This window comes from Frigoribacterium sp. CFBP 13729 (assembly GCF_014841875.1).
In the GTDB taxonomy this organism is placed as follows: Bacteria; Actinomycetota; Actinomycetes; order Actinomycetales; family Microbacteriaceae; genus Frigoribacterium.
Map to the genome: position 1 here is coordinate 710618 of NZ_JACYUR010000002.1, position 56364 is coordinate 766981.

Annotated in this window: 53 protein-coding genes, 1 tRNA gene and 2 pseudogenes (2 of these 56 only partly in view); 30 read left to right on the top strand and 26 right to left on the bottom strand. The window is 73.2% G+C overall.

Annotation, left to right across the window (positions count from 1 at the left end):
* From IFT77_RS09705 to IFT77_RS09725, 5 genes are all read left to right on the top strand, one after another.
* Positions 1–723, top strand: partial view of an Rne/Rng family ribonuclease gene (locus IFT77_RS09705; protein ID WP_192169845.1) — the 3' end only. 2193 nt of this gene lie to the left of the window's left edge; only the last 723 of its 2916 coding nucleotides appear in the window; the start codon falls outside the window, past its left edge; it ends in the stop codon at positions 721–723.
* 18 nt (positions 724–741) lie between these two features.
* The gene (locus IFT77_RS09710; protein WP_192169846.1) at positions 742–1560 is read left to right on the top strand and encodes a hypothetical protein; all 819 of its coding nucleotides are present in this window, start codon (positions 742–744) and stop codon (positions 1558–1560) included.
* A gap of 120 nt (positions 1561–1680) precedes the next feature.
* Entirely contained in the window at positions 1681–2736 is a 1056-nt protein-coding gene (locus IFT77_RS09715; RefSeq protein WP_370544865.1) for a permease, read from the top strand.
* The gene (locus IFT77_RS09720) at positions 2729–3643 is read left to right on the top strand and encodes a TIGR03943 family protein (RefSeq protein ID WP_244638619.1); all 915 of its coding nucleotides are present in this window, start codon (positions 2729–2731) and stop codon (positions 3641–3643) included. The genes IFT77_RS09715 and IFT77_RS09720 overlap by 8 nt, the downstream gene beginning before the upstream one ends.
* Complete coding sequence (locus IFT77_RS09725) at positions 3624–5030, top strand: hypothetical protein (RefSeq protein ID WP_192169847.1); 1407 nt, start codon at positions 3624–3626, stop codon at positions 5028–5030. Before IFT77_RS09720 ends, IFT77_RS09725 begins: the two co-directional genes overlap by 20 nt.
* 19 nt (positions 5031–5049) lie before the next feature.
* Here IFT77_RS09725 and IFT77_RS09730 read toward each other — a convergent pair whose 3' ends face one another.
* Entirely contained in the window at positions 5050–5322 is a 273-nt protein-coding gene (locus IFT77_RS09730; protein WP_146904546.1) for a DUF4031 domain-containing protein, read from the bottom strand.
* A gap of 252 nt (positions 5323–5574) precedes the next feature.
* Here IFT77_RS09730 and obgE point away from each other — a divergent pair, with 252 nt between their 5' ends.
* The 9 genes from obgE to IFT77_RS16885 all read left to right on the top strand — a co-directional run bounded on the left by obgE (position 5575) and on the right by IFT77_RS16885 (position 13754).
* Positions 5575–7110 carry a GTPase ObgE gene (gene obgE, locus IFT77_RS09735; RefSeq protein ID WP_192041263.1) on the top strand — a complete coding sequence of 512 codons (1536 nt, stop codon included), beginning with the start codon at positions 5575–5577 and terminating at the stop codon, positions 7108–7110.
* Entirely contained in the window at positions 7107–7943 is an 837-nt protein-coding gene (gene proB, locus IFT77_RS09740) for a glutamate 5-kinase (RefSeq protein ID WP_192041264.1), read from the top strand. The genes obgE and proB overlap by 4 nt, the downstream gene beginning before the upstream one ends.
* A 47-nt stretch (positions 7944–7990) precedes the next feature.
* Positions 7991–9271, top strand: a complete 1281-nt coding sequence (locus tag IFT77_RS09745) for a glutamate-5-semialdehyde dehydrogenase (protein WP_192169848.1) — start codon at positions 7991–7993, stop codon at positions 9269–9271.
* Positions 9272–9305: 34 nt separating this feature from the next.
* The gene (locus IFT77_RS09750; protein WP_123548623.1) at positions 9306–9524 is read left to right on the top strand and encodes a hypothetical protein; all 219 of its coding nucleotides are present in this window, start codon (positions 9306–9308) and stop codon (positions 9522–9524) included.
* Between the two features lie 17 nt (positions 9525–9541).
* Positions 9542–10177: a nicotinate-nucleotide adenylyltransferase gene (gene nadD, locus IFT77_RS09755; protein ID WP_123548624.1), complete on the top strand. Its 636-nt coding sequence runs from the start codon at positions 9542–9544 to the stop codon at positions 10175–10177.
* Between the two features lie 1274 nt (positions 10178–11451).
* Positions 11452–11859 (top strand): ribosome silencing factor, encoded by a 408-nt coding sequence (gene rsfS / locus IFT77_RS09765; RefSeq protein WP_192169850.1) that lies wholly within the window; start codon positions 11452–11454, stop codon positions 11857–11859.
* Between the two features lie 76 nt (positions 11860–11935).
* Positions 11936–12643, top strand: a complete 708-nt coding sequence (locus IFT77_RS09770) for an AAA family ATPase (protein WP_192169851.1) — start codon at positions 11936–11938, stop codon at positions 12641–12643.
* A 117-nt stretch (positions 12644–12760) separates the two neighbouring features.
* Positions 12761–12836: transfer RNA gene (locus tag IFT77_RS09775), tRNA-Ala, on the top strand.
* A 183-nt stretch (positions 12837–13019) separates the two neighbouring features.
* On the top strand, positions 13020–13754 hold the full coding sequence (locus IFT77_RS16885) for a general stress protein (protein ID WP_244638620.1): 735 nt from the start codon (positions 13020–13022) through the stop codon (positions 13752–13754).
* Between the two features lie 88 nt (positions 13755–13842).
* Here the strand turns inward: IFT77_RS16885 and IFT77_RS09785 are convergent, their stop codons facing one another.
* Positions 13843–14742: an SDR family oxidoreductase gene (locus IFT77_RS09785; RefSeq protein ID WP_192041268.1), complete on the bottom strand. Its 900-nt coding sequence runs from the start codon at positions 14740–14742 to the stop codon at positions 13843–13845.
* A gap of 116 nt (positions 14743–14858) precedes the next feature.
* Between IFT77_RS09785 and IFT77_RS09790 the strand changes: the two genes are divergently transcribed.
* Positions 14859–15122, top strand: coding sequence for a hypothetical protein (locus IFT77_RS09790; protein ID WP_192041269.1), 264 nt, complete (start codon positions 14859–14861; stop codon positions 15120–15122).
* 20 nt (positions 15123–15142) lie between these two features.
* Complete coding sequence (locus IFT77_RS09795; protein WP_371741013.1) at positions 15143–15619, top strand: MarR family winged helix-turn-helix transcriptional regulator; 477 nt, start codon at positions 15143–15145, stop codon at positions 15617–15619.
* Between the two features lie 14 nt (positions 15620–15633).
* Here the strand turns inward: IFT77_RS09795 and IFT77_RS09800 are convergent, their stop codons facing one another.
* On the bottom strand, positions 15634–15945 hold the full coding sequence (locus IFT77_RS09800; RefSeq protein ID WP_192041270.1) for a hypothetical protein: 312 nt from the start codon (positions 15943–15945) through the stop codon (positions 15634–15636).
* Positions 15946–16227: 282 nt separating this feature from the next.
* Between IFT77_RS09800 and IFT77_RS09805 the strand changes: the two genes are divergently transcribed.
* Positions 16228–16812 (top strand): gluconokinase, encoded by a 585-nt coding sequence (locus IFT77_RS09805; protein ID WP_192041271.1) that lies wholly within the window; start codon positions 16228–16230, stop codon positions 16810–16812.
* 8 nt (positions 16813–16820) lie between these two features.
* Here the strand turns inward: IFT77_RS09805 and IFT77_RS16890 are convergent.
* The 4 genes and pseudogenes from IFT77_RS16890 to IFT77_RS09820 form a co-directional block, all read right to left on the bottom strand.
* A pseudogene (locus IFT77_RS16890) lies at positions 16821–16973 on the bottom strand (DivIVA domain-containing protein); the annotation flags it as partial.
* 12 nt (positions 16974–16985) lie between these two features.
* Positions 16986–17078 (bottom strand): annotated as a pseudogene (locus tag IFT77_RS17200) (DivIVA domain-containing protein); the annotation flags it as partial.
* A 68-nt stretch (positions 17079–17146) separates the two neighbouring features.
* Complete coding sequence (locus IFT77_RS09815) at positions 17147–17737, bottom strand: GNAT family N-acetyltransferase (RefSeq protein ID WP_197980651.1); 591 nt, start codon at positions 17735–17737, stop codon at positions 17147–17149.
* 27 nt (positions 17738–17764) lie between these two features.
* On the bottom strand, positions 17765–18268 hold the full coding sequence (locus IFT77_RS09820) for a DUF4188 domain-containing protein (RefSeq protein WP_192041272.1): 504 nt from the start codon (positions 18266–18268) through the stop codon (positions 17765–17767).
* Between the two features lie 114 nt (positions 18269–18382).
* Between IFT77_RS09820 and IFT77_RS09825 the strand changes: the two genes are divergently transcribed.
* On the top strand, positions 18383–19030 hold the full coding sequence (locus tag IFT77_RS09825; protein WP_192169853.1) for a MerR family transcriptional regulator: 648 nt from the start codon (positions 18383–18385) through the stop codon (positions 19028–19030).
* Positions 19031–19117: 87 nt separating this feature from the next.
* On the opposite strand, the gene IFT77_RS09830 is transcribed toward IFT77_RS09825, so the two are convergent.
* The 3 genes from IFT77_RS09830 to IFT77_RS09840 form a co-directional block, all read right to left on the bottom strand.
* Positions 19118–20512, bottom strand: a complete 1395-nt coding sequence (locus tag IFT77_RS09830; protein ID WP_192041274.1) for an MFS transporter — start codon at positions 20510–20512, stop codon at positions 19118–19120.
* A 22-nt stretch (positions 20513–20534) separates the two neighbouring features.
* The gene (locus tag IFT77_RS09835; protein ID WP_192169854.1) at positions 20535–23132 is read right to left on the bottom strand and encodes an ATP-dependent DNA ligase; all 2598 of its coding nucleotides are present in this window, start codon (positions 23130–23132) and stop codon (positions 20535–20537) included.
* A gap of 148 nt (positions 23133–23280) precedes the next feature.
* Positions 23281–24168 (bottom strand): SDR family oxidoreductase, encoded by an 888-nt coding sequence (locus tag IFT77_RS09840; RefSeq protein ID WP_192169855.1) that lies wholly within the window; start codon positions 24166–24168, stop codon positions 23281–23283.
* 92 nt (positions 24169–24260) lie between these two features.
* Here IFT77_RS09840 and IFT77_RS09845 point away from each other — a divergent pair, with 92 nt between their 5' ends.
* Positions 24261–25289, top strand: a complete 1029-nt coding sequence (locus IFT77_RS09845; protein ID WP_192169956.1) for a Ku protein — start codon at positions 24261–24263, stop codon at positions 25287–25289.
* Positions 25290–25319: 30 nt separating this feature from the next.
* Here IFT77_RS09845 and IFT77_RS09850 read toward each other — a convergent pair whose 3' ends face one another.
* From IFT77_RS09850 to IFT77_RS09860, 3 genes are all read right to left on the bottom strand, one after another.
* Complete coding sequence (locus IFT77_RS09850) at positions 25320–25595, bottom strand: Rho termination factor N-terminal domain-containing protein (RefSeq protein WP_192169856.1); 276 nt, start codon at positions 25593–25595, stop codon at positions 25320–25322.
* 77 nt (positions 25596–25672) lie between these two features.
* Complete coding sequence (locus IFT77_RS09855) at positions 25673–28084, bottom strand: phosphoketolase (RefSeq protein ID WP_192169857.1); 2412 nt, start codon at positions 28082–28084, stop codon at positions 25673–25675.
* Positions 28084–30027 carry a glycoside hydrolase family 15 protein gene (locus IFT77_RS09860; protein WP_192169858.1) on the bottom strand — a complete coding sequence of 648 codons (1944 nt, stop codon included), beginning with the start codon at positions 30025–30027 and terminating at the stop codon, positions 28084–28086. The genes IFT77_RS09855 and IFT77_RS09860 overlap by 1 nt, the downstream gene beginning before the upstream one ends.
* Before the next feature lie 123 nt (positions 30028–30150).
* Between IFT77_RS09860 and IFT77_RS09865 the strand changes: the two genes are divergently transcribed.
* Positions 30151–31026, top strand: a complete 876-nt coding sequence (locus IFT77_RS09865; protein WP_192041280.1) for an SMP-30/gluconolactonase/LRE family protein — start codon at positions 30151–30153, stop codon at positions 31024–31026.
* A gap of 121 nt (positions 31027–31147) precedes the next feature.
* Here IFT77_RS09865 and IFT77_RS09870 read toward each other — a convergent pair whose 3' ends face one another.
* Together IFT77_RS09870 and IFT77_RS09875 are read right to left on the bottom strand one after the other, a co-directional pair.
* Positions 31148–32356: an NAD(P)/FAD-dependent oxidoreductase gene (locus IFT77_RS09870; protein WP_192169859.1), complete on the bottom strand. Its 1209-nt coding sequence runs from the start codon at positions 32354–32356 to the stop codon at positions 31148–31150.
* A 104-nt stretch (positions 32357–32460) separates the two neighbouring features.
* Entirely contained in the window at positions 32461–32967 is a 507-nt protein-coding gene (locus IFT77_RS09875) for a Dps family protein (RefSeq protein ID WP_192041463.1), read from the bottom strand.
* 295 nt (positions 32968–33262) lie between these two features.
* Between IFT77_RS09875 and IFT77_RS09880 the strand changes: the two genes are divergently transcribed.
* Together IFT77_RS09880 and IFT77_RS09885 are read left to right on the top strand one after the other, a co-directional pair.
* Positions 33263–33625, top strand: a complete 363-nt coding sequence (locus IFT77_RS09880; RefSeq protein WP_192169860.1) for a hypothetical protein — start codon at positions 33263–33265, stop codon at positions 33623–33625.
* Positions 33626–33649: 24 nt separating this feature from the next.
* Positions 33650–34417: a triacylglycerol lipase gene (locus IFT77_RS09885; protein WP_192041283.1), complete on the top strand. Its 768-nt coding sequence runs from the start codon at positions 33650–33652 to the stop codon at positions 34415–34417.
* Here IFT77_RS09885 and IFT77_RS09890 read toward each other — a convergent pair.
* On the bottom strand, positions 34392–35360 hold the full coding sequence (locus tag IFT77_RS09890; RefSeq protein ID WP_192041284.1) for an alpha/beta fold hydrolase: 969 nt from the start codon (positions 35358–35360) through the stop codon (positions 34392–34394). The two genes, IFT77_RS09885 and IFT77_RS09890, sit on opposite strands and share 26 nt — an antisense overlap.
* Complete coding sequence (locus tag IFT77_RS09895; RefSeq protein ID WP_192041285.1) at positions 35357–36490, bottom strand: FUSC family protein; 1134 nt, start codon at positions 36488–36490, stop codon at positions 35357–35359. Before IFT77_RS09895 ends, IFT77_RS09890 begins: the two co-directional genes overlap by 4 nt.
* 94 nt (positions 36491–36584) lie before the next feature.
* On the opposite strand from IFT77_RS09895, the gene IFT77_RS09900 reads away from it, so the two are divergent.
* Together IFT77_RS09900 and IFT77_RS09905 are read left to right on the top strand one after the other, a co-directional pair.
* The gene (locus IFT77_RS09900; protein WP_192169861.1) at positions 36585–37829 is read left to right on the top strand and encodes an aminoglycoside phosphotransferase family protein; all 1245 of its coding nucleotides are present in this window, start codon (positions 36585–36587) and stop codon (positions 37827–37829) included.
* 393 nt (positions 37830–38222) lie between these two features.
* On the top strand, positions 38223–40355 hold the full coding sequence (locus tag IFT77_RS09905) for a DEAD/DEAH box helicase (RefSeq protein ID WP_192041287.1): 2133 nt from the start codon (positions 38223–38225) through the stop codon (positions 40353–40355).
* A 65-nt stretch (positions 40356–40420) separates the two neighbouring features.
* On the opposite strand, the gene IFT77_RS09910 is transcribed toward IFT77_RS09905, so the two are convergent.
* Positions 40421–41368 (bottom strand): hypothetical protein, encoded by a 948-nt coding sequence (locus tag IFT77_RS09910; RefSeq protein ID WP_192041288.1) that lies wholly within the window; start codon positions 41366–41368, stop codon positions 40421–40423.
* Between the two features lie 155 nt (positions 41369–41523).
* Here IFT77_RS09910 and IFT77_RS09915 point away from each other — a divergent pair, with 155 nt between their 5' ends.
* On the top strand, positions 41524–41919 hold the full coding sequence (locus IFT77_RS09915; RefSeq protein ID WP_192041289.1) for a VOC family protein: 396 nt from the start codon (positions 41524–41526) through the stop codon (positions 41917–41919).
* A gap of 100 nt (positions 41920–42019) precedes the next feature.
* Here IFT77_RS09915 and IFT77_RS09920 read toward each other — a convergent pair whose 3' ends face one another.
* Entirely contained in the window at positions 42020–42292 is a 273-nt protein-coding gene (locus IFT77_RS09920) for a mycoredoxin (RefSeq protein WP_123548654.1), read from the bottom strand.
* A gap of 173 nt (positions 42293–42465) precedes the next feature.
* On the opposite strand from IFT77_RS09920, the gene IFT77_RS09925 reads away from it, so the two are divergent.
* A complete protein-coding gene (locus IFT77_RS09925; RefSeq protein WP_192169862.1) occupies positions 42466–44223 on the top strand; it encodes a pyruvate dehydrogenase in 1758 nt (585 codons plus the stop codon).
* Between the two features lie 115 nt (positions 44224–44338).
* On the opposite strand, the gene IFT77_RS09930 is transcribed toward IFT77_RS09925, so the two are convergent.
* The gene (locus tag IFT77_RS09930; protein ID WP_192169863.1) at positions 44339–45694 is read right to left on the bottom strand and encodes a phosphotransferase; all 1356 of its coding nucleotides are present in this window, start codon (positions 45692–45694) and stop codon (positions 44339–44341) included.
* Between the two features lie 89 nt (positions 45695–45783).
* Here IFT77_RS09930 and IFT77_RS09935 point away from each other — a divergent pair, with 89 nt between their 5' ends.
* Positions 45784–46563, top strand: coding sequence for a CYTH domain-containing protein (locus IFT77_RS09935; RefSeq protein WP_192169864.1), 780 nt, complete (start codon positions 45784–45786; stop codon positions 46561–46563).
* Positions 46564–46600: 37 nt separating this feature from the next.
* Here the strand turns inward: IFT77_RS09935 and IFT77_RS09940 are convergent, their stop codons facing one another.
* From IFT77_RS09940 to IFT77_RS09955, 4 genes are read right to left on the bottom strand one after another with little or no spacing between them, the layout of a single operon-like run.
* Positions 46601–47194: a DUF1697 domain-containing protein gene (locus IFT77_RS09940; RefSeq protein ID WP_192169865.1), complete on the bottom strand. Its 594-nt coding sequence runs from the start codon at positions 47192–47194 to the stop codon at positions 46601–46603.
* Between the two features lie 6 nt (positions 47195–47200).
* The gene (locus tag IFT77_RS09945; RefSeq protein WP_192169866.1) at positions 47201–49309 is read right to left on the bottom strand and encodes a S9 family peptidase; all 2109 of its coding nucleotides are present in this window, start codon (positions 49307–49309) and stop codon (positions 47201–47203) included.
* 45 nt (positions 49310–49354) lie between these two features.
* Positions 49355–50182: a hypothetical protein gene (locus tag IFT77_RS09950; protein ID WP_192041295.1), complete on the bottom strand. Its 828-nt coding sequence runs from the start codon at positions 50180–50182 to the stop codon at positions 49355–49357.
* A 57-nt stretch (positions 50183–50239) separates the two neighbouring features.
* Positions 50240–50590, bottom strand: coding sequence for a hypothetical protein (locus tag IFT77_RS09955; RefSeq protein WP_192169867.1), 351 nt, complete (start codon positions 50588–50590; stop codon positions 50240–50242).
* Between IFT77_RS09955 and IFT77_RS09960 the strand changes: the two genes are divergently transcribed.
* Together IFT77_RS09960 and IFT77_RS09965 are read left to right on the top strand one after the other, a co-directional pair.
* Entirely contained in the window at positions 50589–51191 is a 603-nt protein-coding gene (locus tag IFT77_RS09960) for an 8-oxo-dGTP diphosphatase (RefSeq protein ID WP_192169868.1), read from the top strand. The genes IFT77_RS09955 and IFT77_RS09960 overlap by 2 nt on opposite strands.
* A gap of 157 nt (positions 51192–51348) precedes the next feature.
* On the top strand, positions 51349–51654 hold the full coding sequence (locus IFT77_RS09965) for a hypothetical protein (RefSeq protein ID WP_192041298.1): 306 nt from the start codon (positions 51349–51351) through the stop codon (positions 51652–51654).
* A 135-nt stretch (positions 51655–51789) separates the two neighbouring features.
* On the opposite strand, the gene IFT77_RS09970 is transcribed toward IFT77_RS09965, so the two are convergent.
* The gene (locus IFT77_RS09970; protein WP_192169869.1) at positions 51790–53097 is read right to left on the bottom strand and encodes an ABC transporter permease; all 1308 of its coding nucleotides are present in this window, start codon (positions 53095–53097) and stop codon (positions 51790–51792) included.
* A gap of 40 nt (positions 53098–53137) precedes the next feature.
* A complete protein-coding gene (locus tag IFT77_RS09975; protein ID WP_192169870.1) occupies positions 53138–54850 on the bottom strand; it encodes a sodium:proton antiporter in 1713 nt (570 codons plus the stop codon).
* Positions 54851–55028: 178 nt separating this feature from the next.
* Between IFT77_RS09975 and IFT77_RS09980 the strand changes: the two genes are divergently transcribed.
* On the top strand, positions 55029–56364 hold the 5' portion of the coding sequence (locus tag IFT77_RS09980; RefSeq protein ID WP_192169871.1) for a carboxylesterase family protein. It continues 209 nt past the right edge of the window; 1336 of the gene's 1545 nt are visible here — the first part of the coding sequence; it begins with the start codon at positions 55029–55031; the stop codon falls past the right edge of the window.

Sequence of the window (56364 nt, forward strand, 5' to 3'; positions counted from 1 at the left end):
AAGAACGCGCTCTCGCGCATCGCGGCGTCGACCATCGCGCACGCCGAGGACGGCGACCGGCCGGCCGAAAGCGACAGCGCCGCCACGGCGGCCGCCGCGGTCGAGGCCGCCATCGACGCCGCCGCGGCCTCGGTGTCGTCCACGCGACCCGACGAGGCCCAGGACGACTCGTCCGACGGGCCGCGTCGCAGCCGTGGCGGCCGCAAGGGCCGTCGTGGCTCGCGGTCGCGCGACGCCGAGCAGGGCGAGCAGCAGGGCGGCGGACAGCGCGACGCGCAGGCCGACGACCAGCCGGTCCGCGAGACGGCCCCGGTCGCCGAGGAGCCGACGTCAGCACCCGTCGTCGAAGCCCCGGCTGCCGACGTCGCCCCCGCGGCGGCACAGCAGCCGGCCGCCGATCCCGCGGCCCCGGCGAAGCGCGGCAGCCGCCGTGCCGCGTCGACGGCCACGGTCACCCCCGAGGCGTCCGTCGCGATCCTCGACATCCCGGTGGCCGCGACCCGTCGCGAGCCCCGCAAGATGAGCACGCACGACGCCGAGCAGATCCTCGACAGCGTGCTCGGCGCGCTGCCCGAGCCCAAGCAGCCCGGACAGGGCCGCGGCCGTTCGCGCCGGGCCTCGAGCTCGGGCACGACGACGGCAGCCGCGTCGTCGGACGCGTCCGAGCAGGCCGAGGGCGGACCGTTCATCCTCGGCGTGGGGGTCAGCTCCGACGAACTGTGACTCGTCTAGGGTGACGGAGTGACTTCGACACCGCAGCCCGACGCGGCGACCGACAGGTCGTCCCGTCGGGCTGCGGTGTTCGTGCGCCGGGCGGCCTCCGAGTTCCGCGGCCTGCGGTCCGACCAAGGCCGGAGCCGCCTCCTCTCCGCCGCGACCGCCCTCGGAGTCGTGCTCGTCGCACGGTTCGCCCTGGGCCTCGCGGCGCTCGTCGGCTCGGCGCTCGGCTACTCGGTGACGCCCTGGCCGAGCGACTTCACGGCGACGCCGGTCGGCCAGTTCCTCGGCAGCTTCGTGCTCTACCCGTTCCCGTTCTACCTCGTCGCGTTCGTCGTCCTGCTGCTCGTGCGCCCCGTCGACCCCGGTCTGTCGCTGCCGCGGGCGCTGCGCCACGGTCTCGTCGCCGGTGCCGCGGGCACCGTCGCCCTGGCGCTCGTCGGCATCGTGCCCGGCGTCGCGGCGTCGCTGAGCGGGGGCACCTGGGTCAACCTCGCGCTCTACCTCACGACCATCCCCTTCGCCGCCGGCGTCGTCGACACGGCGCTGCTGCTCGTCGGCGTGGTGCTCGCGTGGCACGCGTCCCGTACGGCGACGCTCCCGGGCGACCCGGGCGACGCGGTCGACGTCGAGTCCGGCGGCGACGAGGTGGCCGCCGCCGACCAGGTCGAGCCCGACCCTGCCCCCGTCGAGGAGGCGCCGGCCGGCCCCCGGGGACGCGTCCACGACACGGCACGCGAGCCTGCCCCCGCGACCCGGCCCACGCCTCCCCGGAGCGCCTCCGCCGCCGACGACTGGTCGCGCTTCGCGCCCCCCGCCGCCGCCGACGGGGACGACCGGTGAGCGCCTCCCTCCGCGAACGCGACGTCCTCCGCCGGGCCGCCGCCGACGGGGACGACCGGTGAGCGCCTCCCTCCGCGAACGCGACGTCCTCCGCCGGGCCGCCGACGACGGGGACGACCGGTGAGCGCGCCCCTCCGCGAACGCGACGCCCTGCGCCGAGCTGCCCACGAGCACGCCCCCGCCCGACGGTCGAGACGTGGGCCCCTGCTCGCGGTCGGGATCGGCATCGCCGTGGTGCTGCTCGTGCTGCGCCTCGCGAGCCCGGCCCTCGGCCCGCAGCTGCTGCCCGACACCCTCCAGGACTTCGTCACCCTCACGATCAGCGTCATCGTCGAGTCGGTGCCGTTCGTGCTGCTCGGCATCGTCCTGTCGATCATCGTGCAGGTCTGGCTGCCGCAAGCCTTCTTCACCTCGTGGCTGCCCCGCCAGCCGCTGCTGCGCCGCGCCGTCATCTCGTTCCTCGGCATGTTCCTGCCGGTCTGCGAGTGCGGCAACGTGCCCCTGGCGCGAGGGCTGGTCCTCAAGGGCTTCACCGTCTCCGAGTCGATGACGTTCCTGCTGGCCGCCCCGATCCTCAACCCGATCACGATCATCACGACTCACCAGGCGTTCGGCTGGAGCGACGGCATCCTCGTCGCCCGGCTGGCGGGCGGGTTCCTCATCGCGAACCTGATCGGCTGGCTGTACAGCCGTCACCCCGACCCCGAGAGCCTGCTCACCCGGTCGTTCGCGGCCGAGTGCGCCCTGCCGCAGGAGCACGGCCACAGCGGCGCCTCGAAGCTGCGCGAGAGCGTCGAGCTGTTCCGTCGCGAGATGTCGACCATGATGCCGGCGCTGTTCATCGGCGCCGCCGTGGCCGGCGGCATCCAGACCGCGGTGCCGCGCTCGGTGCTCGTCACCCTGGGCAGCAACCCCGTCTGGTCGGTGCTCGCGATGATGGTGCTGGCGTTCGTGATCTCGCTCTGCTCCAACGTCGACGCGTTCTTCGTGCTGCCGTTCGCGTCGACCTTCATGCCCGGCGGCATCGCGGCGTTCCTCGTCTTCGGGCCGATCATCGACGTCAAGATGCTGGCCCTGCTCCGCACGACGTACCGACCGCGCACCCTCGCGCAGCTGACCCTCGTGGTGGCGCTGACCAGCGCCGCCATCGGACTGGTGGTGAACTACTTTGCCTGACTCCTCCCCGCGCGACTCCTCGCGCGCTCCCGGCGCTGCCCGCACGCCGCTCCGCCTCGACGCCGTCTCGCGCCTCGCCGATCGCTGGCAGGGCGTGCTCCTGACCCTCGTGGTCGGCATCTCGACACTGTGGCTGTCGGCGACGGGGCAGCTCGTGCTCTACATCCACCCGCGCTACGTGGTGTTCACCGTGATCATGATCGCGATCGGCATGGTGCTGTCGCTCGGCGTGCTCGTCCTCGCGCCGTCGTCCCGCGACGGCTCGGGCGACGAGGCCGACGGGCACGGCCACGACGGCCACCACCACGACGCGCACGCGGACGAGCTCCGTGCCCCGGCCGAGCGTCCCCGCCGCCGCCGTCGTGGCCGTGCCGCCGCCCGCACGGCGGCCGTCGCCGCGGGCGCGCTCGTCACCACCGCCGTCGCCGTGTCGCTCGTCGTCCTCCCGCCCGCGACGCTGACGAGCGCGACGGCCGGCCAGCGCGACGTGAACTCGTCCACCGCCTCCCTCGCCGGCACGAGCGTCGAGGACGCCGCGTCCGCCGACGCCGACGCCTACGCCGCGTTCTCGGTGCTCGACTGGGCGGGGCTGCTTCGGCAGACCAGCGACCTGTCGTTCTTCGAGGGCAAGACCGCCGACGTGGTCGGCTTCGTCGTCCCGGCCGGCGACGACCCCGACGTGTTCTACGTGTCGCGCTTCGTCGTCACCTGCTGCGCCGTCGACGCGCAGCCCGTGGGCGTGCCGGTGCACCTCGTCGACTGGCGCAGCCAGGTGTCGGCCGACGACTGGCTCGACGTCTCCGGCGGCTTCCAGACGAACCCGAGCCGCACGTCGAGCGACCCGATCGCCCTGGTGCCCGACGAGCTCGAGAAGGTCGGCCAGCCGAGTGACCCCTACCTCTACTGATCTCTGGGCGGCCGACGGCGATCTCGACGAGGCGGACCGGCACGCCCGGCAGCGGCGGCGCTTCGTCGCGCTCGTCGTCGTGCTCGCGCTCGTCTGCACCGTCTTCGGCGTCCTCACGCACCTGCAGGGGCCCAAGCTGACCGACGTCCAGGTCGACACGACGGCCGTCGTCGACCGGTCGGGCCAGCAGCTCCGCCTGTTCGCCAACCAGCCCGTGGCGCACGTCGACCCCGAGCAGGTGACCATCTCGCCCGCCGCCGACTTCCGGGTGCAGACGTCGGGCGACGTCGTCGCGGTCGAGTTCGCGGACCGGCTCCGCTACGGCACCGACTACACCGTCACGGTGCAGGGCGTCTCGAGCGTCTACCAGGCTCGCGACGCGACGCTCCGCGCGACCTTCAGCACCGACCCGGCCGTGACCTGGCGCGTCGTCCACGGCGCCGAGGGAACCGACGACGTCCTCGAACGAGCTTCCCTCCTGGGAGGCGGCGACCGGACCGCGGTGTGGTCGGCCCCCCGGATCCAGGCCTTCGAGGCCTTCGACACGGCCGTCGCGGTCGTGACCGACGACGGCGAGCAGTCGACCCTGAGCCTCGTCTCCGACGACGGCGTCGCCGCGGAGACCCTGCCGCTGCCCGACGGGACGGGGCTGATCACGCAGCTGGGCGCGGACGCCGCCACGACCACGCTGGCGTTCTCCTGGCGGTCCCAGGGCTCCCAGCAGGAGCTGCTCTACACGCTGCCCCTCCAGGGCCAGCGCACTGTCGCCCCCGTCCTGTCCCTCTCCGGCCAGCCCGTGTCGGTGCTCGACTGGGCGGTCGTCCCGGGCCAGGCGAGCCTCGTCGCCCAGGCGGGCGACGAGCAGGTGGCCGTCTACGACCTGACCGGCACCGCGCCTCCTCGTCCCCTCGGCACGTTCGTCGCCCTGCAGGGCGTCTCGCTGGACGGCCGGGGCATCGTGGCGGCCACGGCGCTCCAGGCGTTCCGCGTCGACCTGGCGACGGGGGAGCAGACGCCGATCCGGTTCTCGGCGGTCGAGGGCGGCACACCCTACCGGGGCGACCTCGTCGCCGTCGCCGCTACCGAGTACGTGCAGCAGGTGGCCGTGCCGGCCGACGGCGGGGCGAGCTTCACGAACCTGATCGTGTTCGACGACGAGCAGGAGGCGCGGGTGCTGTTCCGCCCCGCGGGCGAGTCGTCGCAGATCGAGGGGTTCTCGGTCTCGCCGAACGGACAGTACCTCGCCGTCGAGACCGCCTCGGCGGACGACACCACCGACTACAGCTACACGATCGACCCGGTGCCGCAGGGGACCACCACGACGGTCGTCGACGTCGAGACCGGGGCCGTCGTCGCGAGCTTCACGGGCCACGCCGCGGCCTGGTGAGCAGGAGGGGCGGCTGAGGTCAGAGCCCCCGCTTGACCCGCTGCGAGACGCGCAGGCCGCTGCGCTCGAGCCGTCGTGCGAGGTCGAGCCCGGTGACCGGCTGCGCCCCGGCCGCGACGAGGTCGTGCCAGCGCGACTCCGGCACGTCGTAGTGGTCGTGGTCGAAGCCCCGGCGGGGGATGTCCTGGGCGGCGGCGAAGGCGTGCAGCTCGTCGTACGACGCGTCGCTGACCAGGTGGGCCCAGACGGTGTCGTGGGCGGGCCAGATCGGCTCGTCGATCAGGATGGTCACGCGCCGATGCTAGTCGGGCGGCCGTCGCGTTGACCGCCTCCGACCGGCCCTGTACCATCACAGGTTGGTGCTCACCCGGCCCAGGTGCGCCCGGCTCCGCGGGAGCCCGCGAGGCCACAGGGCCTGTCGGGACACCATCGTCGCCTCCGTCCGCCGACGGCGAGGCACCACCGCACGGCCCGACACCGGTCGCCCGTGCGCGACAGACCCGGGGCAGCGCGCGCCGGCACCAGAGCTAGAAGAGACCGATACATGGCCACATTCGTCGACCACGTGACCCTCCACCTGCGAGCAGGCAACGGGGGCAACGGCTGCGTCTCCGTCAAGCGCGAGAAGTTCAAGCCCCTCGCCGGCCCCGACGGGGGCAACGGCGGCAACGGCGGCGACATCGTGCTCGTCGCCGACGCGGGCGTGACCACGCTGCTCGGGTTCCACCGCGCGCCGCACCGCTCGAGCGACAACGGCGGCCCCGGCATGGGCGACCACCGCAGCGGCACCCAGGGCCAGGAGCTCGAGCTCGCGGTCCCGCTCGGCACGGTCGTCAAGACCGTCGACGGCGACGAGCTGGTCGACATGACCGAGCACGGCATGCGCTACGTCATCGCCGAGGCCGGCATCGGCGGGCTCGGCAACGCCGCGCTCTCGTCGACCAAGCGCAAGGCCCCCGGCTTCGCGCTGCTGGGCACGCCCGGCTGGCAGGGCGACGTGCTGCTCGAGCTCAAGGTCGTCGCCGACATCGCGCTCGTCGGCTACCCGTCGGCCGGCAAGTCGAGCCTCGTCGCCGCGCTCTCGGCCGCCAAGCCGAAGATCGCCGACTACCCCTTCACGACCCTGCACCCGAACCTGGGCGTCGTCGAGTCGGGCGAGACCCGCTACACGGTCGCCGACGTGCCCGGCCTGATCGAGGGCGCGAGCGAGGGCAAGGGCCTGGGCCTCGAGTTCCTCCGCCACGTCGAGCGCTGCTCGGCACTGCTGCACGTGCTCGACTGCGCCACGCTCGAGCCCGGCCGCGACCCGCTGACCGACCTCGAGATCATCCGCCGCGAGCTCGAGGCGTACCCGGTGCCCGAGGGGCAGACGCCCCTGCTCGAGCGTCCCCAGCTGATCGCGCTGAACAAGGTCGACGTCCCCGACGGGCGCGAGCTCGCCGACTTCGTCACGCCCGAGCTCGAGGCCCGCGGCTACCGCGTCTTCGAGATCTCGGCCGTCAGCCACGAGGGCCTCCGCAACCTCTCCTTCGCCCTCGCCGAGGTCGTCGAGCAGAGCCGCGCCGAGATCGCGGCCCGGCCCGCGCCTCCTCGTCTCGTCATGCGCCCCCGCGCGGTCAACGAGAAGCCGTTCGTCATCAAGGTCGAGGGCGGCACGTACGGCAACGTCTACCGCATCCTCGGCCAGAAGCCGGAGCGCTGGGTCGTGCAGACCCAGTTCAACAACGAGGAGGCGGTGGGCTACCTCGCCGACCGGCTCAACGCCATCGGCATCGAGGACGCCCTGTTCAAGGCGGGTGCGCAGGCCGGCTCGACCGTCGTCATCGGTCCCGAGGGCGGCATCGTCTTCGACTGGGAGCCGACGCTGACCTCGACCGCCGAGCTGATGACCTCGGCCCGCGGCACGGACCCGCGCCTGATCAAGAACGACCGCCCGACCCGCAACCAGCGCCGCGAGGACTACTTCGAGCGCATGGACGCCAAGGCCGAGGCCCGGGCCGAGCTGCAGCGCGAGCGCGCTGCCGGTCTCTGGACCGACGACGAGGGCTTCCTCGTCAAGGAGGGCGACGAGCAGGAATGAGCACCGACGGTCCCGTCGAGGCCCTGCCGCACGCCGGCGGCGACCCGGTCGTCGCCGCCCGGGGCGACATCGCCCGTGCCCGGCGCATCGTCGTCAAGGTGGGGTCGTCGTCGATCAGCGGCGCCGCGGCGCACCAGATCGAGCCGCTCGTCGACGCCCTGGCCGGCGCCCACGCCCGCGGCGCCGAGGTGGTGCTCGTCTCGTCGGGCGCGATCGCGACCGGGATGCCGCACCTGCGGCTCGACTCACGACCGACCGACCTCGCGACGCAGCAGGCCGCCGCGGCGGTGGGCCAGAACGTGCTCATCTTCCGGTACCAGCAGAGCCTCCGCCGCCACGACATCGTCGCGGGACAGGTGCTGCTCACGGCCGGCGACATGGCCGACCCGACGCCGCGCAGCAACGCGCAGCGGGCGATGGGGCGCCTCCTCGAGCTCGGCATCCTGCCGATCGTCAACGAGAACGACACGGTCGCCACGCAGGAGATCCGCTTCGGCGACAACGACCGCCTCGCCGCCCTCGTCTCCGAGCTGATCGGCGCGGACGTGCTCGTGCTGCTCAGCGACGTCGACGCGCTCTACACGCGCCCGCCGCACGAGCCGGGCGCCGTGCGCATCGACGACGTGCCCCAGGGCGACGACCTCGCCGGGGTGACCTTCGGCGACGCGGGCGCGGCAGGCGTCGGCACCGGGGGAGCAGGCACCAAGGTGGCCGCCGCGCGCTACGCGGCCGCGGCCGGCACGCCCGTGCTCGTCACGTCGGCGGCGAACGTCGCCGCGGCCCTGTCCGGCGCTGCCGTCGGCACGTTCTTCGCCGCGGCTCCCCGCGGCTGACGGCGCCGCGGATGCGACGGCGGAGCCCGTCGCCGTAGGCTCCGGGGATGTCGTCCGTCGTCGCCCCGTCGTTCACCGAGACCCTGCGCGCCGCGAAGGCGGCGTCCGTCCGTCTCGCGACCCTCACCGCCGCCGAGAAGGACGCCGCGCTGCACGCCGTCGCCGCCGCCCTCGTCGCCGAGGGCCCGCGCATCGTGGCCGCGAACGAGCTCGACCTGGCACGGGCGCTCGACGAGGGGGTCGGTGAGGCCCTGCGCGACCGCCTCCGCCTCGACGCCGCCCGGCTGGAGGCGCTGGCCGACGCCGTGCGGCTCGTCGCCGGCCTCGTCGATCCGGTCGGCGAGAGCCTCCGGGGCCGGGTCCTGCCCAACGGCCTGCGGCTCGACCAGGTGCGGGTGCCGTTCGGCGTCGTCGGCGTCATCTACGAGGCCCGCCCGAACGTGACGGTCGACATCGCCGCCCTCGCGCTCAAGAGCGGCAACGCGGCGGTGCTGCGGGGCGGCAGCGCGGCGCGCGAGACGAACCAGGTGCTCGTCGACGTCGTGCAGGAGGCGCTGGTCGTCTCGGGGCTGCCCGCCGACGCGGTCGTCACGGTCGACGAGCACGGCCGGGCCGGGGCCGCCGAGCTGATGCGGGCGCGCGGGCTCGTCGACGTCCTCGTGCCGCGCGGCAGCGCCGAGCTGATCGAGACCGTCGTGCGCGAGTCGACCGTCCCGGTGATCGAGACCGGGGCGGGCGTGGTGCACGTGTTCCTCGACGCGTCCGCCGACGAGGAGATGGCCGTCGACGTCGTCGTCGACGCGAAGGTCAGCCGGCCGAGCGTCTGCAACGCGCTCGAGACCCTGCTCGTGCACGCGGACGCGGCCGACCGCCTGCTGCCGCCGGTGCTGGGCGCCCTCCGCGCCTCCGGCGTGACGGTGCACGGCGACGAGCGCGTCCTGCGCTCGTTCCCCGACGCGGTCCCGGCGACGGACGCCGACTGGGCCGCCGAGTACATGAGCCTCGACCTGGCCGTGCGCGTCGTGGCCGACGTCGACGAGGCCATGGCGCACATCGCGCGCTGGTCGACGCACCACACCGAGTCGATCCTGACGAACGACCACGCGGTCGCCGAGCGGTTCCTGCACGAGGTGGACAGCGCGGTCGTCATGGTCAACGCCTCGACCCGGTTCACCGACGGGGGCGAGTTCGGCTTCGGCGCCGAGGTCGGCATCTCGACGCAGAAGCTGCACGCCCGGGGGCCGATGGGGCTGCCGGAGCTCACCAGCACGAAGTGGGTCGTCCGAGGGCAGGGCCAGGTGCGCGGCCAGGCCCGGCCGCGCGGCTAGACTGTCGGGGATCGCCCCTCGGAACGGAGAACCCATGCTCGACGTCGCCCTCCTGGCCGCAGCCCACGAAGACCTCGCGCCGCTGATCGCGCCCCCCGTCGTCATCGCCGCCACCTTCGGCCTGTTCTTCCTGTTCCTCGGCTTCGTCGTGTGGAGCTACCGCGACGTCGCGAACCGCTCGCCCCGCAAGGCGTCGACGCAGGCGCACCACGCCGGGCCGATCGACGAGTTCGGGCACCCCGAGCAGCACTGACCCGGCGGCACCGCAGAATGGTCGGCACGACGCCTGCGACGAGCACCCCCGGGGCGTTCGTCACCGGTCGTCGACCCCGCGTGGGCATCATGGGCGGCACGTTCGACCCGATCCACCACGGTCACCTCGTCGCCGCGAGCGAGGTCGCGCAGTCGTTCCACCTCGACGAGGTCCTGTTCGTCCCCACGGGCCAGCCCTACATGAAGTCGGGCGTCAGCGACAGCGAGCACCGCTACCTGATGACGGTCGTGGCCACCGCCTCCAACCCGATGTTCACCGTGAGCCGGGTCGACATCGACCGTGACGGCCCCACCTACACGATCGACACCCTCCGGGACATCCGGGCCCAGCGTCCCGACTCCGAGCTCTTCTTCATCACCGGGGCCGACGCCGTCGCGCAGATCCTCGACTGGAAAGACGTCAGGGAGCTGTGGGACCTCGCCCACTTCGTCGCCGTGACCCGTCCGGGCCACGACCTCAGCGTCGGCGGCCTCCCGGAGAGCGACGTAAGCTTGCTCGAAGTCCCCGCCCTCGCCATCTCGTCGACCGACTGCCGCGCTCGGGTGGGCCGCGGCTTCCCGGTGTGGTACCTGGTCCCCGACGGGGTCGTCCAGTACATCTCCAAGCACCACCTGTATCGGAGCAACGCATGAGCACGTCCGACGAGCAGCCGCTGACCCGGCGCCAGATCCGCGAGCGCGAACGTGCCCGCGAGGCAGGCCGCGCCGTCGCCGAGGGCACCGCAGGAGGCGCGCCCGCCTCGGGCTCGGCGCCCGCGTCCGCAGCCGCCCCGGCGTCGACATCCGCCCTCGCGTCGACGCCCGTGCCCGCCACGCTCGTCCCGGCCTCGGCTCCGCAGGCTGCGGGCACGCCGGTCTCGGCCGCACCGGTCCCCGCCTCGGCGCCCACTCCTCCTCCCGCCTCCGTCGCCGGTCCCGACGGGCTGACCCGACGCCAGATGCGCGCCCAGCGCGCCGAGCAGACGGGCCCCTCGGCGCCCGTCCCGCTCCAGGCCCCCGGCCCCGAGCCGCGTCGCCGCCTGGTCGACGCGCTCAGCACGGTCGACGAGATCGTGGCGCCGCTCGACGAGAGCGCCCCCGCCAGCGCGCGGCAGTCGGTCGGCGACGACTCGTCCGTCGTGCCGAGCGTCGCGGCTGACGGCGACGACGACGGGCGCGCGCCCGGCCCGCGCCGCACGGGGCAGCCGACCGCCTCGCCCACCGGGCCTGCGGTCGCGCCCACCTCCGCGCCCTCCGTCTTCCCCCTCGACCTCAGCAGCTCGCGTCCTGGCTCGGCCTCGACCCCCGACGGCGGCGAGTCGGCCGCCGCCCCCGACGGCACCGGGTCGTCCGCGGCGGCCGCGGCCGTCGCCGAGCCCGCACCCGCGTCCGTCCCCGAGCCGAGCGGCTTCGTGCCGCCCGTCGGCCACTGGACGACCCAGTCGGACGAGCCCGACGACGACACGGCCCCCGGTCGTGCCCTCGGCACCCACACCGGCCAGACGAACGCGCTCATCCTCACCGACCAGCAGGTCGCGGACGTCACCGGAGCGCTCAACGCGACCGGCGAGATCATCATCACGGGCTCGATCGACCTGCCCCGCAGCCTGGGCGCCACGGGGTCGCAGGCGCGCATCGACAACTCCGACATCGACCGCCTGCTCGAGCAGGGCGACGCCGAGAGCGCCGAGACCGACGCGGCTCCCGTCCGGGCCAGCCGGGCCATCAGCACCCACACCTCGACGCGGTCGGTCGTCCTCGCGGCGTCACAGCCCGCCTCCAGCAAGCTGCCCCTGATCCTCGGGATCGGCGGGGGCGTCCTCGGAGCAGGTATCATCGGTGTCGTCATCGCCGGGTTCGCCACGGGCATCCTCGGCGGCTGACGCCGCCGTCGTCCCGTCCCGGGGCGACCCACCCCGAAGGAATCCGTGACAGCCACCCCTCGTGCCATCGAGCTCCTGCAGATCGCAGCCCGCGCCGCCGACGACAAGCAGGCCGACGACCTCGTCGCGCTCGACGTCTCGGAGCCGCTGGCCCTCACCGACATCTTCCTCCTGGCCTCCGGCCGCAGCGAGCGCAACGTCGTCGCGATCGCCGGTGAGATCGAGGACAAGATGCTCGAGGCCGGCGCCCGCACCCTGCGCCGCGAAGGCCGCGCCGAGGGCCGCTGGATCCTCCTCGACTTCGGCGACGTCGTCGTCCACGTGTTCCACGACGAGGACCGCCAGTACTACTCGCTCGAGCGCCTGTGGAGCGACTGCCCGGCGATCCCGCTCGACGTGGTGGGCGCCTCCTCCGCCGAGGCCGCCTCGGCTCCGGCTTCGTCCGAGGCCTAGGCCCGCCACTCCGGTCTCGTGGCGTCGATGACGTCGTGAGGTCGATGACGTCGGCGGTCCGTGCGACCCTGACGACATGATCATCGACCGGGTCCGCGTGCCGGAGGCGCTCGTCGCCGACCCTGTCGAGTGGCCGTTCACCGTCCCGGCCGTCGCCGCGCTCGTCGGCACGGGCGTGTCCTTCGACGCGCCCGTGACCTTCCTCGTCGGCGAGAACGGCAGCGGCAAGTCGACGATCGTCGAGGCCCTCGCCGAGGTGTGGGGCGCCGACGTCCGTGGCGGTCGCTCGCACGGCAGGTACTCGTCCGAGCTCGAGCCGTCCGAGCTGGGCGCCGTGCTCGAGCTCGGACGCACGCCGACGGGCAGCCGCATGGTCGGACGCAAGGCCAGGGGCTGGTTCCTGCGATCAGAGACGGCGCTCGACATGTTCTCGCGCTACGAGAAGGGCGACCCGGGCTTCCACGACGTCAGCCACGGCGAGAGCTTCCTGCACGCCTTCGACGTCCGGCTGGCCGAGAAGGGGCTGTACCTGCTCGACGAGCCCGAGGCGGCCCTGTCGTTCACCGCCTGCCTCCAGCTGATGGGCACGCTGGCCGACGTCGCCGACGCCGGCGGGCAGGTCGTCTGCGCGACCCACTCGCCCGTGCTCACGGCCCTGCCCGGCGCGTCGGTGCTGCAGCTCGGCGAGCGGGGCATCGAGCGGACGACCTGGGGCGAGCTCGACCTCGTGCAGCACTGGCGGGCGTTCCTCGACGAGCCGGGGCGGTACCTGCGTCACCTCTGAGGCCTGACGCAGTGCGGCGGGGCCCCGGCGGCGGGTGTACTTGCGCCGCCGGATTCTGTAGTAAGGTTGACGAGTTGCTCCGGCAGCGGGAACACGAGCAACACGGCAACATCATCTGGGTCTGTGGCGCAGCTGGTAGCGCACCTGCATGGCATGCAGGGGGTCAGGGGTTCGAGTCCCCTCAGATCCACCAAAAGCAAGACAGCAGTGCGAGATGGCCTCACCTCCGGGTGGGGCCATCTCTCTTTTCGCGTGATGGCCGGCAGTGCAGGTGACCATGAGGAGGCGCGGGTCGACCATCTCAGGACGCGGCGCTGGTCTGGACGCGGGCTGTGCATCGGCTCCACGCGCGTGGCGGACGCGGTAGACATCATGCATGAGCAACGAGCAGCCTGGCCAGACCCCCGCCCCCGACGACGACGCGACCCGCGCCTCCGGGGCGCCGACGGGTGCGGACCGCCCCCGTCCTGCGTACGGCGAGTACGCCCCGACGCCCGCGGGCGGTGCCGCTGCGCCGTCCGACCAGCAGCCCGTCGCCCCCGGCGCACCTCAGGGCGCCCCCTACGGCGCGCCCCAGCAGGGCGCCCCTCAGCAGGGTGCGCCGGCCTCTACGCCCACGACCGGCGCCCCCGGCCCCAAGGGCATCGGCGCCTTCGCCGGCGAGGGGCACCCCCAGACGCTGGCGACCTTCACCCGGTACGAGGACGCGCAGTCCGCCGTCGACCTGCTGAGCGACGAGGGCTTCCCCGTCGAGAGCGTGTCGATCGTCGGACACGACATCCGCACGGTCGAGAACGTCGCCGGCCGCCTGACCACCGGCAAGGCCGCGGCGCGCGGTGCCGCGGGCGGTGCGTGGTTCGGGCTCCTGCTCGGCCTGCTCTTCAGCATCTTCGCCCCGGGCGTCGCGTTCATCGGCGTCCTGCTCATCGCCCTCGGCGCCGGTGCCCTGTGGGGCGCCCTCTGGGGCGCGGTCGGCCACGCCGCCACGCGCGGTCGTCGCGACTTCGCCTCGGTGAAGACGATGGAGGCGGGCCGCTACGAGGTGCTCGTCCGCGGCGAGCTCTCCGCCCGCGCCCACCAGGTGCTCGCGCAGGGTCGCAAGGTCGGCTAGCACCAGCCTCCAGACCTGCACCGACGACGAAGGGCCCCGCACCTGCGGGGCCCTTCGTCGTGTCAGGGCGTTCCCGACGGTCACCGCCTCACGGCGTGACCATCCCGCCGTTCACGTTCAGCGTCTCGCCCGCGACGAAGCTCGACTCGGCGCTGGTGAGGAACACGTAGGCGGGAGCCTGCTCGGCGGGCTGTGCGGCGCGCCCCATCGGCGACTCGCTCGAGCCGAACTCGGGCAGGGTCTCGGGGTCGACGCCCTGCGTCACCTGCAGCACGGACCAGGTCGGCCCGGGGGCGACGACGTTCACGCGGATGCCCTTGCCGACGAGCTGCTGCGCGAGGCCCTTCGAGAAGTTGTTGATGGCGCCCTTGGTCGTCGCGTAGTCGAGGCGGTCGGGGGCAGGCGTGTAGGCCTCGAGCGAGGCCGTGTTGACGATCGTGGAGCCGGGCTGCAGGTGCGGCAGGGCGGCCTTGATGATCCAGAACGGCGCGTACACGTTGGTCTTGAACGTACGGTCGAACTGCTCGTCCGTGATCTGGTCGATCGACTCCTGCCAGACCTGGACCCCGGCGACGTTGACGATCGCGTCGAGCCCGCCCATGCCGTCGACGGCCTGCTGCACGAGCTCACGACAGAAGGAGGCGCTGGTCAGGTCGCCGGGGACGGCCACGGCCTTCTGCCCGGCCGCCTCGACGAGCGACACGACGTGGCGCGCGTCCTCCTCCTCCTCGGGCAGGTACGAGAGGGTGACGTCCGCGCCCTCGCGGGCGAAGGCGATGGCCACGGCCGCGCCGATGCCGGAGTCGGCGCCGGTGATGAGCGCCTTGCGGCCAGTCAGGCGGCCGGTGCCGCGGTAGGTGTCCTCGCCGAGGTCGGGGACGGGCGTCATGCGCGACTGGAGCCCGGGCTCCGGCTGCTGCTGCACCTCCGGGCTGATCACGGGGTAGCGGGTGCGGGGGTCGTCGAAGGTGTACTGATCGCGGGTCATGCACCCGTGATACGCCGTGGGGCTGGCCGCCTGCTCAGGGCCGCGGCCTGCCGGGGTACGTGCGGACCGCCTCCTCGGCCATCGTGTGGGGCACCAATCATTGGTACACTCACGACATGGCATCGACGAGATCCTCCCGGGCCGGGCGTGAGCCCGGTCACGAGCACGGCAGCTGGTTCGGCGACGCGGTCGAGCGGATGAACGCGCGGCTGCGCCCCTACATCGGCGGTGCACAGCTCGGCATCCGTGACGAGGCGCCGATCGTCGCCCCCGCGCACGGCGGCGCGTGCCCGCTCTGCGGCCGCCCGATGGACGAGCACGTCGTCGACCGCTCCGGCCCGCGCACGATGCTGCACTGCCCGCGGGACGCAGGCGAGTGAGTGCCGCGGCCCGCGCCTCCGTGCCGGTCGAGCCGTCGCTGGTCGAGCCGTCGCCGGTCGACCCGTCGGCCGTCGATCCGCTCGCGCTCGAGAGCCAGATCTGCTTCGCCCTGTCCGTCGCCTCCCGCAGCGTCGTCTCCGCGTACCGCCCTGTGCTCGAGCCGATGGGGCTGACCCACCCGCAGTACCTCGTGATGCTCGCCCTCTGGGAGCAGCAGCCGCTGGCGCTCCGCGACCTCGCCCGGCTGCTGCGGCTCGATCCCGGCACCCTGTCGCCGCTGGTGAAGCGCCTCGAGGCGCAGGGCCTGGTGACCCGCGGGCGCAGCGCGGACGACGAACGAGCGCTGAGCATCGAGCTGACCGGCGCGGGGGTGGCCCTCCGCGAGCAGGCCGAGTCGATCCCCGAGCGGATGATGGCCCGGCTCGACGTCACCCGCGACGAGCTCGTGCTGCTGCACCGCACCATGGCGAAGCTGATCGCGGCGGCCGAGGCCTGAGGCGCTCCGTCGGCTCAGCGCAGCGGCTGCGGGGCCACGGCCGGGCGTGACCAGCGGACGTCGACGGGCCGGCCGACCACCCGCGACTCGATCTCGTTGCGGAACGACTCGACGAAGTGCGCGGCGGAGCGCTCGTCCGAGACGACGACGTCGAGGCGCAGCGAGCGCAGCTCGTCGGTGACGAGGACGGGGCCGTCGCAGAAGCGCAGCAGGTACTGGTGGGACTTCACAGGGATGCTCTCCCAGTGCCGCCGCAGGCTGGTCTCGAGCTCGCGGACGGAGTCGATGCCGTCGGCCTGCCGCACCTCGGCGCTGATCGCGATCATGCGGGCATCGTGCACCCCGCGGGCGACGCGCGGGTGAACGCGAGGTGACGGGCTGCTGTGCGGCCGGCCAGCGCCTCTGCCGGACGGCCTCAGGCACCCGTCACTGATTCGTATTACCATTGGGCCGAGAGCGGCGCCGGCGCCTCTGCGTCGTCGGCCGGCTCGCAGCCCCATCCGACGACGAGATCGCACGGTCGCGACCTCGAGAGGACACGACATGACCACCCCGAGCCCCGCGCCCTTCCCCTCCACCTCCGACTCTGCCTCGGACGAGGCTCGCTGATGGCCACCCTCGAGAACGCGGGCGCCGCCTCCTCGGCGCCGCTCGTGCCGGGGTCGGCCCGCCACCCGGCGCACGAGTCGGACCCGGTGCTCGTCGTCATGGGGGTGTCGGGGTCGGGCAAGTCGACCGTCGCCGCGCTCGTCGCCGAGCGCCTCGGCTGGGACCTCGCCGAGGGCGACGACCTGCACCCCGACGAGAACGTGGCCAAGATGGCTGCCGGTCAGCCGCTCGACGACGACGACCGGGCGCCGTGGCTCGACACGGTCTCGTCGTGGATCGTCGAGCACGCGATGCAGGGCGTCCCCGGCGTCATCACCTGCTCGGCGCTGAAGCGCAAGTACCGCGACGTGCTGCGTGAGCACAACGTCGTCTTCGTCTACCTGCAGGGCAGCGGCGACCTGATCGGCGGCCGGATGGCCGAGCGCTCGGGGCACTTCATGCCGACGACGCTGCTCGACTCGCAGGTCGCGACGCTCGAGCCGCCGCAGGCCGACGAGCGGCACATCGTCGTCGACGCCACCCGGACGCCGGAGGAAGAGGCGGACGACGTGCTCCGCCTGCTCGGGCTGACGCCGGTCGCCTAGAGGCCGCGGCGGCGGAGGTCGGCGACGATCTCGTCGAGGAAGTCGTCCACCTCGTCCTCGTGGTAGCCCTCGCGGAACTTCGTCGGGGCGAAGCGGGCGTTCACGACGTCCTCGGGTCTCAGGTCGGTCGCGCCCGCACGGCCTTCGTCGTCGGCGGTCATGGCCGCCTGCACGCGGGCGAGGAACGCGTCCACGTCGTGCATGTCGTAGCCCTCGCGGAACTTCACCGGCGAGAACCGCTTCGCCTGGACGTCTTCTGCTCTCATCGTCTCCCCCTCGTGGTCACGACGATCCTGCCAGGGCGCCCTGGCCCGTCGCGACCTCGGTACGACGGTCAGGACCCCGTCGTCGGGGGAACGGCGTCCGGGGAGGGACGATCGCGGGAGGCGCGGTAGAGGACGTGGGGGCGGAGCCGGTGGCCGGGCGGCAGGGCCGGGTGCTCGAAGTCGTCGGCCAGGTCGCGGGCGAGGCCGAGACGCTCCATCAGGGCACGGGAGCGGAGGTTGGTCGCGGCCGTGAAGCTGACGACCTCGGGCAGGTCGAGCTCGTCGGGGTCGAAGGCCGTGCGGAGCACCTCGTGCGCGGCCTCGGTGGCGAGGCCCTGGCCCCAGGCGTCGTGGCGCAGGCGCCAGCCGATCTCGACCTGGTCGGAGAGGGGGCGGCCGCCGACGACCACGTCGACCGACGGCCGCGACAGGCCGACGAACCCGAGCAGCTGGTGGTCGGCGCACCGCTCGACGGCCCAGAGGCCGAAGCCGTCCGTCTCGAAGCCCTGCTCGATCCGGTCGATCATCGCGTCGGACTCGGCGCGCGTCCGTGTCGAGGGGAAGAACTCCATCACGACGGGGTCGGCGTTCATCGCCGCGAACGGCTCGCGGTCGGCGTCGCGCCAGCGGCGGAGGAGGAGGCGGTCGGTGGTGAGCACGGGTCGACGGTAGCGGAGCAGTGGTCGTCAGGAGGCGGCGGCTGGGCCGGGCGCGGTGCGGCCGGCCGCGGCGCGCGCGCGGGCGGTGTCGGCGCGAGGGCCGACGGGCACCGCCTCCGTCGCCAGGGCGAGGCCGGAGGCGGGCATCCCGACGTACATGCTCTCGGCGCGCTCGACGACGAACGTCTCGTGCCAGATGCCGACCGCGCCCGGCGCCTTGCGGGCACGGCGGTTGAAGGCGCTCCACGCGGGGCGGTGGGCCTGGTCGGCCGAGCCGGCGTACGCGTAGAGCTTCTCGAGCGAGTCCCAGTACTGCACCAGCACCGGCCCTCGCGAGCCGATCGTGGTTCGCAGGCCGCGGAGGCCCGAATCCTTGTCCTTGAACAGCTCGACGATCATCGGGGTCATCGCGGCGAACACGGGGAGCCACTGGTCGGGCCGCCAGATCTTGTTGACGCGCATGCCGATCAGGAAGACGACGAGCTCGCCCTCGTGCCGGTGGGTCGTCCTGCCGGGGATGACACGGGCCATGATCTCGCTCCTTCGACGCGACTGCGCGGGTGGGTGCCTGGTGATTGGATAGTGTTGCTCTCCAGTGCGCTCCCATCTTGGAGAGTGCAGCTATCCAAAGTCAAGGGGGCACCCGTGCGCATCTCCGAGCTCGCCGACGTGAGCGGCGTCCCGATCGCGACGATCAAGTACTACCTGCGCGAGGGGCTGCTGCCCGAGGGCGAGCGCACCTCGGCGACGCAGGCCCGCTACGGCGACGAGCACGTACGGCGGCTGCGGCTCGTGCGGGCGCTGCTCGGCCCCGGCGGGCTGAGCGTGGCGCGGGCGCGCGGAGTGCTCGAGTTCCTCGACCTGGAGCACGACTCGGTGGGGGAGGTGCTCGGGGTCGCCCAGCACGCCGTCACGCCCGCCGCGCCCGAGGGAGTCGACCACGCCCGGGCGCGCGGCCTCGTCGAGCGCTGGGGCTGGACCGTCGATCCCGGCGACGGCCCCGTGCTCGCCGCGCTCGAGGTCGCCGTCGACGGCCTCGAGGCCGCCGGGTTCGACCTGCCGCCCGAGCGGCTCGACGGCTACGCGCGGGCGATGCACGACGTCGCGGACGCCGAGATCGCGGGGGTCCCGCTCGAGAGCGTCGACGCGGCCGTGCAGTACGTCGTGCTGGGGACGGTGTTGGTCGAGCCGCTGCTGCTGGCGCTCCGGCGGCTCGCGCAGCAGGACTCGTCGTGGCGGCGCTTCGGCGACCTCGTCGGCGGGCTGCCGGTGCCGCCGCCTCCTCCGGTCTAGGAGGCGCGTCCCGTCCTGTCCCGAGCATCGCGTCTCGCCGTGACGCGACGGGACGCCCGGAACAGGACGGGACAGGGGGCGGCGACCCTAGGAGGCGCGGCGCGTGCCCCGCAGGCCGACGAACGAGACGAGCGCGCTGCCGACGAGCAGCACCGCGACCACGACGACGACGCGGTGGAACCCGTCGACCGTGAGGGCGCCTCCGGCGATCACCCCCAGGAACGCCACGGCGACCAGCCCGGCGACCCGCGAGATCGCGTTGTTGACCGCCGAGGCGATGCCCGACCTGGCCGGCGAGATGCCCGACAGCACGGCCGAGGTGAGCGGCGCCACCGTGACGGACAGGCCGAGGCCGAAGAGGACGACCCCGGGCACGACCTGCCACCAGACGTCGATCGGGTCGCGGACGAGCAGCATCCAGAGGAACCCGCTCGCCGTGATCAGCGGCCCGACCGTCATGAAGAGGCGGGGTCCGTGCGTCGCGGCGAGCGTGCCGAACATCGTCGAGAAGAGCAGCGACACGATCGTCGTCGGCAGGGTGACGAGGCCGGCGAGGGTGGCGGTGAGGCCGGCGAGCTCCTGCACGACGAGGGGGATGGTGAGGGTGCCGAGGCTGATGGCGGCGTAGAGGCCGACGGTGGCGAGGTTGCCGACGGCGAACTCGCGGGTGCGGAACAGGTCGAGCGGCATCATCGGCTGCGGCGCCCGCCGCTCCCACCAGACGAAGGCGACGAGCGCGACGACGCCGACGACGAGCGGCACGACGACGAACCAGGCGCCGAGCCCGACGCGCTGGCCCTCGATGAGCGCGAAGACCGGGCCCGCGAGGCCGACCGCGGCGAGCACGGCGCCGACGACGTCGACGCGGGCCGGCTGGTCGGGCCCGCCGCGGTGCGCGTCGCCGGGCAGGCGCGTCATCAGCACGAGCGTCAGCACCACCGGCACGACGACCACGGCGAACACCCACCGCCAGCCGAGGGTGTCGACGAGGGCGCCGCCGGCGAGCGGGCCGATCAGGAACGCGACGCCGGTCCAGGCGGTCCAGGAGCCGATCGCGCGGCCCTGGGCCGGGCCGCTGAAGGTCGAGGTGATGAGTGCGAGGCTCGACGGGACGAGCAGGGCCGCCGCGACGCCCTGCAGCGCGCGGGCGGCGATGAGCAAGCCGGGGTCGGGCGCGAGCGCGGCGAGGACGCTCGTCAGCGCGAACGCGACGAGGCCGGCTCGGAGCACCCGCACCCGGCCGAACGTGTCGCTGAGCGACCCCGCGACGAGCATCAGCGAGCCGAGCGCGAGCAGGTACGCGTCGACGACCCACTGCTGCAGGGTCAGGTCGGCTCCGCTCGCCGGCCCCGCACCTCCGTCGCCGAGGCCCCGCGCGATGGCCGGCAGCGCCACGGTCACGATCGACCCGTCGAGGAACGCCACGAAGGAGGCGAGGACCGCGACCACGAGGACGATGCGCTGGCCGCGGGCGTCTGTCATGCCTCGAGTCTCCTCCCCGCGGTCAGCTCTCGCGGACGACGTCGTCGGGCGACTTGTCGGGGCGCCAGCCGCGCCACGACGGCTGGCGGAGGCGCCCGGTCGACGTCCACTCGGCGAACGACACCTCGCCGACCCGCGACGGCGTGATCCAGTGCGCGTCGCGGGCGTCCGCGGCGGGTACGCCGACGAGCGGGCTGGTCTTCCGCTCGACCCCGCGGAACTCCGTCAGCAGCGCGTCGAGGTCGTGATCGCGGAACCCCGTGCCGACCCGTCCGACATAGACGAGCCCGTCGTCGCCGGGCACGCCCATCAGCAGCGAGCCCACGCCGGAGGCGCGACGGCCGTTCCCGGGACGCCAGCCCGCGATCACCACCTCCTGCGTCGCGTGGTGCTTCGTCTTGATCCAGGCGCGCGAGCGTCGGCCTGCGCTGTAGGTGGCGTCGCGGCGCTTGGCGACCACCCCCTCGAGCCGGAGGCGCTGCGAGGTCCGCATCGCCTCCTCCAGGTCGCCGTCGAAGACGACCGGCACGTCGATCGGGCCCTCGGAGGTCACGATCCGCTCGAGCACCTCGCGCCGCTCGTCGTAGGTCTTCCTGAGGAGCGAGTGCCCCTCGGCGTGCAGCACGTCGAAGAGCAGGTAGCGGATCGGCGCGCCCTTGGCGGCCTGCTCGACCTCGCGGGGCTTCGTCAGGCCCATCCGCGTCTGCAGCAGCCCGAAGTCGGGGCGGCCGGACTCGTCGACGGCCACGACCTCGCCGTCGAGCACCGCGCCTCCGTCGCTGTCGACCTGGTCGGCGAGCACCTGCAGCTCGGGGTAGGCAGGGGTCAGGTCGTGGCCGTTGCGGCTGGTCAGGGTCACCCGGTCGCCCTGGACGACGGCGATCGCGCGGATGCCGTCCCACTTCATCTCGATCGCCCAGTCGTCGTCGACGTCGGCGGCGGTGCCCGCGACGGCGAGCATCGGGGAGACGGGGTCGAGAGCGTCACCGCGATCGTCGCCGTCGCCGTCGCCCGCCCGGCCCGACGAGGAGGCGCGGGTCGAGCGGGCAGACCCGGACCCGGTCCCCGAGCCGATCACCGTCCGCCCCTTCCCGCCGGACTTCTTCCCGGCCTCCTTCTTCGCCGTCGTCGTGCCGTGACCGCCCGAGGAGCCTCCGTCGGCGCCTCCCGCGTCGTCGTCCGCCATCCGGTGGATCAGCCAGTTCTGCTCGGCCTTGCCGCCGCCGTGGCCGGTGTGGATCAGGGCGACCCGGCGGGTGCCGCGCTGCTCGCCGTGCAGCACGGCGATCACCTCCTTGCCGTCGCGCCACTTCTCGACGTCGTAGGTGCCCGAGTCCCAGATGGTGACCTCGCCGGCGCCGTACTCGCCCTTGGCGATGGTGCCCTCGAAGGTGCCGTACTCGAGCGGGTGGTCCTCCGTCATCACGGCGAGGTGGTTCGTGCCGGGGTCGTCGGGCTCGCCCTTGGGCAGCGCCCAGCTGACGAGGACGCCGTCGTGCTCGAGTCGGAAGTCCCAGTGCAGGCGGCTGGCGTGGTGCTCCTGGATGACGAAGCTGCGGCCGTCGCTCGTCGGCGGGGCGGCGGCGGGGACGGGCTCGGCCGTCTTCGACGCGTCGCGCTTCGAGCGATAGGTCGCGAGCCGGTCGCCGCGCTCCCGGGTCTCGCCGTCGCCGGACGGGTCGTGCTCCGGCGACTCGGTGTTGCGCATGTCGTCGCCGAGTTCTCCGGGGGGCACCGGAGTGCCGCTCGACACGTCGGCCAGGGGATCTCCGCGGCGTCTGAGCCGCTCCAGCACCTCGGTGTACTCGAGCTGGCGCAGCTGCTTCGAGGCGAGCTCGCGCCAGGTGCGCGGCATCGCGACGGTCGGGCGCTCGCGGCCGCGCAGCGAGTACGGCGCGACCGTCGTCTTGTTCCCGTTGTTCTGCGACCAGTCGAGCAGCACCTTGCCGCGTCGGTCGGCCTTGCCCATCGTGCTCAGCACGAGGTCGGGATGGTCGGCCTCGACGGCACGGGCGAGCTCGTGGGCGACGTCGCTGACCTGCGCGCTCGTCTGCCCCCCGTCGAGCCGCGCGTAGAGGTGCACGCCCTTGCTGCCGCTCGTCACCGGCACGAGCTCGAGACCCATCCCGTCGAGCAGGGGCCGCAGCAGCTGCGCGACCTCGACGCACTCGGCGAGGCCCACGCCCTCGCCCGGGTCGAGGTCGAGCACGAGGCGGTCGGGGTTCCGCTGCGCGCCGCGCGGCCCGAAGCGCCACTGGGGCACGTGCACCTCGAGCGCCGCGACCTGGGCAAGCCAGGTCAACGTCGCGAGGTCGTTGACCATCGGGTAGACGTTGGCGTGGTCCTTGTGCTCGATCTCGTGCCGGGCGACCCAGTCGGGCGCCGAGTCGGGCAGGTTCTTCTCGAAGAAGACCTCGCCGTCGACGCCGTTCACCCAGCGCTTCCGCGTCGCCGGACGGCCCTCGACGTGCGGCAGCATCCACTCCGCGACGGCGGCGTAGTAGCCGAGCACGTCCGCCTTCGTCGTGCCGCTCGCCGGGTACAGCACCTTGTCGAGGTTGGTGAGCTGCAGCGCGTGCCCGCCGACCTGCACGCGCTCGCCGCGTCCCTTGCTGGCCATCCGGCGCCTCCTCGTGTCGTCTGCCTCGATGATGCTCGTTCGTCGTGCGGGGCGTCCCGGACGCCCGCGCCTGCGGACCGCGACGGCCCGCCTCCCCGCCGGGGCGGGGGAGCGGGCCGCGAGCGGAGCCGAGGAGGCGCGGTGCCGGTCAGACGGCCGGCATGGCCCCCGCGATCGTGATGGTGGCACCCGAGGTGTAGCTCGACTCCGGGCTCACGAGGTGCACGTACGCCGCGGCGAGCTCGGCCGGCTGGCCGGGACGGCCGAACGGTGCCTGGCCGCCGAACTCCGACACGGTCTCGGCGTCGTCCGAGCCGGGCTGCAGCGGCGTCCAGACCGGGCCGGGCGAGACCTGGTTGACGCGGATGCCCTTGGGCGCGAGCTGCTGCGCGAGGCCCGACGTGAACACGCCGATGGCGCCCTTCGTCAGCGCGTAGTCGATCTTGTCCGGGCTCGGCTGCGTGCCTTGGACCGAGCCGGTCGTGACGATCGACGAGCCGGGCTCGAGGTGCGGGATGACCGCCTGCGACAGCCAGAACAGCGAGTAGACGTTGGTCTTGATGGTCGAGTCGATGTCCTCGGTGGTGAGCGTGAGGATGTCGTCGTTGCTCTTCATGCGGCCGGCGACCATGACGAGCGTGTCGAGCCCGCCGAGCTCCTCGACGGCCTTCGCGACGAGGTCCTTGCAGTACTGCTCGTCCGAGATGTCGCCGGGCACGAGGACGACGCGGCGGCCCTCGCCCTCGAGCAGGTCGCGCACCTCCTCGGCGTCGGTCTGCTCGCTGGGCAGGTAGCTCAGCACGAGGTCGGCGCCCTCGCGGCTGAGGGCGATGGCGGCGGCACGGCCGATGCCGGAGTCGCCGCCGGTGACGATGCCGCGGAACCCGACGAGGCGCTCCTTGCCGACGTAGCTGGTCTCGCCGTGGTCGGGCTTCGGGTCCATCTTCCAGGCCTCGCCCGGCAGCGACTGCTCCTGCTTCGGGAACGGCGGTGCGGGGTACAGGTCGACCGGGTTCTTCTTGTCGTATTGGCTCATGCGCTCCACGGTGCACGCCGTGCGGGGGACGTGCCCGGTGTCTGTACCCGTCAGCCGGTCATTCGGAGCGCATGCGGAGGAACATGACCGTCATGCGATCGATCTGGAAGGGCGCGATCACGTTCGGGCTCGTCAACGTGCCCGTGAAGCTGTACAGCGCCACCGAGGACCACGACGTCTCGCTGCACCAGGTCCACGACGCGGACGGTGGTCGGATCCGGTACCAGCGCAAGTGCGAGATCTGCGGCAAGGTCGTCGACTACGAGCACATCGACAAGGCGTTCGACGACGGTGACCGGACGGTCGTGCTCACGGCGGACGACCTGAAGTCCCTGCCCGAGGAGCGCTCGCGCGAGATCGACGTGCTCGAGTTCGTGCCGAGCGACCAGCTCGACCCGCTGATGTTCGACCGCAGCTACTTCCTCGAGCCCGACTCCGCGTCGCCCAAGGCCTACGTGCTGCTGCGGCGCACCCTCGAGGAGACCGACCGCACGGCCATCGTGCACTTCTCGCTGCGGCAGAAGACCCGGCTCGCCGCGCTGCGCGTGCGCGGCGACGTGCTCGTGCTGCAGACGCTGCTCTGGGACGACGAGGTCCGCGAGGCGCGGTTCCCCGTGCTCGACGAGAAGGTGCGGATCAGCGGCAAGGAACTCGACATGTCCGGCTCCCTGGTGGAGTCGCTGGGGGATGACTTCGACCCGTCGCAGTTCGGCGACGACTACCAGGAGGAGCTGCGCAAGCTCATCGACGCCAAGCTCGAGGAAGGCGAGTCGCTCGACACGGACGCGACCTTCGGCCGCTCGGGGGACGACGACGACGAGGACGGCGACGGATCCGGCGACGGCGAGGTGATCGACCTGATGGAGGCGCTGAGACAGTCGGTGGAGCGGAGCCGGTCGGGTGCGAAGAAGGCCCCGGCGAAGAAGCCCGCCGCGAAGAAGCCCGCCGCGAAGGAGGCGCCCGACAAGGAGAAGGAGCCAGTCGAGAAGAAAACGGCTGAGAAGCCAGCTGTGAAGAAGCAGCCCGCGGCGAAGAAGAAGCCCGCAGCCGAGAAGAAGCCAGCTGCGAAGAAGAAGCCCGCCGCGGAAAAGAAGCCCGTTGCGGAGAAGAAGGCGAGCTGACGCCGCTCGCCTCGGTGACGGGCTGCGGCCTCAGTGGTCGCGCAGCATCTCGATCAGGTCGTCCTTCTTGGCGTCGCTGTAGCCGCTGAGCCCGAGCTCCTTCGCGCGTCGGCGCAGGTCGTCGACGGTCCAGTCGTCGTACGACCCCGACCGGCCGCCCTTCGCCGCGACCTCCTCCTCGCTGTTGCCCTTCTGGGCCGCTGCGTTGGAGATGCGCGCCGACTTCTCCTTCGAGTTGCCCTCGTCGCGGAGGGCCTCGTACATCTCGGGGTTCTTCAGCTGCGGGGGTGTGTCGTCCTTCGGCATGCCCGAGACCGTACTCCGCGACGGAGGCGCACGACCGGTCCGCAGGACCAGCGCACGCCCCCGGTGCAGGAGGCGACCTAGCGGCCGAACTCCCACTCGACGACCTCGGGCAGGTCCTCGCCGTGCTCGTAGGCCCACGCCCTGGCCTCAGCGCGCTTGGCCTCGAACTCGGCGACGAGGTCGGGGTGCGCGTCGGCGAGGCCGGGCACGCGGTGCAGCACGTCGAGCACCAGCCGGTACCGGTCGATGTCGTTGAGCATCGCCATGTCGAAGGGCGTGGTGGTCGTGCCCTTCTCCTGGAAGCCGCGCACGTGGATGCCGTCGTGGTTCGTGCGGCGGTACGTGAGCCGGTGCACGAGCGTCGGGTAGCCGTGGAAGTCGAAGACCACCGGCGTCGACCTCGTGAAGAGGGCGTCGAAGTCGTCGCTCGCGAGGCCGTGCGAGTGCTCGTCGGCGTCTTGCAGGCGCATCAGGTCGACGACGTTGACGACGCGGGTCACGAGATCGGGGAGGCGCTGGCGGAGGATGTCCGCGGCGGCGACCGTCTCGAGGGTGGGCACGTCGCCCGCGCAGGCCAGCACGACGTCGGGGTCGACGCCGTCGACCGGCGTGCCCTCGGTGCCCGCCCACTCCCAGATGCCCGCGCCGGCGGCGACGTGTGCCTCCGCCTCGGGCAGGGAGAGCCAGGCCGGCGACTCCTGCTTGCCGGCGACGACCACGTTCACCGTGTCCGTGGTGCGCAGCGCGTGGTCGGCGACGGCGAGCAGCGTGTTCGCGTCGGGCGCCAGGTAGATCCGCACGAGGTGCGCCTGCTTGTTGACGACGACGTCGAGGAACCCCGGGTCCTGGTGCGAGAAGCCGTTGTGGTCCTGGCGCCAGACGTGCGACGAGAGCAGGTACGTGAACGACGAGATCGGCTCGCGCCAGGCGATGTCGTCGGCGCTCTCGAGCCACTTCGCGTGCTGGTTGAACATCGAGTCGACGATGTGCACGAACGCCTCGTACGTGTTGAGCAGGCCGTGGCGACCCGTGAGCAGGTAGCCCTCCATCAGGCCCTGCAGCAGGTGCTCGCTCAGCACCTCCATCACGCGGCCGCTGTGGGCGACGTGCTCGTCCTCCTCCTCGATGCGGGCAGCCCACACGCGGTCGGTGACGTCGAAGACCGGGTCGAGGCGGTTCGACACCGTCTCGTCCGGGCCGAAGAGCCGGAACGTCGACGGGTTGTCACGCACGACGTCGGCGAGCCAGCGACCGAGCACCCGGGTCGCCTCCGCCGTCGTGCGGCGGTCGTCGCTGGTCTCGACGGCGTGCGAGCGGTAGTCGGTCAGCGAGAGGGGACGACGCACCAGCCCGCCGTTCGACGCGGGGATCGCGCTCATCCGCTTCTCGCCGCGGGGGCGCAGCTCGTCGAGGAACCCGGCGGGCGCACCGGTCTCGTCGAACAGCTCGTCGGCGCCGTACGAGCGCATCCAGGCGTCGAGCTGCTCGCGGTGCTCGTCGTTCTCACGGACACCGCTCAGCGGCACCTGGTGCGCCCGCCAGGTGCCCTCGACCTCCTTGCCGTCGACCACCTTCGGGCCCGTCCAGCCCTTGGGGGTGCGCAGGACGACCATCGGCCAGCGCGGGCGCTCGGTGCTCTCGCCCGAGCGCGCCTCCTGCTGGATCTGGTCGATGCGGCCGAAGGCCTCGTCGAGCGCCGCGGCCATCTGCGCGTGCACCACCATCGGGTCCTCGCCGTCGAACCCGCCGGACACGACGATCGGCTGGTACCCGTAGCCGCGGAACAGCTCGAGCAGCTCGCCCTCGGGGATGCGGGCGAGGATCGTCGGGTTCGCGATCTTGTAGCCGTTGAGGTTGAGGATCGGCAGCACTGCACCGTCGTGCACGGCGTCGAGCAGCTTGTTCGCGTGCCAGCTCGTCGCGAGGGGCCCGGTCTCGGCCTCGCCGTCGCCGATCACGCAGACGGCCACGAGGTCGGGGTCGTCGAGCACCGCTCCGTAGGCGTGGCTGAGCGAGTAGCCGAGCTCGCCGCCCTCGTTGATCGAGCCCGGCGTCTCGGGGGCCGCGTGCGACGGGATGCCGCCCGGGAACGAGAACTGCCGGAACAGCTCCTGCATGCCGTCGCGGTCGAGCGGCACCTGCGGGAAGAGCTCGGAGTAGGTGTGCTCGAGCCAGGTGTTCGCCACCATGGCCGGTCCGCCGTGCCCCGGGCCGCAGACGTACAGCAGGTCGCGGTCGTCGCGGCGGATCACGCGGTTGAGGTGCGCGTAGACGAGGCTGAGCGCAGGCGACGTGCCCCAGTGGCCGAGCAGGCGGGGCTTGATGTCGTCCCGGGCGATCGGGCGGTCGAGCATCGGGTTGTCACGCAGGTAGATCTGGCCGACCGTCAGGTAGTTGGCCGCACGCCACCAGGCGTCGACGAGCCCGAGGTCGTCCGGCGTGGCCGGGACGGCAGGGGCGGCAGGCGAAGGAGCGGCGGCGTCGGTCATCAGTTCTCCTGGCGGTCGTTCGCGTCGTCGTCGCCGTCGCGTCGGTCGTCCGGCTGGACGCCGAGCTCGGTGCGCATCTCGTCGATGGTGATGGCGGCGTTGACGAGGGCGAGGTGGCTGAGGCCCTGCGGCATGTTGCCGAGGAACTGCCCGTCGTCGGCGCTGATCATCTCGGTGAACAGCCCGACGTCGTTCGACTGCACGACGAGCTCGTCCATCAGGTCGACGGCCTCGTCGATGCGTCCGACGCAGGCCAGGGCGGAGGCCAGCCAGAAGGCGCAGGCGACGAAGGTGCCCTCCTCGGCGTCGACACCGCTGTAGCGGAAGACGAGCGGGCCGGCGCCGAGCTCGGCACGGATGGTGTCGATGGTGCGCGACATCCGTTCGCCGCGGTCGAAGCCGCTCGGGGCGTGCAGCAGCACCGAGGCGTCGAGGGCGTCGCTGTCGGGGTGCATGAGGTACGCGCCGCGCTCTTCCGACCAGCCGTGCTCGTCGATCCACTCGACGATGAGGTCGCGGTTCTTCTTCCAGTGCTCGAGGTCGTCGTCGGTCGGGTGCAGCTGGCCGATCTCGGCCAGGCCGAGAGCGGCGTCGATCGCCTGCCAGCAGCCCATCTTGCTGCTGACGTAGTGCTGCTCGTCGCCGAGCTCCCAGATGCCGCTGTCCTTCTCCTGCCAGCGACGGCAGGCGTCGTCGGCAAAGCCGGTCAGCAGGTCTTGTGTGGAGGCGTCGAGCATGTTGCCGCCGTGGGCGTACTGGCTCATCACCGCGATGATGTCGGCGAAGACGCCGAGCTGCAGCTGGCCGCCTGCCGGGTTGCCGGCGTACACGGGGCCGATGCCCCGCCAGCCCTCGGACTCCGTCTCGCGCGTGCCTCCGGGGACGCTGCCGTCGAGCTCGAGGAAGATGTGCATCTCGTGGCCGTTGGCCTTCAGCGCCGAGAGCAGCCACGAGACGGCCGCGTGCGGCTCCTCGCGCAGCCCGAAGCGCAGCAGCGCGTTCACCGTGTAGGCGAGGTCGCGGACCCACGCGAAGCGGTAGTCCCAGTTCTTCTTGCCGGTGAAGTTCTCGGGCAGGGCGGTGGTCGCCGCGGCCGCGATGGCGCCGGTGGGGCTGTAGATGAGCAGCTTGAGGGCGAGCGCGCTGCGGTGCACGGCGTCGGCCCAGGGGCCGTCCCAGCTGAACTCGGTCGACCAGCCCTCCCAGTTCTCGATGGTGCGGTCGATGCCCTGGTCGACGACGTGAGGGTCGGGCAGGTGCAGGGGCTCGTCCTCGGTGCCGCACAGGCAGATGAGCGACCGCGAGCCCGGCGTCGTCGTGAACGTGCCCCGGAACTCGAGCGGCCCCTCCGCGTCACCGTCGCCCGGCTCCGTCGGGTCGGTGCGGCCGTGCTCGAAGCCGACCAGGGCCAGGTTGATGTCCGCGGCGCGGAGCACGGGGCCGTGCACCGTGTCGACCCGGGTGACGGGATGCGTTCCGAAGGCGTTGCCCGGCACCACGGCCCAGCGCATCTCGACCGAGCCCTCGAGGCCGTCGACGCGACGCGCGAGCTCGCCCCAGGGAAGTCGGCCGGCCACGCCGGTCACGAGCGCGTCGGTGACCTCGACGCTGCCGGCGGAGGTGCGGAACCGGGTGCGCAGCACGTTCGTGCCGGGCACGTACGCGCGCTGGACCTCGAAGTCGTCGTCGACCGGCCGCAGCTCGACGCGGCCCCCGTCGGCGGAGTCGACGATGCCCGAGAAGACCGGGTCACTCGGCATCGACGGGAACGGCAGCCAGTCGATCTGGCCGTCGCGCGCGATCAGAGCGACGGTGCGGCCGTCGCCGATCGCCCCGTACGAGCGCAGGGCGACGTAGCCGTCCTCCCGGGGGTCGGGCGCCGACCACGCGTCGTCGTGGAAGTCGTCGGTGTCGGCGGGGGCGTTCTTGAGGGTGTCGGTCACCCGTCCTACGGTGCTCTCCCGCGCCTCCTCGTGCTCGCCGCTGCCAGGGGTCTGTGCGGAACGGGGCCGGTCCGTACCCCTGGGGAGAAGGCGGCGGCCAGGCCGGACGCGTAGACGGGACGGATGACCGACACCGGCACGCCCCGTCCCCGCCTGTTCCTCGACGCCCGGGCGACCCTCGGCGAGAGCCCCGTCTGGGACGTCGACGCTCAGGAGCTCGTCTGGACGGACATCACGCCCGGGCTCCTGCACCGCACCTCGGCGGACGGCCTGCGCGACCGGTCCCTGCCGGTCGACCCGCCCCTCCCCAGCTTCCAGCGGCGCCGCGGCGGCGGGCTCGTCGCCGCCCTCGAGGACCAGATCGTGCTCACCGACGACGACGGCGGCTCGCTGCAGGTGCTCGCGGCCGTCGAGCTCGCCAAGGAGGGCATGCGCCTGAACGAGGGCAAGTGCGACCCGTTCGGCGCGTTCGTCGTCGGGGCCCTCGACCCGGACGGCGCTCCCGTCGCCGGCCTGTGGCGGGTCGGGCCCGACGGCGACGTCACGATGCTGCGCGACGACTTCACGACGACCAACGGCTTCGAGTGGAACGACGACGGCTCCGAGATCTACCTCACCGACACCGACCGAGAGACGATCTACCGCGCGTCGTGGGACGCCGACGGCAGGCTCGGCGAGCTCGTCCCCTTCTCGTCGGGCGGGTCGCACGACGGCCTCGCCCGGGACGAGCTCGGCGAGTTCTGGGGCGCCGTCCACGGCGAGAGCGTCGTCGTGCACCTCGACCGCGACGGCGACGTCGTCGAGCGCATCGAGTTCCCCGTGCCGCTGCTCACCGGCATCGGGTTCGGCGGTGCCGACCTGCGGACCCTCTTCGTGCTGTCCGCCCGCGAAGGGCTCGACGACGACCAGCTCGCCGAGCACCCCCTCAGCGGCGGCGTGTTCGCGCTCGACCTCGACCGGGCCGGTCGCGCGCCGTTCCTGTTCGGCCCGCAGGCCTGACGGCCTGAGCACCTGAGCACGGCACTCCCGAGGCCGCCCACGGCGAAGGGCCCCGAGGAGGCGCGGTGCGCGTCCCCGGGGCCCTGCCGTCCGGTCTAGTCCCGGCTCAGATCCGCCCGGCTCAGATCCGCCCGACGAGCCCGTCGCGCGACACGTCCGTGCCCTCGGCCAGGACCGCGCGAGCGGCGTCGCGGGCGTCCTCGACGTTCCAGAGCAGGACGCCGACCACGGCGCCGTCCGACAGGTAGTACGCCACGGCCGACCCGTCGCCCTTGTCGTCGACCACGGTCTCGAGCGACGCGTCGAGCGTGCCGACCGCCTCGTACGAGATGTCGAGGACCTTCGAGTAGTAGTACGGCGTGTGTCCGTAGTGCTCGTCGGCCCCGGCCATCACGCGCCCGACGAACGCGCCCTGCTCCTTGGCGTTGTCGACGTGCTCGACGCGACGGCGGCCGAGGATGCGGTCCGGGTAGGAGGCGACGTCGCCCGCGGCGAAGACGTGCGGGTCCGAGGTGCGCAGCGAGGCGTCGACGACGATGCCGTCCTCGACCTCGAGGCCGGCCGCCTCGGCCAGCTCGGTCGACGGCGTGATGCCGAGGCCGACGGCCACGGCGTCGGCCTCGAGCGACGAGCCGTCGTCGAGCGCGACCTGCAGCCCCGCGTCGGAGGCCGAGCCGCCCTCGACGCGACGTCCCTTCGCCAGCGTGACGCCCGCCTCCTCGAAGGCCGCCTCGAAGCGCGTCGCGATCTCGGCCGGGAAGACCGAGCCGCCGAGCACGTCGTCGGGCGTGACGAGCGTCACGCGCGTGTCGTTCTGCACCAGCGCCGCGGCGAGCTCGGTGCCGATGTAGCTGCCGCCGACGACGACGGCCCGACGTCCCTCGCCCGAGAGCTCGCGCAGCCGCCGGTAGTCGGCCGCGGTGCGGAAGTGCACGACGCGGTCGTCCTCGGGCAGGTCGAGCCGGGTCGGCGTGCCGCCGGTCGCCAGCAGGAGGCGCCCCCACGACACGGTCCGCCCGTCGTCCGTCGTCACGGTGCGGGCCTCGCGGTCGACGGCGGTGACCGAGGTGCGCAGGCGGATCTCGGCCCCCGACGCGTCGCGGGTGCCCAGGTCGTTGTCGGTCTCGGTGTAGTCGGGGTCGATCCAGAGCTTCTTCGAGAGCGCGGGGCGCGTGTAGGGCTCGTCGACGTCGTCGCTGAGGATCAGGACGGTCGCCTCCGGGGCCGTCTCGTGGATCGCCCTCGCCGCGGCGTCCGCGGTCATGCCCCCGCCCACGACGACGTGGTCGAAGGAGTCGGAACCGGTGCTGGTGCTGGTGCTGTCGCTCATGTGGTGCCTCCAGGTCGTGGGAAGGGCACCGCACCGGAGGTCGCGTAGGGGATCTCCGGGGCGGTGCCCAGTCGGTGGTGCCCGCAGGGGCGGGCGGCGGGTCGCTAGTTGGCGACGGCTCCGACGCGGTCTTGGCCCTCGGCCATGGCGTCCTCGTCGCGTCCGCGCGTGTCCGCCGACGCGGCGTCCTGCTCGGGGTGGCGGTTCTCGGCGCCGGTCATCCAGGCGAGCTGCTCGAGGCGCTCGAGGATGCTGTGCAGCACGTCGGCCGTCGTCGGGTCCTCGTCGTCGACGTCGTCGTGCACGGTGCGCATGGTGTCGACGACGGCGTACATCCGGTCGACGATGAGGTCGACGACCGAGGTGGTCTCGACCGGGCCGGCGGGGAACTGCACGAGGCTGGTCTCGTTGGCGACCGTGTTCGAACGGCCGTCGGGCACGAGGTAGACGGCGCGCATGCGCTCGGCGACCTCGTCGCTGAACTCACGGGCTGCGTCGACGATCTCGTCGAGCTGCAGGTGCAGGTCGCGGAAGTTGCTGCCGAGCAGGTTCCAGTGGGCCTGCTTGCCCTGGATGTGGAGCTCGATGAGGTCGACGAGGACCTTCTGCATGGACTCGCGCAGGGCGGGGGATCCTTGGAACACGGGGACTCCTTCAGTCGTGGGGGCGTGCGGCCGTCGAGCCGCTGCGTCGCACCGGTCAGGGTGCGTCGTGGACGGTAGTCCCGTCCCGCCGGGCAGTGGTCCAGCTTCCGGGGGACACCCAGGTGAGGAGGCGCGGATCGGCCTCCGCGAGCTGTGCCTGCCGATCTCGTCTCGAAACCGGTGGCGTGGTATCTTCTCGATCGGCGACCGACCGGTCGCCGATCGACGGGCACCGGCGCCCGTCCGGCTCTGAGGGGGGCACATGAGCGAGGGATCGCAGGGCTTCGAGTCCGTCGAGGTGACGCGGCTGCGTCGCGAGATCGAGAGCGCCTGGGGCGCGTTCGACGACATCGACCAGATGGCGTGGGACCACCGCGTCCTCGTCGTCCGCTACGTGATCGGCGCGCTGCCCGACGCGGCCAGCGCCGCAGCCCGTGCCGGCCACGCCGGCCTGGCGATCCGCCTCCTCGACGACGCGGCCCAGTTCCCGCCGCCGTGGGCGTCGATCTGCACCGGCTGGGTGCGCGCGCTCGCCGCGTCCCGTGCCGCCGTCGAGTTCCGGGACGCCCCCGTCTGGGTCGACGACGAGCCCGCCGGCACGCCCCGGGCGCACAGCGTCGCCTGAGCACCTCGGCCTAGCGTCGGGGCCATGACCTCCGCACCGTCCCGGGGCCGTGGCCGCCGTCGCGTCGGCCTGGTCCGCTTCGCCGCGACCGTGGTGACCGACTACGCCTTCGTCTGGCGCGTGCACCTCGTGCCGCGGTCGGGCCGTGTCGTCCCTGCACGGTGGCGACACGGCGACCGCGCCCCCGTGCTGCTGCTGCCCGGCGTCTACGAGACCTGGCGGCACCTCCGGGTCATCGGCGAGCGCCTGTCCGACCTCGGGCACCCGGTCGTCGTCGTGCCCGGCATGCGCCACAACCGGCAGCCGATCCCGGCGACCGCGGAGGCCGCGCAGCGGATCCTCGACGCGCACGACCTGCGCGGGGTCGTCGTCGTCGCCCACAGCAAGGGCGGCCTGGTCGGCAAGTCGATGATGGTCGGCACCGACGTCGACCGTCGCATCGACAGGATGGTGGCGATCAACAGCCCGTTCTCGGGCACGCGCTGGTCGCGCGTGCTGCCGAACCCGGCGCTCCGGGCCTTCTCGCCCAGCGACGCCGCCCTGCTGCAGCTCGCCGAGCAGCGCGAGGCGAACGGGCGTGTCACCTCGATGGCATCGCGCTTCGACGCGCACGTCACCGAGGGCAGCGTCCTGCCGGGGGCGGTCAACGTGACGTTCCCCGTCGACGGGCACTTCCGGCCGCTGGGGAACCCGCGGTGCGTCGACATGGTCGTGGCCGCGGTCGAGGGCGGCGACCTCGGCGAGGTCGGCGCCGACGGCGACGCCCTCAGCGCCGGGGGCTCAGTGCCCTGACCGTCTCGCGCGGCCGCTCGACGTGGGCGAAGTGCCCGCAGCCGACCAGCACAGTCGTCCGCGCCTGCGGCAGCAGGTCCCGCAGCCGCACGAGGTCGTCCGGCTGCGCGAACGCGTCCTCCGCCCCGGCGACGACCGCGACCGGGCAGGTGATCCTCGCCCAGGTGCCGGTGTCGTAGCCCACGCCCGACTTGACCGCGGCGACGAAGGCCCGCGGCCGGATCTCGGCCACGAACGCCTCGAGCACGGAGCGGGGCACCCGGCGCACGTGCCGGAACACGGGAGCGGAGAGGGCGCGCAGCAGCCCGACCCTGGCGGCGCCGGCGAGCAGGGGGCCGGAGGCGCGGGGCAGCACCCGGAACACCACCCGCAGCAGCACGAGGGCCGGCACCGTCCGCAGCCCGCGCCACGGCCGCGACGCGGCCTCGAGCGCGGAGAACGTCGTCGGGGAGACGAGCCCCAGCCACCGCACGCGACCGGGCGTCTGCGCGGCGACGTGCAGCGCGACCAGGGCGCCGAGCGAGTGGCCGACGAGGTCGAAGCGGTCGAGCCCGCAGGAGTCGGCCACGGCGTGGACGACCCGGGACGCCGCGTGCACGTCGAGAGCGACGGCGGGCGCCGGGCTGGCTCCCCAGCCCGGCAGGTCGATCAGCACGAGCGGTCCGGCGAGGGCCGCCGGGGCGTCCGCGCCGGCCTCGCGCACGGCCCGGCGGAGCGGCAGCCACGTCGTCCACGAGCCGGCCGCCCCGTGCAGCATCACCGTCGCGGAGGCGCGGGCCGCGTCGCCCGCCGGGCCCGCGTCGCCCAGCACGGCCGACCGGTGCAGCACGACCCGGCCGTCGGCGGTGTCGACGACGTCCTCGACCAGGTCGCGCGCCTCCTCGGGGTCGAGCCCGAAGGGCGCGTAGGAGTCGCCGGGGGCCGCGCTGACGTCGCCGGTCACTCGTCGATGATCTCTTCGCGCACCCGGCGGATGTCCTCGAGCAGCGAGCCGATCAGCACCCAGTGGTCCGGGTCGGGCCGGAGCACCCGCACCGGCGCCGTGAGGGCCGGGGCCTCGGGCCAGGCGTCGTGGCTCGTGTCGGCCTCGCCGCCGTCGAGCGGCGGGCGGTCGCCGCCGAACGGGGGCTGACCGTGCAGCCGGCGCTCGTCCGGCGACGGCCCCGAGGAGGCGGGTGCCGAGCCGGCCTCGGCCTGCCGTCCCCGGAGGCGCAGGTCGTGCGCCGCCCGATGCAGCTCCTCGGCGATCTGCCCCACGGCCGGGTCGTCCACGAGCTCGACGTCGTAGTTGTCGTGCACGGAGCGGGTCATCCCGACGGCGCGGTGGACGAGCGCCGTCAGCCGGACGAGCAGCGCCGCGTCCGCCTCGAGCACGGTCCGCTGACGGCTCGCGCGCGGGTTGAGCATGAGGCTCTCCTCGCCCGCGGCGACGGCCGCGGCGGCCTTCGCCTGGAGGTCGCGCAGGCCTCGCGCCTGCACGAGCACGGCGCCGAGGCGCTCGCGGTCGCTCGGCGTCGAGAGCACGGCGCCGAGCTCGTCCAGCACCGCCGCCAGGTCGCGGGTGAGGCGTCCGACGGCCAGGTGGGCGGGCGCGAGCAGAACCGGGGGGACCACGAGCGCGTTGATCGCCAGGGCCACCACGGCGCCGATGACGGTCTCGAGCACCCGGTCGAGCGCGTAGTCGGGGGTCTGCGCCCCGATCGCGAGCACGAGCATCGCCGAGATCGGCACCTGGTTCGCGCTGCTCGGCGTGAGGCGGAGCGCCCACGAGACGAGCAGACTGACGACGACGATGCTGAGCACGATCCACGTGGAGGCGCCGAACAGCTGGCCTGCCGCGAACGCGATGAGCACGCCCGCGACCACGCCGACGCTCCGCTCGAGCCCGCGCACGAGCGACTGGTTGACGCTCGGCAGGACGACGAGCAGCGCGGCGATCGCGGCGAAGATCGGCAGGGGCTGCTGCAGCAGCGCGACCGACGCGAACCACGCGACGACGACCGCGGCGGACGTCTTGGCGACCTGGAGCAGAGGGGTGCGCCGCGTCTGACGGATGCGCGAGACGAGGTGCACGCTCCCGAGGATACCGTCGCGCCCGCATCACGATCGGGTAACCGTGCCGCCCCGTCGGCCCTCGGCGGCCGCCTCCGACGGGTTTACTGAACGCGTGTGGCCGAACTCAGCAGAGGTGCTCCCCGCGGCCTTCGCCGGCTCGGGGCTCACCGTCGTCGCCTTCCGGCCCCACTCGGTCGAGCCGTCCGGGCACGGGTTCCTCTACGGCTACGAGGTCGACACGGTCGACGAGGCGGGCGCCTCCGACACGGTCCTGACCTTCATCGACACGGACGTGTCGACCGCCGACGCGACGAGCGTCCTCACCACCGACCCGTCGACGGGGCAGCAGCTCGCCGTCTGGGCGTACCCGGCCGACCCTCTCCTCCCCGCCCTCGCCGGCGTCACCTACCCCGACCGCGTCACGGAGTCGCTGGCCGCGCTCGGCATCGTGGTCGCCTCGCCGACCTTGAGCGTCGCCGCGTACCGGCCGGGCAAGAGGGCGGTCATCCGGCTGGACTCCGCCGAGACGACCGTGTTCCTCAAGGTGATCCGACCCGACCGCGTCGCGCCGATCGTCGCCCAGCACGAGGCGTTCCGTGCGCAGGGCCTGCCGGTGCCCCGCGTGCTCGCGTCGCGCCCCGACGGACTGCTCGTGCTCGAGCGCGTCCCCGGCGTGCCGGCGGGGCAGCGGGTCGCCGACCTCGCGGACGAGCCGCGCTTCGTGCGGCAGATCGTCGACCTCGGCCGGCTCGTCGCCGGCGTGCACATCACGAACCGGGCCCAGTCGGACGCCCTCGACCACGCGGACTGGCACCGCGGCACCCTGTCGACGGCCCTGCCGCAGCGCGCGCCCGAGATCCACGCCCTGTACGGCGAGATCGAGCGTCGACGGTCGTCCTGGACGGGCGACGTGCTCGCCGTCATCCACGGCGACCTCCACCTCGAGCAGCTCTTCGTCGACCCGGAGCGGCCGTGGCACGTCACCGGCCTGCTCGACATCGACACCGCCGGGCTCGGCCACCCCGCCCGCGACGCCGCGGCCCTGGTCGCCCACCTCGTCGTCACGGGTCAGTGGCACCGCGGCAACGGCGACGAGGCCGAGGCCCGCGCGTGCGAGCGGCTCGCGGACGAGCTCTCCCGCACCTGGGCACGTGCGGTGCCGGAGCTCGCCGACCGCCTCGCCCCGGCGGTCGCAGCCCAGCTGCTGGCTCATGCGGGGGGCCAGGCGACGCTCGGCACGGACACCGGGCGGCGCAAGGCGGAGCAGCTGGTCGGCGCCGCGGCCGGGGCCCTCGGCGGCTGGCCGGCCCCCGCCGCCCGCGACACGGCGGCGCCCGGTGGCGTCGCGGGTGCGTGAGCGCGTAAAGTGGGGCTCAGCACCGTCCGTGTCGTCGTCCGACACGGTGGGTCCGACACGACCGGCGGCGGCTCGTCCGCCTCGTAGGTCCGTGTCGGCCAGGTCTGCACGGGCCCGGTGACGTGTCGCCGGCACCGCGCCTCCTCCGCACCTCGCGTCTGAGGCTGGTTCCGTCCGTCCGTGCCTTCCCGCCGTCCGACCCGAAGTCGTCCGGTCGTGTCTCGTTCCGCCCAGGTGCCCGCACCGCGGCGGGCCGTCGCGTCGGGGCAGGCGAGGGCCGGGGCAGACGAGAGCCGGGGCCGGCCCCCGGGCCGGAGCGCCGCACCGCAGCACCACCCGTCGTCGCTCGACGACACAGCACGTCGACCGTCGCGTCGACCACGAGGAGGAGCCTTGGCTCGACCAGGCCAGCGTCAGCAGGGCGGCACCCGCACCGCCCCCCAGAAGCACCGCCGCCGCGAGGTGGACAACGACGGGCTCATCCCCGTCCTCGCCCGGGCCGTGCGCGAGGTGGAGGCCGCCGCCCAGCGCGGGCAGGTCAAGCCCTCCAGTCGCACCAAGTTCCAGGTCATCGCGCTCCTCATGCGCGAGGAGCGAGCCCGCGTCAAGGTCGACAAGGCGATCAGCGACTCCGAGCGCGCCGAGCAGATGAAGCGCCTCGACGGCGTCGCGCAGATCCTCGCGAAGACCGCCGCCCGCGACACGTCGCTCATCGCCCTGCTCGGCGAGGACGCGGTCGTGTCCGAGAGCGCCAAGGCCCTCAAGCGCGACATGCAGATGTCCGCCGGCATGGAGCTCGCGCCCGAGGAGCAGGTCGTCGTGCGCGAGGCCGCGCCCGTCGCGCCCGTCTCCGAGCGCCAGGTCGTGCCGCAGTCGGTCGTCTCGCGCCAGCTCGCCAACCCGTTCCTGCCGCCGGACTTCTCGCTCGCCGAGGTCACCCGCGAGGTGCACCCGGTGCGCCTCGCCAACTGGGAGCTCTTCGGCCCGCTCTTCAAGTCGTTCGAGTACGGCGCCGGCGGCGGGTCCGCGTGCATGCCGCTCCCCGAGCCGACCACCGTCGACGCCCCGGCCGGCGCGACGCTCATGCACCACCAGGCGCAGCTCGTCGAGTCCGCCCGCCAGGGCCACCGCACCTACCTGCTCGCCGACGAGCCCGGCCTCGGCAAGACGGCCCAGTCGCTGCTCGCCGCGCAGGCGGCCGGCGCGTACCCGCTGCTCGTCGTCGTGCCCAACGTCGTCAAGACCAACTGGGCCCGCGAGGTCCAGCTCTGGACGCCGACCCGCACGGCCACGGTGATCCACGGCGACGGCGACACCCTCGACGCCTTCGCCGACGTGGTGATCGTCAACTACGAGGTGCTCGACCGCCACGTCGGCTGGCTCGGCGACCTCGGCTTCAAGGGCATGATCGTCGACGAGGCGCACTTCATCAAGAACAAGGAGTCTCAGCGCTCGCGGCACGTGCTGCAGCTGTCGGAGCGCATCCGCTCGCGCACGGCGCACCCCCTGCTGATGGCGCTCACCGGCACGCCGCTGATCAACGACATCGAAGATTTCCGTGCGATCTGGGAGTTCCTCGGCTGGATCGGCGACAAGAAGCCCGCCGCCGAGCTCATGGAGCAGCTCGAGGAGGCGGGCCTCACGCCGGCCGATCCCGGCTTCTTCTCGTCCGCCCGCGAGATCGTCATCGACCTCGGCATCGTCCGACGCCGCAAGGTCGACGTCGCCGCGGACATCCCGGCCCGCCGCATCGCCGACCTCCCCGTCGAGCTCGACGACGAGGCCGGCCGCTCGATCCGCGAGGCCGAGCGCGAGCTGGCCCGCCGTCTCGTCTCCCGGTACCGGTCCGCGCTCGCGGCCCGCACCTCCGGCGTCCGGGTCGAGGGGATCGACCACGACCTGGTGCGCCAGGTCGCGAAGTGGGAGCTCGAGGACACGACCACCGCGAAGAACGGCGAGAACGTCTTCAGCATGGTGCGCCGCATCGGCCAGGCCAAGGCCGGGCTCGCCGCGGACTACACCGCGCAGCTCGCCCGCAACGTCGGCAAGGTCGTCTTCTTCGCCAAGCACATCGACGTGATGGACGTCGCCGAGCAGACCTTCGCGAAGCGCGGCATCAAGTACTCGTCGATCCGCGGCGACCAGACGCCGGCCGTGCGCCAGCGCCAGATCGACGCGTTCGTGGAGGACCCCGAGGTCGAGGTCGTCGTCTGCTCGCTCACGGCGGCCGGCGTCGGGCTCAACCTGCAGGTCGCGTCGAACGTCGTGCTCGCCGAGCTGTCGTGGACGGACGCCGAGCAGACGCAGGCCATCGACCGCGTGCACCGCATCGGCCAGGAAGAACCCGTCACCGCCTGGCGCATCATCGCCGCCCAGACGATCGACACGAAGATCGCCGAGCTGATCGACAGCAAGGCGGGCCTCGCGGCGCGCGCCCTCGACGGCGACGACAGCGAGGTGGTCGACTCGACCGACATCCAGCTCAGCGCGCTCGTCGCCCTCCTCACGGAGGCCCTCGCCGAGTAGCAGCGCGCGGCCCCTGCCGGGCTGCCGTCTCGACACTGCACCGGGTTTCGTGCACTGCACCGCGTCTAGTCCCGGTGCAGTGTACGAAACCCGGTGCGTTGTCGATGAAGGCCCGCGCGAGCTAGCGCGGCCGCCACTTCCGCGGGGCGGTAGAGGTCGCGCCACACGGTCCGGACGACGCCGCGTACCTCGGGCAGGGCGCGCAGCCGGTCCTCGCGCAGCTTCTCGCGCACGACGACGTCCTCGACGCTGAGACCGCCTCGGTACTCGGCAGCGCGGTACTTCTTCAGGCCGTCGAACTCGTCCAGCAGCCCGACGTCGTCCCACCAGAAGTCGCCGTAGCCGATCAGGCCCACCTCGTCGCGGAAGGGCCGCTGGAGCTGCGGAGGAGGGAAGTCCAGCCCGTCGAGAGCCACGCGGAGCACGGACTCGCCTGCCGACTCGGCCAGGGGAGACGCGAAGGCGCCGACCCACACGACCCGCGAGGTGCCTCGCCGCCGGTCACGTCGGTCCAGGGCCGCCCAGTACTCGTCGAGGGTACAGAGCCGGGCCCGCAGGCAGTGATCGAGAACGGCCACTGCCTGACTGCGGGAGGCGGTGAGAGCGATGTCGACAGCCGTCCGAGCCGGCGTCGTCAGCGGCATGTGCTCGACTGTCGCGACGTCGACGTCCGCGAGGGCCGCCGCGTGCTTGGTCATGTGATCGCCGGTGTGCGTGCGGCCGCGGTCGGGATCCGTGATGCTCGTCGTCGACGGGGGGACGCCCACGAGAGGCATGCCCCACATCGCGGCTGCGGCGACGTGCGAGACGACGGCGGTCCGCCCGAGGCGATCCAGCGTCGCGACGGCACGGAGGACCACGCGGTCTTCGGGGCTGAGCGGCGCCCAGTCCGCCGCGCGGACGTAGCGGCCGGGCGCGACGCGGACGAGCTCGCCGCGGGCGTGCGCCCGACGCTCGGCGGGGTCGTCGTGACGGGACCGGATCAGCAGGCCGGAGGCGCGGGAGGGGAGCACGCGGCCAGCGTGGCGTCCTCGGGTCGGGGCCCGCGCCTCCTCGCGTCGGTCCTGTGGACGATGAGCGAGTGCGGGGCGACGGGGGAGGGACGCCTCCCAGGAGGCGGGAGTTGGGTCGGGTGACCACCACACGCACGCACCCGAAGGAGCACACCATGCCCGAGATCCAGGGCTACGCCCACGTCGCCATCACCGTGTCCGACCTCGACGCGAGCCTCGCGTTCTACGAGTCGCTGCTCGGCGCGCCGCCCGTCGGGCAGATCGTGCTGGACGGTCTCGACCGTCGCCTCTTCTCGGTCGGCAACGGCCAGATCCTCGGCGTGACCGCCTACACCGAGGGCAAGGCGGTTCCCTTCGACCCGACCGTGCCCGGCCTCGACCACATCGGCTTCGCCGTGGCCGACCGCGAGGCAGTCGTCGCTTGGCAGGAGCACGCCGCGTCGGTCGGCATCGAGTCCGACCTCGAGGACCCCGACTTCGGCACCACCTTGATGGTCAAGGACCCCGACGGCAACCAGATCGAGTTCTTCGCGGCCGCACCGCAGAGTTGACGCGACCTGGCGCACGCGAACGCCCCGCGCCTCCCGAGGGAGGATCGGGGCGTTCTCGCGTCGCGGGCGCCGGCGAGCGCCGACGGGCGTCAGTCGAGCGCTAGAGCCCGAGCTTCGCCTTCACGTCGGCGAGCGACGGGTTCGTCGCGGTCGAGCCGTCGGGGAAGATCACGGTCGGCACCGTCTGGTTGCCGCCGTTGACGCTCTCGACGATCTCGGCGGTGCCCGCGACCTCCTCGATGTTGACCTCGGTGAAGCCGATGCCCTGCTTGCCGAGCTGCTGCTTCAGGCGGGCGCAGTAGCCGCACCACGACGTGCTGAACATCGTGATGGAGCCGGCTTCGGGGACGTAGGAGGTGGCGGTGTCGGTCATGGGCACAGGCTATGCCCGGTCGGCGGTGAGGGACGGGGGAGTTGGCTGAGAGACACGACAGCAGGAGGCGCCGGCCCCTCGACCGGGCCGGCCCACCGCCTCCTGCGTCCCTGCACCATCACGCACCACACCATCACGCACCACACCATCACGCACCGCACCAGGAGGACCCCGTGGCAGACACCGTCGCCGACCAGATCATCGCCCAGCTCGTCGCAGCCGGGGTCCGGCGCATCTACGGGATCGTCGGCGACAGCCTGAACCCGATCGTCGACGCGGTCCGCCGCACCGGCGGCTCGGCGAAGGGCGGCATCGACTGGATCCACGTGCGCAACGAGGAGGCGGCGGCCTTCATGGCCTCCGGCGACGCGCAGATGAGCGGCGAACTCGCCGTCTGCGCCGGCTCCTGCGGCCCCGGCAACCTGCACCTCATCAACGGCCTCTACGACGCCCACCGCAGCCGTGCGAAGGTGCTCGCGATCGCGAGCCACATCCCCAGCGCGATGATCGGCACCGACTACTTCCAGGAGACGCACCCCGACCGGCTCTTCGTCGAGTGCTCGGGCTACTCCGAGATGATCTCGACGGCCGTCCAGTCGCCGTCGGTCGTCGCCTCCGCCATCCGGCACGCGGTGGCCGGCCACGGCGTCAGCGTCGTGACGCTGCCCGGCGACATCGCGGAGCTCGAGGCGCAGGGCGCCACGCCGCCCCACCTCACGACCCGCGCCCCCGAGCTCGTCCCCGCGCAGGAGGACGTGCAGGCCCTCGCCGACGCGATCAACGCCGCCGGCACCGTCGCGTTCTTCGTGGGCGAGGGCGGTCGCGGCGCCCACGACGAGATCATCGAGCTGGCCGGCGTCGTCGGGGCGCCGATCGGCCACAGCCTGCGCGGCAAGGACGTCATCCAGCACGACAACCCCTACGACGTCGGGATGACGGGCCTGCTCGGCTACGGGGCCGCGCACGCGGGCATCCACGACGCCGACCTCCTCGTCCTGCTCGGCACCGACTTCCCCTACCCGCAGTTCCTGCCCGACGGCGACCAGGTGACGATCGCCCAGGTCGACGTCGAGGCCGCGGTGATCGGTCGTCGCGCGACGGTGCAGGTGCCGGTGCACGGGGCCGTGCTGCCGACCCTGCGCATGCTGCAGCTGCTGGTGAAGCCCAAGAAGAGCCGCCGGTTCCTCGACAAGACGCTCAAGAAGCACGAGAAGCTGATGGGCAGCGTCGTCGGCGCGTACACGAAGAGGGCCGAGAAGCTGGTCCCGATCCACCCCGAGTACGCGGCGTCGATCCTCGACGAGATCGCCGCCGACGACGCGATCTTCACCGCCGACACCGGCATGGCGAACGTCTGGGCGGCGCGGTACATCACGCCCACCGCCGGTCGTCGCGTCTTCGGCTCGTACCTGCACGGCTCGATGGCGAACGCCCTGCCGCACGCGCTCGGCGCCCAGTTCGCGTTCCCGGGCCGCCAGGTCGTCTCGATGTCGGGTGACGGCGGGCTCTCGATGCTGATGGGCGAGCTGATCACCGCGAAGATGTACGAGATCCCCGTGAAGATCGTCGTCTTCAACAACTCGACCCTCGGCCTGGTCAAGCTCGAGATGCTCGTCGACGGCTACCCGGACTTCGGCGTCGACGTGCCCTACGTCGACTACGCCGCCGTCGCCCGCTCGATCGGGATCCACGCCGTCCACGTCGACCAGCCGGGCGACCTCCGCGACGGCTTCGAGGCCGTGTTCGAGCACGACGGGCCGGCGCTGATCGACATCGCGACCGACCCGCAGGCGCTCTCGCTGCCTCCCGCGATCACGGGGGCCCAGGTGAAGGGCTTCTCGCTGGCGATGTCGAAGATCGTCATGAACGGAGGCACGGGCGAGGTCGTCTCCATGGCGCGCTCCAACTTGCGCAACGTGCCGCGGCCCTAGGGCCCGGCACGGCAGCACGAAGGAGGCGCGGCACCGGTCCCCAGGACCGGCGCCGCGCCTCCTCCGCTCCGTCACCACCGCGCGTGGCCCGAGAGCAGGGGCGGCGGCGCGGGCCTCAGCCCACGCGGCGACCCGAGCGCGCGACGAGCCGGGCGACCGCCGCGAGGGGGATGCCGATCCAGTCCGGCCGGTTCCGCTTCTCGTAGATGGCCTCGTAGACGGCCTTGTCGATCTCGAACGCGTCGAGCAGGGCGCGCTGGGCGCGCACGTCGACCCCCGAGGAGGCGATGTACCCGTCGACGAAGGCGACGCGCGAGTCGTGCGCCCAGGCAGCCGCGTCGACCGGGGGAGACTGCTGCGCGAGCGACCCGGCGACGTAGTCGAACGAGCGGAGCATGCCGGCGATGTCCCGCAGCGCGAGGTCGGCACGCGAGCGCTCGGGCATCGGTCGGAGCGGCTCGCCCTCGAAGTCGAGCAGGGTCCAGCCGCGGCTGGGCGACTGGAGTGCCTGCCCGAGGTGCAGGTCGCCGTGGATCCGCTGGAGGCGCGGCCACGTCAGGGACTCGGCCGCGTCGTAGACGGCGAGGACCGCCTCCTCGTGCTCGGCGATCTCGGGCACCTCGCGGGCCGCGATCGAGATGCGGCGTCGCATGCTCGTGAGGGCCTCGGCAACGGCCGAGGCGTCGGCGTCGACCGTGCCGAGCTGGTCGGCGAGGGTGGCGTGCACCTCGGCGACGGCGGTGCCGAGCTCGCGGGCGGAGGTCGTGAAGTCCTGGCCGGCGGAGGCGGCGTCGAGCGCGACGCGCCAGGCGTCCTCGGCACCGGCGAGGAACTCCTGCGAGAAGGCGAGGTGGCCGCGCGCCTCGCCGTGGTCGCGGCCCGGGTCGGGCCAGGTGGCGTGCAGCGAGCCGAACGTCGTCGGCACCCTGGTCGAGCCGCCCTCGGTCAGCGCGGCCTGCGTCGTGACGTCGGGGTTGTCGCCGTGGTGCAGCACCCGGAACACCTTCGCGATGGCGTGCTCGACGGGCCCGCCCTCGAGGTCGTAGATGATCGACGTGTTCGACTGCTCGCCCTTCAGCACGCGTGACTTCCGCACCCGCCCGGCCTCGACGAGCGGCGTCCCGTCGACGACGACGTCGGAGCCCTCCACGTGGGCACGGCTCGACATCAGCTCGAAGAGGTGACGTGCGTACGCGGGGTCGTGCGGGGCGTCGTAGAGGTAGAGGTCGTCGGCCGAGCCGATGAACGCCGCGTCGCCGCCGGGCAGCGGGGTGCGGCGCGCGACCACGGGCACCTGGTACAGCACGGGCAGCTCGGGCGCCTCGTCGATCACGAGCAGCGTCATCGCGAGGACGCCGTCGAGGTCGGCCTCGAACGACCCGATCACCCGGATCGCGGGCGTGCTGCCCTTCGTGGCGTACCAGCGCTGTCGCGCCATCCATCCGGCAAGGGTCGGCGCGACGTCGCTCATGCCCCCGACCCTACGCCCGCGGGCAGGTCGGGAGACCGGTGTTCTCCCGGCCCGGGACGCTCGGAGACCGCCAGGCTAGAACTGTCTGCATGAGCACGAGCGAGCAGACCGAGATCGAGCGCAAGTACGACGTCGACGCGGAGGCGGTCGTCCCCGACCTCGACGGCCTCTCGAGCCCCGCAGGAGGCGCAGCCCCGGTCCTCGAGGTCGCCCGCGTCGAGCGCTCCGCCCCCGCGCACCTGCGGGCCGTCTACCACGACACGGACGACCACCTCCTGCTGGGCTCGCGCATCACGCTCCGCCGCCGGACGGGCGGCCGCGACGAGGGCTGGCACCTCAAGCTGCCGCCCGTGGCCGCCGGCTCGGCCCCGAGTGGTCAGGACTCGAGTGGTCAGGAGACGTCCTCCGAGACCTCTCAGGGGACACGAACCGACCACTCGGCGGCCGCATCAGCCTCCGACGGCAGCACCCGGGGGCGGCGCGAGGTGCACGCGCCCCTCGGCTCGGAGGACGAGGGAGTCCCCGCCGAGCTGCTCGCCCGGGTCGAGGAGCAGCTCCGCGGCCGGTCGGTCGCGCCGGTGATCGTGCTCGAGACGACGCGCACGGCGACGACGCTCCTCGACGCGGAGGGCGACGCGGTGGCCGAGCTCGCCGACGACGTCGTCACGGCGACCGTGCCGGGCCGAGACGGCGCCGAGCCCGTCGTCCGACGCTGGCGCGAGTGGGAGGCGGAGCTCGCCCCCGGCGTCGACGGCCCGGCGGGAGACGCCCTGCTCGACGCGATCGAGGAGCGCCTGCTCGCCGCCGGCGCCGTCCCCTCGACGTCGCGCTCGAAGCTCGCCCGGGGCCTCGGCGCCGAGTCCGCCTGAACCTGCCGACCCTGGAGACGACGGGACGGACCGGTCGTCAGGAGGCGGCGGCGCGCCTGGAGACGAGCAGCGCCTCGATCTTGCGCACCGTGGCGTCGTTCCGCGCCGTGACCGGCACGGCGAGCGACCGCCACCACGCGGCGGGCACGCGACTGGCGAGGACGCCGTCGGGCAGCCACTGGTAGACCGCCTCGCCCGTCACGACCATCAGCTCGGGGGCGAGGTCGGACGCAGGAGGCGCCTCCTCGATCACGGGACGCCCAGCCTGGGCGAAGGCGACCGACAGCAGCTTCGCCTCGCGTGACCCGTCGCGCAGCGGGTTCGCCGCCGCGATCCGCGCGAACGCGTCGCCGCCGAGGACGACCAGCTCGGCGTCGACGCCCGTGCGCTCGCGGACGGCTGCCCGCAGGGCGTCGGCGTCCTCGGACCCGAGCGGACGATCGGCCGAGAACACGAGGTTGCCGCTGTTCAGCAGCGTCGCCGGCCGCTCGTTCCCCAGGTCCTCGGCGGCTGCCCGCAGCTCGGCCATCGGCACGCGCTTCGCCGTCCCGACGTTGATCCCGCGCAGCAGCGCGACGTGGTCGAGCCCGACCTGGTCGAGCGCGGCCGTGTCCTGCGCGAGGTGCCCCACGTCGGCCTAGGCGCGGCCGAGCACGTCGAGCAGCCAGGCGAGCTCGAAGGCCCGCTCGCGCCATGACTCGTAACGTCCGCTGACGCCGCCGTGGCCCGCCGACATCTCGGTCTTGAGCAGCACGGGAGCGCCGACGTCGCGCAGCCGAGCCGTCCACTTCGCAGGCTCGACGTAGAGCACGCGGGTGTCGTTGAGGGAGGTGACCGCGAGGATGCGCGGGTACGTCGCCCCCTCACGCACGTTCTCGTACGGCGTGTAGCTCGCCATGTACTCGTAGACCCCGGGGTCGTGCAGGGGGTCGCCCCACTCGTCCCACTCGATCACGGTGAGGGGCAGCGACGGGTCGAGGATGCTCGTCAGGGCGTCGACGAACGGCACGGCCGCGACGATCCCGGCGAAGCGCTCCGGGGCGATGTTCGCCACGGCGCCCATCAGCAGGCCGCCCGCGCTGCCGCCCTCGGCCACCAGCAGCTCGGGGCTGGTGCGTCCCTCGGCGATCAGGTGGTCGGCGACGTCGACGAAGTCGGTGAAGGTGTTCTTCTTCGACAGGGTCTTGCCCTGCTCGTACCAGGCGCGGCCCATCTCGCCGCCGCCGCGCACGTGCGCGACCGCGAACACCACGCCGCGGTCGAGCATCGAGAGGCGGGCGACGCTGAAGCCCGGGTCGATGCTGTGCTCGTACGAGCCGTAGCCGTAGAGGTGCAGGGGAGCAGGCTCGCCGACGCGGACGGCGTCGCGCCGCCAGACGAGCGAGATCGGGATGCGGGTGCCGTCGGCGGCCGTCGCCCACTCGCGGGCCTGCTGGTAGTCGGCGGGGTCGTAGTCGCCGAGCACGACCTGGCGCTTGAGCACACGGCGCTCGCCGTTGCGGACGTCGAGGTCGACGACGGTCGAGGGCGTCGTGAACGACGTGTGGACGAACCGCACGGTCGGCTGGGCGAACTCGGGGCCGCCCGACGCCCCTGCCGAGAACAGCGGCTCGTCGAACTCGACCTCGACCGGCTCGCCGATGCCGTCGGGGCCCAGGGGGACGACCGAGAAGCGCGGCAGCGCCTCGCGGCGGTACTCGACGACGAGGTGCCCGGCGAACGCGTCGACCGACTCGAGCCGGACGGAGGCGCTGTGCGGCACGACGACCTGGCGATCGGTCGTCGAGGTCGGGTCGTCGGCCGGCACGTCGACCAGCTCGAAGTTCTCGGCACCGTCGTTGTGGACGACGAGGAGGCGGTCGCTGCCCGCGATCACGGCGTGCTCCACCTCGTACTCGACGCCCTCCCGGCGGGGCCAGACCACCCGGAACTCGCCGGTCGGGTGGGTCGCGTCCAGCAGCCAGGTCTCGCTGGTGATCTTCGAGCCCATCTCGATCAGCAGGTACTGGCGGCTGCGGGTGAGGCCGACGCCGATCCAGTAGCGCTCGTCGGGCTCGGTCATCACGACGACGTCGTCGCCCGTCGTGCCGACGCGGTGCCGCCAGATGGTGTCGGGCCGCCACGCCTCGTCGACGGTGGGGTAGAAGATCCACTCGCCGGTCGCGTCGAACACGGCGCCGGGAGCGGTGTCCTCGACGCGGTCCTCGAGGTCGCGACCGGTCTCGAGGTCGCGGACGCGCAGCAGGTAGCGCTCGTCGCCCGTCGTGTCGACGGCCCAGGCCAGGCGGGTGCCGTCGGCCGAGACGTCGAAGCTGCCGAGCGAGAAGAAGTCGTGCCCCTCGGCCTCGACGTTGCCGTCGAGCAGCACCTGCTCGCCCTCGGCGGGGCGGTCGGCGGCGATCGCCGGGGGAGTCCAGTCGTCCGGCCCGGAGATCGGGGCGCGGCAGTGGATGCCGTACTGCTTCCCCTCCGCCGTGCGCGAGTAGTACCACCACGAGCCCTCGCGCACGGGGACGCCGAGGTCGGTCTCCTGCACGCGGCCCTTGATCTCCTCGAAGATCGTCTCGCGCAGGGCGGCCAGGTGGTCGGTCTGCTCGGCCGTGTACGCGTTCTCGGCCTCGAGGTGGGCGATCACCTCGGGGTCCTCCTTGTCGCGCAGCCACTCGTAGGCGTCGACGACGTCGTGGCCGTGGTGGCTGCGGACGACGGGCTTCTGCGGGGCGCGGGGAGGGGTGAGGGAGGCCATCCGGCCAGCCTAGCCAGGCTGCCGCGTCGTGCTCCGGCTCGTGCCTCAGACCCTGCGGTCGGACCCCGTGAGGCCGTCCTGCTCGGGGACGTCGGGGTACTCGTCGGACGCGACGTGGCTCTCGGCGGGGCCGGGGGCGGCCTCCTGCCGACGGATCTCGGCCGCCTCCTCCGGGGTGCCGGCCTTCTCGGCGCCGCCGGCGGTGCGCACGCCCGGCAGCGTGGCGAGGCCGTCGAGGTCGTCGTCGGGCACGGCTGCGGGGTCGGGCAGGTCGGCAGGGGCTGGCTGGTCGGCGTGCGCGTCGCTGGTCATGCGGGCGACGGTACCCGCGCCTCCGGGCTGCAGTCCGTCGTCCGCCAGCAGGGTCGTCGGGGCCCGCAGCCCCGCGACGGTCGGGGCGAGGTGCGCCTCGCCCGGCTCGAGGTCGGCGATGGCCCGGCGCGGGTCGCGGAGGCGTCGCACGCTCTCGTTGAGCCGGGCGTGCAGCTGCATGAGGTGCAGGCGGTACAGGTCGGGCGCGTCCTCGCTGTCGTCGAGGAACGTGTTGCACGCCAGCGTCATCTCGTTGAGCACGGGCAACGCCGTCGAGCGCGGCCGCGTGCGCCGACGTGCCGCGCGGATCACGCCCCGCAGCGCGCCGATCGACCGCCGTGCGTGCTGCCAGCCGGGATCGCGGGTCGCGGCGTCGGGGCTGCGCGTCGCGGAGATGCGCCGGAGCACCCGCCGGAAGTGGATCTCGGTCACGAGCTCGTTGAGGGCCGAGGCCTCGGACCGACGCGACTCGAGGAGCCGCACGAGCAGGTTCGAGGCGAAGGCCGCCCCGGCGCCGAGGAACGCGCCGAGCGTCACGGTGAGGACGTCGCTCCAGATCATGCGGCCACGCTAGCCGCGACCCCCGACAGCGCCGTCACCATCAGCACCGCCAGCGCCTCAGTGCGACGCCGCGTCGATCCGCCCCATCAACGACCAGACGGCGCGCGACAGCTCCGGGTGCCACAGCGCGACCCCGCGGAGGAACCGCAGCTCGTCCTCGGCCCCGAGCCCGCCCGCGACGGGCACGCCCTCGACGCCCCGGGCGTCGGCGCGGATGGCGATCACGACCTGCTCGTCGACGGTCGGCAGCGACGGGACCACGTCCCACGGGTCCTCGCCGCCCCGGCAGCGCAGCTCGATCAGGGCGGCCAGCTCCTCGTGCGCCTCGGCCCGCAGCACCTCGAGGCTCCGGCCGGCGCCGCGGAACCCCGGCACGCCGCCGCGGGGTGCGTCGGGCGTCTCGGGCATGACGACGACCCTACGCGGGGCGTCCCTGGACGCCTCCTCGGTGCCGGTCGCGCGCCTCCCGCGTCCCGGTGCCGCGCTCCTGCTCGGCGCCGGGCCGCCGGTCGCTACCCTGGGCGGCATGCCCTACCGCGTCTGCGTCACGTACCTGCTCCGCGAGCGCGACGGGGTCGCCCAGGTGCTGCTCGGCCGCAAGAAGACCGGCCTCGGCGTCGGCTACCACGTGGGGCTCGGCGGCAAGCTCGAGCCGGGCGAGACGGCCGTCGAGGCGGCGGTCCGCGAGGTCGCCGAGGAGGCGGGCGTGACGGTCGACCCATCCGACCTCGACCCCCGGGGCGAGCTGCTCTACCTCTTCCCCCACCGCGAGTCGTGGAGCCAGCGGTCGTCCGTGTTCGTGACGACCCGCTGGCAGGGCGAGCCGACCGAGAGCGACGAGCTCGTGCCCGCCTGGCACGACGTGGCCGACCTGCCCCTCGGCGAGATGTGGGACGACGCCCGGCAGTGGCTGCCCGGCGTGCTCGTCGGGGGACACGTGTCGCACGAGTTCACCTTCGGCGACGACCTCGCGACGGTGGTGTCCGACCGGCCGCTGCGCGCCTCCTGAGGGCCCGTCGGGTCCGCAGAACGGAGGACTCCGGCGCGTTCTGCCCCCTCTCGGGTGCCCCCGCAAGAGGGGGACGCACGCTCCGGGCGCGATCCCTACAGTCGATGGAGACGAGTCATTCGGGTGACAGATCAACACGATCAGGAGAGAGTGCGACATGAGCGGACACCAGGCGGTCATCATCCGTGCGACACGCACGACGGGTGGCACGCGACGGTGGGCCGAGATGTCCCTGACGACACCGCGATGGGTGGTGGTCCTCGGGTGGGCCGTCGCCGCTTCCGCGATCGTCGTGGGCGCCGTGCTGGGGAGCACGGGACTCGCACTCTCCCTGATCGGCACCGCCGCGGTGCTCACGCGCTTCGCGGTCGTCGCCGTCCGCTTCGCGCACTCGGACCGGGCCGCCGAACAGGCCCTGCTCGCCAGGCGCGAAGCGGCCGCGGTCGCTGCCGGGAGCCGCTGACCAGGCGATCGACGGCCGACCGCGACACGGGCCCGTGTGCACTGCACACGGGCCCGTCGTCGTCCCCGGCCGACGCGAGCCTGCTGACGGGAGCCGGCTGACGCGAGCCGGACGACACCAGCGAGCTGACGCCAGCTAGCGCGCCCCGCCGCCGCCCTCGTCCCGCCTCGGCACCACGCGCACCGGACGCGTGTCGAGCCCGGTGTCCTCGAGCCCGCCCGGAGCCCCGAGGAACATGTCGCCGTGCACGTCGCCGTCGACGTCCGAGCCGTCGTCCGCGCCCGCCTCGTACCGCCTCCGCTCGTCCTCGGGCACCGTGTCGATGCTGCCCGTGTCGGTCGCGACGAGCCCGTGCCGCGCGAGCACGTCGTCACGCTCGCTGATGAGGAACTCGCGGTTCGCGGCCTGGGCGTCGGCGAACATGGTCGTCCGGCCCGTGACGATGCGGCGGATGCGCCGCCGCTCCCACCACGCCTTGCCGACGATCATCAGGACGACGCCGGCGACGGCGTAGCTGACGAGCATCGTCAGGCCGCGGCCGTAGCCGGGGCCGACGTCGTAGAGCACGCGCTTGAGCATCTCGGTGATGCCGCTGCCGACGACGACGGCGTTCAGCCAGGCGAAGGGCTGCGGCATGAACCACGACGGGTAGGCACCGCCCGAGGCGGGCATCGACAGGAAGACGAAGACGATCATCGCGGGCAGGGCGACGAAGCGTCCCGCGAAGTAGCTGATGCCGTTCACGGTGAGCCCGATGGCCGTGATCCAGGCCCAGCCGAGCAGCACCAGCTCGCCCCAGTGCCCCTGCACCGCGCCGATCACCGGCCCGGCGAGCGTGTTCGTGATCAGCGAGATCAGCAGTGCGCCGACGACGATCACCGACACCCGGGTGCGGTGCCGGAGCGGCGCCCCCATCAGGCCGATGAACATCGCGACCATGTAGCCGCCGATGCACCAGGCGAGCATGAGGTAGAGCGACACCGTGCCGTACTCGTCGTAGGCGGGCAGGGGCGCGAGGTCCTGGACGACGGGCGTCGCGCCTCCTGCCTGGAGCACCGGCGTGATCATCGCGGGGATGAGGGCGGACACCTGGTACTGGTGCGCGCTCGCCTTGTAGATGGTGGAGCCGGCCGGGTCCCAGGCGACGGCCGCGTGACCGGTGCGCACGGCTTCCGCCGCCGCCTCGACGGTGGTCTCGCCGCGGACGACGAAGACGCCGGGGTCGGCGTCGTCGAGCGCCTGCTGCAGCTCCGACGACGACCCGACGACCGCGATCGGCACGTCGTGCGGGTGCGGGGCGTGGAACGCGGCGATGTAGCAGAGGCAGAAGCCGACGATGAAGAACAGCGGCAGCCAGAGCTGCAGACCGATCAGCTGCAGCGACGGGTGCAGGGTCGAGTACCAGCGGCGGAAGCGCCCCGGCTCGGGCTTCGTCGACGTCACGCGTCCTCCTTCTCGCTCGCCGTCACGATACGCCCGGCCCTCACGACCGGGTGCTCGACATCGCGTTGGTGTCCATGGCGAGCTCCTCCGCGTCGATGCCGAGCAGCACGTGGCGCATGACCTCCTCGTCGAGGGCGCCCGCGTCGCGCTCGCGGAGCACCACCTCTCGCCGCTTGTCGAGCAGCTCGCGCCGGATCTTGCTGATCGCCCGCGGCACCTCGCGACGCCGGTCGCGCTCGGCGCCCGTGACGGTGCGGTCGGAGGCGTCCTCGACGGCGCCGCGCTGCAGGGCGTCGTTCTGTCGCACGAGCCGCGCCGTCGCCGCCTGGATCGCCCGCTCGGTGAGCTCGGGGCCGTACTGCGCCGTCCAGGCCGCCCGCCGCGCCTCGACGTGCTCGAGCGTCTCGGCGGTGCTCGTCGCGAAGAGCGCGAGCTCGGCGGCGAGGTCGCGGTCGCGCTGGCTCGTGTCCTGCACGCCGAGCCGGCGGATCACGGCGGGCAGCGTCAGCCCCTGCAGCAGCAGCGTGCCCACGGTCACGACGAACGCGATCAGGAACATCGTGTCGCGCGCGGGCACGGGCACCCCGCTCTCGGTCACGGCGGGGATCGACACGACGGCGGCGAGGGTCACCACCCCGCGCATGCCCGTCCACGAGATGACGGTCAGCTGGCGCCAGTCCAGCCGCGGCTGCGGGTGGTAGCGCACACGCCGCAGCGCCGGCACCCGGCGCATGCCCCGCAGGAGGCGCGACAACAGCAGGTAGCGCAGCACGCGGGCCGCGTAGTAGCTGGCGAAGACGAACGCGGGCCGGACGAGCACCACCACCGCGAGGACGACGAAGGCGACACCGACGCTCTGGCCGAGTCCTCGGTCGCTGGCGGCCACCTCCTGGACGACGGTCCGCAGCTGCAGCCCGATCAGCGCGAAGACGAAGCCCTCGAGCAGCACGTCGGCGGCGGCCCAGAACGGGCGCTCCTGCAGTCGCGTCGCGTAGCCGGTGCGGGGCGAGTTGAAGCCGACGAAGAGACCGGCCGCGACGACGGCGAGCACGCCCGAGCCGCTGAGCTCCTCGGCCGTGATGTAGGCGATGAACGGCAGCAGCAGCCCGATCACGTTCTCGATGACGGGGTCGTCGATGCGCATCCGCACGCGGTGCGCGACGAAGCCGAGCACGAGGCCGACCGCGACGCCCACGCCGATGGCGAGGCCGAAGATGCCGAGGTCCTGCCAGAGGGTCAAGGAGGCGCCCCCCACGATCGCGAGGAACACCTTCACCAGCGTCAGCGACGCCGCGTCGTTGATCAGGCTCTCGCCCGAGAGCACGGTCATCACCTTGCGGGGCAGCCCGAGCTTGCGACCGATCGCCGCGGCCGAGACCGCGTCGGGCGGGGCGACGACGGCGCCGACGAGCACGGCGGCCGGCCACGTCATGTCGGGGATCAGCACGTAGGCGACCCCGCCCACGACGAACGCGGTGACGACGACCGCGCCGATGCCGAGCCGCTGGATCTGCACGCGGCTCTCGCGGAAGTTCAGCAGCGACACGTCGAGCGACGCCGAGTAGAGCAGCGGCGGCAGCACGACCGTGAGGATGACCTCGCTGTCGATCTGGATGTCGGGGACCCCGGGAAGGAACGACACGGCGAGCGCCACGGCGACCGTGAGCAGCGGGGCCGGCAGGCCCTTCCAGCGCGCGAAGCCGGTGACGAGGAGGGAGCCCGAGAGGATGATCAGCACTTCGGCGAGTTCCATGCGGCGTGAGTCCCCGTTCCGTCGGTGCAGATGTGCAGTGTGTGAAGTCCTTCACCAGTCTCTCAGGCGGCACCTCGGAGAACTCCGGATGAACGACGGTCGTCGGGTGGGCGACCGGTGTGCGAGAGGCGCACGACAGGGGCCCGCGGTGCCCGCCCGCGCCTCGTAGAGTCGGGTCGTGACCCGGACCGACGACGACCCCCTGCTGCGCGAGACCGCCGGCGGCCTCGTCCGCGGGGTGCGCGAGCGGGGCGTGCTCGCCTGGCGCGGCATCCCGTACGCGGCGGCTCCCACCGGCGCTCGCCGATTCCGGGCCCCGGCCCCGGCCGCTCCCTGGTCGGGCGTCCGCGACGCCGCGGAGTTCGGCCCGGCGGCCCCGCAGGACCGAGGGCAGTTCGTCGGCGTCGACCGCCGCACCCCGCTCGACGAGGACTGCCTCACCGTCAACGTCGTCGCGCCCCGCGGCTCCCGGCCGGGCGACCGCCTCCCGGTGCTCGTCTTCGTCCACGGAGGCGCCTACAGCGTCGGCTCGTCCCGCGAGTACCCGAGACAGGGCGAGACGCTGGTGCGCGACTCTGGGCTCGTCTACGTCAGCATCAACTACCGGCTGGGCGCGCTCGGCTGGCTCGACCTCTCGCACTGGTCGACTCCCGAGCGCCCGGTCGAGTCGAACCTGGGGCTGCGCGACCAGGTCGCGGCGCTCGAGTGGGTCCGCGCCAACGTCGCGGCGTTCGGGGGAGACCCGGAGGCCGTCACGCTCTCGGGCGAGAGCTCGGGCGGCAACGCGGTGACGACGCTGATGACGGTGCCGTCGGCGCGCGGCCTCTTCGCCCGGGCCATCGCGCAGAGCTCGCCGACGAACGCCGTCTACCTGCCCGCCGTGACGCAGCGCTGGGCGGCCGAGTTCCTCGAGCTGCTCAGCCACCAGGTCGGCGACGACGACCTCGAGTCGACGTCGCTCGACGACGCGGCGCAGATGCTGGAGGAGGCGCCGGTCGCCTCGATCGTGCGGGCGGCGGCCGAGCTGCAGCTCCGCACCCCGGACGAGGAGCCGGGCACGATCTGCTTCTGCCCGGTGATCGACGGCGACGTGCTGCCGGAACGGCCCCTCGACGCCTTCAAGGCGGGACGGGCCCACCCGGTGCCCCTGATCATCGGGACGAACGACCGGGAGGGCTCGGTCTTCACGGGACGGCGGGACATCCTCGCGACGACCAAGCCGCGCATCCGCGCGATCTTCGCCGCCACCGCCAAGCCGTCCCGCAAGGCGATCAAGAAGCTCTACCCCGGGCTGCCCGACCGCCCGGCGGCCCTCGACTTCGGCGGGGACTACGCGTTCTGGTTCCCGTCGGTCAAGGTCGCCGAGCGCCACGCGCGCCACCAGCCGGTGCGCTTCTACCGCTTCGACGCCGCGCCGCGCATCCTCCGCGTCGCCGGGGTCGACGCGTTCCACGGGCTCGAGCTCTGGGCGCTCTACGACCGGATGCGCACGCCGTTCGGCTGGGCGATGAGCC

What these genes read in the sequence shown, in the direction of transcription:
- obgE (WP_192041263.1), top strand. Translation starts at nt 5,575, where the DNA reads ATGGCCACATTCGTCGACCACGTGACCCTCCACCTGCGAGCAGGCAAC.
- proB (WP_192041264.1), top strand. Translation starts at nt 7,107, where the DNA reads ATGAGCACCGACGGTCCCGTCGAGGCCCTGCCGCACGCCGGCGGCGAC.
- IFT77_RS09745 (WP_192169848.1), top strand. Translation starts at nt 7,991, where the DNA reads ATGTCGTCCGTCGTCGCCCCGTCGTTCACCGAGACCCTGCGCGCCGCG.
- IFT77_RS09750 (WP_123548623.1), top strand. Translation starts at nt 9,306, where the DNA reads ATGCTCGACGTCGCCCTCCTGGCCGCAGCCCACGAAGACCTCGCGCCG.
- nadD (WP_123548624.1), top strand. Translation starts at nt 9,542, where the DNA reads ATGGTCGGCACGACGCCTGCGACGAGCACCCCCGGGGCGTTCGTCACC.
- IFT77_RS09770 (WP_192169851.1), top strand. Translation starts at nt 11,936, where the DNA reads ATGATCATCGACCGGGTCCGCGTGCCGGAGGCGCTCGTCGCCGACCCT.
- IFT77_RS16885 (WP_244638620.1), top strand. Translation starts at nt 13,020, where the DNA reads ATGAGCAACGAGCAGCCTGGCCAGACCCCCGCCCCCGACGACGACGCG.
- IFT77_RS09785 (WP_192041268.1), bottom strand. Translation starts at nt 14,742, where the DNA reads ATGACCCGCGATCAGTACACCTTCGACGACCCCCGCACCCGCTACCCC.
- IFT77_RS09790 (WP_192041269.1), top strand. Translation starts at nt 14,859, where the DNA reads ATGGCATCGACGAGATCCTCCCGGGCCGGGCGTGAGCCCGGTCACGAG.
- IFT77_RS09800 (WP_192041270.1), bottom strand. Translation starts at nt 15,945, where the DNA reads ATGATCGCGATCAGCGCCGAGGTGCGGCAGGCCGACGGCATCGACTCC.
- IFT77_RS09805 (WP_192041271.1), top strand. Translation starts at nt 16,228, where the DNA reads ATGGCCACCCTCGAGAACGCGGGCGCCGCCTCCTCGGCGCCGCTCGTG.
- IFT77_RS09820 (WP_192041272.1), bottom strand. Translation starts at nt 18,268, where the DNA reads ATGGCCCGTGTCATCCCCGGCAGGACGACCCACCGGCACGAGGGCGAG.
- IFT77_RS09830 (WP_192041274.1), bottom strand. Translation starts at nt 20,512, where the DNA reads ATGACAGACGCCCGCGGCCAGCGCATCGTCCTCGTGGTCGCGGTCCTC.
- IFT77_RS09835 (WP_192169854.1), bottom strand. Translation starts at nt 23,132, where the DNA reads ATGGCCAGCAAGGGACGCGGCGAGCGCGTGCAGGTCGGCGGGCACGCG.
- IFT77_RS09840 (WP_192169855.1), bottom strand. Translation starts at nt 24,168, where the DNA reads ATGAGCCAATACGACAAGAAGAACCCGGTCGACCTGTACCCCGCACCG.
- IFT77_RS09845 (WP_192169956.1), top strand. Translation starts at nt 24,261, where the DNA reads ATGCGATCGATCTGGAAGGGCGCGATCACGTTCGGGCTCGTCAACGTG.
- IFT77_RS09850 (WP_192169856.1), bottom strand. Translation starts at nt 25,595, where the DNA reads ATGCCGAAGGACGACACACCCCCGCAGCTGAAGAACCCCGAGATGTAC.
- IFT77_RS09855 (WP_192169857.1), bottom strand. Translation starts at nt 28,084, where the DNA reads ATGACCGACGCCGCCGCTCCTTCGCCTGCCGCCCCTGCCGTCCCGGCC.
- IFT77_RS09865 (WP_192041280.1), top strand. Translation starts at nt 30,151, where the DNA reads ATGACCGACACCGGCACGCCCCGTCCCCGCCTGTTCCTCGACGCCCGG.
- IFT77_RS09870 (WP_192169859.1), bottom strand. Translation starts at nt 32,356, where the DNA reads ATGAGCGACAGCACCAGCACCAGCACCGGTTCCGACTCCTTCGACCAC.
- IFT77_RS09875 (WP_192041463.1), bottom strand. Translation starts at nt 32,967, where the DNA reads ATGCAGAAGGTCCTCGTCGACCTCATCGAGCTCCACATCCAGGGCAAG.
- IFT77_RS09880 (WP_192169860.1), top strand. Translation starts at nt 33,263, where the DNA reads ATGAGCGAGGGATCGCAGGGCTTCGAGTCCGTCGAGGTGACGCGGCTG.
- IFT77_RS09885 (WP_192041283.1), top strand. Translation starts at nt 33,650, where the DNA reads ATGACCTCCGCACCGTCCCGGGGCCGTGGCCGCCGTCGCGTCGGCCTG.
- IFT77_RS09915 (WP_192041289.1), top strand. Translation starts at nt 41,524, where the DNA reads ATGCCCGAGATCCAGGGCTACGCCCACGTCGCCATCACCGTGTCCGAC.
- IFT77_RS09920 (WP_123548654.1), bottom strand. Translation starts at nt 42,292, where the DNA reads ATGACCGACACCGCCACCTCCTACGTCCCCGAAGCCGGCTCCATCACG.
- IFT77_RS09930 (WP_192169863.1), bottom strand. Translation starts at nt 45,694, where the DNA reads ATGAGCGACGTCGCGCCGACCCTTGCCGGATGGATGGCGCGACAGCGC.
- IFT77_RS09935 (WP_192169864.1), top strand. Translation starts at nt 45,784, where the DNA reads ATGAGCACGAGCGAGCAGACCGAGATCGAGCGCAAGTACGACGTCGAC.
- IFT77_RS09945 (WP_192169866.1), bottom strand. Translation starts at nt 49,309, where the DNA reads ATGGCCTCCCTCACCCCTCCCCGCGCCCCGCAGAAGCCCGTCGTCCGC.
- IFT77_RS09950 (WP_192041295.1), bottom strand. Translation starts at nt 50,182, where the DNA reads ATGATCTGGAGCGACGTCCTCACCGTGACGCTCGGCGCGTTCCTCGGC.
- IFT77_RS09960 (WP_192169868.1), top strand. Translation starts at nt 50,589, where the DNA reads ATGACGACGACCCTACGCGGGGCGTCCCTGGACGCCTCCTCGGTGCCG.
- IFT77_RS09955 (WP_192169867.1), bottom strand. Translation starts at nt 50,590, where the DNA reads ATGCCCGAGACGCCCGACGCACCCCGCGGCGGCGTGCCGGGGTTCCGC.
- IFT77_RS09965 (WP_192041298.1), top strand. Translation starts at nt 51,349, where the DNA reads ATGAGCGGACACCAGGCGGTCATCATCCGTGCGACACGCACGACGGGT.
- IFT77_RS09975 (WP_192169870.1), bottom strand. Translation starts at nt 54,850, where the DNA reads ATGGAACTCGCCGAAGTGCTGATCATCCTCTCGGGCTCCCTCCTCGTC.